This window comes from Larkinella arboricola, from assembly GCF_003259745.1.
GTDB classification, from domain to species: domain Bacteria; phylum Bacteroidota; class Bacteroidia; order Cytophagales; family Spirosomataceae; genus Larkinella; species Larkinella arboricola.
Map to the genome: position 1 here is coordinate 518,242 of NZ_QLMC01000003.1, position 57,671 is coordinate 575,912.

At 51.5% G+C, this 57,671-nt stretch carries 51 protein-coding genes and 1 tRNA gene (2 of these 52 only partly in view); 19 read left to right on the forward strand and 33 right to left on the reverse strand.

Annotated elements, in window-relative coordinates; genetic code table 11:
• The 4 genes from LX87_RS13525 to LX87_RS13540 form a co-directional block, all read right to left on the reverse strand.
• Positions 1-764, reverse strand: partial view of a RagB/SusD family nutrient uptake outer membrane protein gene (locus LX87_RS13525; RefSeq protein WP_111628769.1) — the 5' portion only. The gene continues 742 nt to the left of window position 1, outside the view; 764 of the gene's 1,506 nt are visible here — the first part of the coding sequence; the start codon lies at positions 762-764; its stop codon lies off the left edge, out of view.
• Positions 765-785: 21 nt separating this feature from the next.
• A complete protein-coding gene (locus LX87_RS13530; RefSeq protein WP_111628770.1) occupies positions 786-4,274 on the reverse strand; it encodes a SusC/RagA family TonB-linked outer membrane protein in 3,489 nt (1,162 codons plus the stop codon).
• Between the two features lie 34 nt (positions 4,275-4,308).
• Positions 4,309-5,307 carry a FecR family protein gene (locus LX87_RS13535; RefSeq protein ID WP_111628771.1) on the reverse strand — a complete coding sequence of 333 codons (999 nt, stop codon included), beginning with the start codon at positions 5,305-5,307 and terminating at the stop codon, positions 4,309-4,311.
• An 89-nt stretch (positions 5,308-5,396) separates the two neighbouring features.
• Complete coding sequence (locus LX87_RS13540) at positions 5,397-6,086, reverse strand: RNA polymerase sigma-70 factor (RefSeq protein WP_111628772.1); 690 nt, start codon at positions 6,084-6,086, stop codon at positions 5,397-5,399.
• A 315-nt stretch (positions 6,087-6,401) separates the two neighbouring features.
• On the opposite strand from LX87_RS13540, the gene LX87_RS13545 reads away from it, so the two are divergent.
• Entirely contained in the window at positions 6,402-6,845 is a 444-nt protein-coding gene (locus LX87_RS13545) for a GNAT family N-acetyltransferase (RefSeq protein WP_111628773.1), read from the forward strand.
• Between the two features lie 30 nt (positions 6,846-6,875).
• Here LX87_RS13545 and LX87_RS13550 read toward each other — a convergent pair whose 3' ends face one another.
• The 5 genes from LX87_RS13550 to LX87_RS13570 all read right to left on the reverse strand — a co-directional run bounded on the left by LX87_RS13550 (position 6,876) and on the right by LX87_RS13570 (position 10,197).
• The gene (locus LX87_RS13550) at positions 6,876-7,316 is read right to left on the reverse strand and encodes a VOC family protein (RefSeq protein ID WP_111628774.1); all 441 of its coding nucleotides are present in this window, start codon (positions 7,314-7,316) and stop codon (positions 6,876-6,878) included.
• A 35-nt stretch (positions 7,317-7,351) separates the two neighbouring features.
• Positions 7,352-7,759 carry an ester cyclase gene (locus LX87_RS13555; protein ID WP_170139364.1) on the reverse strand — a complete coding sequence of 136 codons (408 nt, stop codon included), beginning with the start codon at positions 7,757-7,759 and terminating at the stop codon, positions 7,352-7,354.
• A 63-nt stretch (positions 7,760-7,822) separates the two neighbouring features.
• On the reverse strand, positions 7,823-8,596 hold the full coding sequence (locus LX87_RS13560; RefSeq protein WP_111628776.1) for an AraC family transcriptional regulator: 774 nt from the start codon (positions 8,594-8,596) through the stop codon (positions 7,823-7,825).
• 84 nt (positions 8,597-8,680) lie between these two features.
• The gene (locus LX87_RS13565; RefSeq protein ID WP_111628777.1) at positions 8,681-9,307 is read right to left on the reverse strand and encodes an NAD(P)-dependent oxidoreductase; all 627 of its coding nucleotides are present in this window, start codon (positions 9,305-9,307) and stop codon (positions 8,681-8,683) included.
• A gap of 74 nt (positions 9,308-9,381) precedes the next feature.
• A complete protein-coding gene (locus LX87_RS13570) occupies positions 9,382-10,197 on the reverse strand; it encodes a helix-turn-helix domain-containing protein (protein WP_111628778.1) in 816 nt (271 codons plus the stop codon).
• Positions 10,198-10,730: 533 nt separating this feature from the next.
• On the opposite strand from LX87_RS13570, the gene LX87_RS13575 reads away from it, so the two are divergent.
• Entirely contained in the window at positions 10,731-11,879 is a 1,149-nt protein-coding gene (locus LX87_RS13575; protein ID WP_111628779.1) for a glycoside hydrolase family 18 protein, read from the forward strand.
• A 50-nt stretch (positions 11,880-11,929) separates the two neighbouring features.
• Here LX87_RS13575 and LX87_RS13580 read toward each other — a convergent pair whose 3' ends face one another.
• The gene (locus tag LX87_RS13580; protein WP_111628780.1) at positions 11,930-12,226 is read right to left on the reverse strand and encodes an antibiotic biosynthesis monooxygenase family protein; all 297 of its coding nucleotides are present in this window, start codon (positions 12,224-12,226) and stop codon (positions 11,930-11,932) included.
• A 225-nt stretch (positions 12,227-12,451) separates the two neighbouring features.
• Here LX87_RS13580 and LX87_RS13585 point away from each other — a divergent pair, with 225 nt between their 5' ends.
• A complete protein-coding gene (locus tag LX87_RS13585; RefSeq protein WP_229310653.1) occupies positions 12,452-13,156 on the forward strand; it encodes a glycerophosphodiester phosphodiesterase in 705 nt (234 codons plus the stop codon).
• A gap of 96 nt (positions 13,157-13,252) precedes the next feature.
• Here the strand turns inward: LX87_RS13585 and LX87_RS13590 are convergent, their stop codons facing one another.
• The gene (locus LX87_RS13590) at positions 13,253-14,422 is read right to left on the reverse strand and encodes an MFS transporter (RefSeq protein WP_111628782.1); all 1,170 of its coding nucleotides are present in this window, start codon (positions 14,420-14,422) and stop codon (positions 13,253-13,255) included.
• Positions 14,423-14,728: 306 nt separating this feature from the next.
• Between LX87_RS13590 and LX87_RS28580 the strand changes: the two genes are divergently transcribed.
• From LX87_RS28580 to LX87_RS13620, 6 genes are all read left to right on the forward strand, one after another.
• On the forward strand, positions 14,729-15,058 hold the full coding sequence (locus LX87_RS28580) for a DUF6660 family protein (RefSeq protein WP_146624482.1): 330 nt from the start codon (positions 14,729-14,731) through the stop codon (positions 15,056-15,058).
• Positions 15,059-15,160: 102 nt separating this feature from the next.
• Positions 15,161-19,570, forward strand: coding sequence for a CusA/CzcA family heavy metal efflux RND transporter (locus tag LX87_RS13600; protein ID WP_111628784.1), 4,410 nt, complete (start codon positions 15,161-15,163; stop codon positions 19,568-19,570).
• Positions 19,567-20,799, forward strand: coding sequence for an efflux RND transporter periplasmic adaptor subunit (locus LX87_RS13605; protein ID WP_111628785.1), 1,233 nt, complete (start codon positions 19,567-19,569; stop codon positions 20,797-20,799). The genes LX87_RS13600 and LX87_RS13605 overlap by 4 nt, the downstream gene beginning before the upstream one ends.
• A gap of 12 nt (positions 20,800-20,811) precedes the next feature.
• Positions 20,812-21,432 (forward strand): hypothetical protein, encoded by a 621-nt coding sequence (locus LX87_RS13610; RefSeq protein ID WP_111628786.1) that lies wholly within the window; start codon positions 20,812-20,814, stop codon positions 21,430-21,432.
• Between the two features lie 5 nt (positions 21,433-21,437).
• Positions 21,438-23,441 carry a heavy metal translocating P-type ATPase gene (locus LX87_RS13615; protein WP_111628787.1) on the forward strand — a complete coding sequence of 668 codons (2,004 nt, stop codon included), beginning with the start codon at positions 21,438-21,440 and terminating at the stop codon, positions 23,439-23,441.
• Between the two features lie 5 nt (positions 23,442-23,446).
• Positions 23,447-24,022 carry a YdeI/OmpD-associated family protein gene (locus LX87_RS13620; RefSeq protein ID WP_111628788.1) on the forward strand — a complete coding sequence of 192 codons (576 nt, stop codon included), beginning with the start codon at positions 23,447-23,449 and terminating at the stop codon, positions 24,020-24,022.
• A 32-nt stretch (positions 24,023-24,054) separates the two neighbouring features.
• Here LX87_RS13620 and LX87_RS13625 read toward each other — a convergent pair whose 3' ends face one another.
• Positions 24,055-24,807 (reverse strand): SDR family NAD(P)-dependent oxidoreductase, encoded by a 753-nt coding sequence (locus tag LX87_RS13625; RefSeq protein ID WP_111628789.1) that lies wholly within the window; start codon positions 24,805-24,807, stop codon positions 24,055-24,057.
• Between the two features lie 77 nt (positions 24,808-24,884).
• Positions 24,885-25,835 carry a helix-turn-helix domain-containing protein gene (locus LX87_RS13630; protein ID WP_111629194.1) on the reverse strand — a complete coding sequence of 317 codons (951 nt, stop codon included), beginning with the start codon at positions 25,833-25,835 and terminating at the stop codon, positions 24,885-24,887.
• Positions 25,836-26,078: 243 nt separating this feature from the next.
• Between LX87_RS13630 and LX87_RS13635 the strand changes: the two genes are divergently transcribed.
• A complete protein-coding gene (locus LX87_RS13635) occupies positions 26,079-26,435 on the forward strand; it encodes a M61 family metallopeptidase (protein ID WP_111628790.1) in 357 nt (118 codons plus the stop codon).
• 32 nt (positions 26,436-26,467) lie between these two features.
• On the opposite strand, the gene LX87_RS13640 is transcribed toward LX87_RS13635, so the two are convergent.
• The 4 genes from LX87_RS13640 to LX87_RS13655 form a co-directional block, all read right to left on the reverse strand.
• Entirely contained in the window at positions 26,468-28,507 is a 2,040-nt protein-coding gene (locus LX87_RS13640; RefSeq protein WP_111628791.1) for an OPT family oligopeptide transporter, read from the reverse strand.
• 109 nt (positions 28,508-28,616) lie between these two features.
• On the reverse strand, positions 28,617-29,075 hold the full coding sequence (locus LX87_RS13645; RefSeq protein WP_111628792.1) for a regulatory protein RecX: 459 nt from the start codon (positions 29,073-29,075) through the stop codon (positions 28,617-28,619).
• 153 nt (positions 29,076-29,228) lie between these two features.
• The gene (locus LX87_RS13650; protein WP_111628793.1) at positions 29,229-30,161 is read right to left on the reverse strand and encodes an RraA family protein; all 933 of its coding nucleotides are present in this window, start codon (positions 30,159-30,161) and stop codon (positions 29,229-29,231) included.
• Positions 30,162-30,171: 10 nt separating this feature from the next.
• The gene (locus LX87_RS13655) at positions 30,172-31,107 is read right to left on the reverse strand and encodes an RraA family protein (RefSeq protein ID WP_111628794.1); all 936 of its coding nucleotides are present in this window, start codon (positions 31,105-31,107) and stop codon (positions 30,172-30,174) included.
• A gap of 294 nt (positions 31,108-31,401) precedes the next feature.
• Here LX87_RS13655 and LX87_RS13660 point away from each other — a divergent pair, with 294 nt between their 5' ends.
• Positions 31,402-32,874, forward strand: coding sequence for a mandelate racemase/muconate lactonizing enzyme family protein (locus tag LX87_RS13660; RefSeq protein WP_111628795.1), 1,473 nt, complete (start codon positions 31,402-31,404; stop codon positions 32,872-32,874).
• 69 nt (positions 32,875-32,943) lie between these two features.
• Here the strand turns inward: LX87_RS13660 and LX87_RS13665 are convergent, their stop codons facing one another.
• The 4 genes from LX87_RS13665 to LX87_RS13680 form a co-directional block, all read right to left on the reverse strand.
• Positions 32,944-34,845, reverse strand: a complete 1,902-nt coding sequence (locus tag LX87_RS13665) for a DUF3857 domain-containing transglutaminase family protein (RefSeq protein ID WP_111628796.1) — start codon at positions 34,843-34,845, stop codon at positions 32,944-32,946.
• Complete coding sequence (locus LX87_RS13670) at positions 34,838-36,799, reverse strand: DUF3858 domain-containing protein (RefSeq protein ID WP_111628797.1); 1,962 nt, start codon at positions 36,797-36,799, stop codon at positions 34,838-34,840. Before LX87_RS13670 ends, LX87_RS13665 begins: the two co-directional genes overlap by 8 nt.
• A gap of 61 nt (positions 36,800-36,860) precedes the next feature.
• Entirely contained in the window at positions 36,861-37,526 is a 666-nt protein-coding gene (locus LX87_RS13675) for a DUF1684 domain-containing protein (protein ID WP_310587912.1), read from the reverse strand.
• The gene (locus LX87_RS13680; protein WP_111628799.1) at positions 37,465-37,917 is read right to left on the reverse strand and encodes a hypothetical protein; all 453 of its coding nucleotides are present in this window, start codon (positions 37,915-37,917) and stop codon (positions 37,465-37,467) included. The genes LX87_RS13675 and LX87_RS13680 overlap by 62 nt, the downstream gene beginning before the upstream one ends.
• A 578-nt stretch (positions 37,918-38,495) precedes the next feature.
• On the opposite strand from LX87_RS13680, the gene LX87_RS13685 reads away from it, so the two are divergent.
• Together LX87_RS13685 and LX87_RS13690 are read left to right on the forward strand one after the other, a co-directional pair.
• Positions 38,496-39,050, forward strand: a complete 555-nt coding sequence (locus LX87_RS13685; protein ID WP_111628800.1) for a DUF4142 domain-containing protein — start codon at positions 38,496-38,498, stop codon at positions 39,048-39,050.
• 905 nt (positions 39,051-39,955) lie between these two features.
• A tRNA-Gly gene (locus LX87_RS13690) sits at positions 39,956-40,028 on the forward strand.
• Positions 40,029-40,288: 260 nt separating this feature from the next.
• Here LX87_RS13690 and LX87_RS13695 read toward each other — a convergent pair.
• The 3 genes from LX87_RS13695 to LX87_RS13705 form a co-directional block, all read right to left on the reverse strand.
• Positions 40,289-40,720 (reverse strand): M15 family metallopeptidase domain-containing protein, encoded by a 432-nt coding sequence (locus tag LX87_RS13695; RefSeq protein ID WP_111628801.1) that lies wholly within the window; start codon positions 40,718-40,720, stop codon positions 40,289-40,291.
• 106 nt (positions 40,721-40,826) lie between these two features.
• Positions 40,827-41,714: a Nif3-like dinuclear metal center hexameric protein gene (locus LX87_RS13700; protein WP_111628802.1), complete on the reverse strand. Its 888-nt coding sequence runs from the start codon at positions 41,712-41,714 to the stop codon at positions 40,827-40,829.
• Positions 41,715-41,813: 99 nt separating this feature from the next.
• Positions 41,814-42,170, reverse strand: coding sequence for a SpoIIAA family protein (locus tag LX87_RS13705; RefSeq protein WP_111628803.1), 357 nt, complete (start codon positions 42,168-42,170; stop codon positions 41,814-41,816).
• Positions 42,171-42,527: 357 nt separating this feature from the next.
• On the opposite strand from LX87_RS13705, the gene LX87_RS13710 reads away from it, so the two are divergent.
• The 4 genes from LX87_RS13710 (at position 42,528) to nadD (ending at position 44,732) form a co-directional block, all read left to right on the forward strand.
• Complete coding sequence (locus tag LX87_RS13710; protein ID WP_038120200.1) at positions 42,528-43,142, forward strand: sigma-70 family RNA polymerase sigma factor; 615 nt, start codon at positions 42,528-42,530, stop codon at positions 43,140-43,142.
• Between the two features lie 146 nt (positions 43,143-43,288).
• On the forward strand, positions 43,289-43,525 hold the full coding sequence (locus LX87_RS13715) for a zf-HC2 domain-containing protein (protein WP_111629195.1): 237 nt from the start codon (positions 43,289-43,291) through the stop codon (positions 43,523-43,525).
• 3 nt (positions 43,526-43,528) lie between these two features.
• Positions 43,529-44,128, forward strand: a complete 600-nt coding sequence (gmk, locus tag LX87_RS13720; RefSeq protein WP_111628804.1) for a guanylate kinase — start codon at positions 43,529-43,531, stop codon at positions 44,126-44,128.
• A gap of 31 nt (positions 44,129-44,159) precedes the next feature.
• Positions 44,160-44,732 carry a nicotinate (nicotinamide) nucleotide adenylyltransferase gene (gene nadD / locus LX87_RS13725; protein WP_111628805.1) on the forward strand — a complete coding sequence of 191 codons (573 nt, stop codon included), beginning with the start codon at positions 44,160-44,162 and terminating at the stop codon, positions 44,730-44,732.
• 31 nt (positions 44,733-44,763) lie between these two features.
• Here nadD and LX87_RS13730 read toward each other — a convergent pair whose 3' ends face one another.
• The 3 genes from LX87_RS13730 to cysS all read right to left on the reverse strand — a co-directional run bounded on the left by LX87_RS13730 (position 44,764) and on the right by cysS (position 47,738).
• Positions 44,764-45,135 carry a hypothetical protein gene (locus tag LX87_RS13730; protein WP_211325310.1) on the reverse strand — a complete coding sequence of 124 codons (372 nt, stop codon included), beginning with the start codon at positions 45,133-45,135 and terminating at the stop codon, positions 44,764-44,766.
• Between the two features lie 76 nt (positions 45,136-45,211).
• Positions 45,212-46,219 (reverse strand): M28 family peptidase, encoded by a 1,008-nt coding sequence (locus tag LX87_RS13735; RefSeq protein ID WP_111628806.1) that lies wholly within the window; start codon positions 46,217-46,219, stop codon positions 45,212-45,214.
• 19 nt (positions 46,220-46,238) lie between these two features.
• The gene (cysS, locus tag LX87_RS13740) at positions 46,239-47,738 is read right to left on the reverse strand and encodes a cysteine--tRNA ligase (protein ID WP_111628807.1); all 1,500 of its coding nucleotides are present in this window, start codon (positions 47,736-47,738) and stop codon (positions 46,239-46,241) included.
• A 175-nt stretch (positions 47,739-47,913) separates the two neighbouring features.
• Between cysS and LX87_RS13745 the strand changes: the two genes are divergently transcribed.
• Together LX87_RS13745 and LX87_RS13750 are read left to right on the forward strand one after the other, a co-directional pair.
• A complete protein-coding gene (locus LX87_RS13745; protein ID WP_111628808.1) occupies positions 47,914-49,098 on the forward strand; it encodes a GNAT family N-acetyltransferase in 1,185 nt (394 codons plus the stop codon).
• A gap of 91 nt (positions 49,099-49,189) precedes the next feature.
• Positions 49,190-50,107, forward strand: a complete 918-nt coding sequence (locus tag LX87_RS13750; RefSeq protein ID WP_111628809.1) for a PfkB family carbohydrate kinase — start codon at positions 49,190-49,192, stop codon at positions 50,105-50,107.
• A gap of 55 nt (positions 50,108-50,162) precedes the next feature.
• Here LX87_RS13750 and LX87_RS13755 read toward each other — a convergent pair whose 3' ends face one another.
• The 6 genes from LX87_RS13755 to LX87_RS13780 all read right to left on the reverse strand — a co-directional run.
• Complete coding sequence (locus tag LX87_RS13755; RefSeq protein WP_111628810.1) at positions 50,163-51,446, reverse strand: M16 family metallopeptidase; 1,284 nt, start codon at positions 51,444-51,446, stop codon at positions 50,163-50,165.
• A gap of 71 nt (positions 51,447-51,517) precedes the next feature.
• Positions 51,518-52,771, reverse strand: coding sequence for a type IX secretion system outer membrane channel protein PorV (porV, locus tag LX87_RS13760; protein ID WP_146624484.1), 1,254 nt, complete (start codon positions 52,769-52,771; stop codon positions 51,518-51,520).
• A 114-nt stretch (positions 52,772-52,885) separates the two neighbouring features.
• A complete protein-coding gene (porU, locus tag LX87_RS13765) occupies positions 52,886-56,308 on the reverse strand; it encodes a type IX secretion system sortase PorU (RefSeq protein ID WP_111628811.1) in 3,423 nt (1,140 codons plus the stop codon).
• Positions 56,283-56,885, reverse strand: coding sequence for a SprT-like domain-containing protein (locus LX87_RS13770; protein ID WP_111629198.1), 603 nt, complete (start codon positions 56,883-56,885; stop codon positions 56,283-56,285). Before LX87_RS13770 ends, porU begins: the two co-directional genes overlap by 26 nt.
• A gap of 71 nt (positions 56,886-56,956) precedes the next feature.
• Complete coding sequence (locus LX87_RS13775; RefSeq protein WP_111628812.1) at positions 56,957-57,154, reverse strand: hypothetical protein; 198 nt, start codon at positions 57,152-57,154, stop codon at positions 56,957-56,959.
• Between the two features lie 125 nt (positions 57,155-57,279).
• Positions 57,280-57,671 carry the 3' portion of a GtrA family protein gene (locus tag LX87_RS13780; RefSeq protein ID WP_111628813.1) on the reverse strand. Its footprint extends 94 nt past the window's final position, so 392 of the gene's 486 nt are visible here — the last part of the coding sequence; its start codon lies beyond the right edge, outside the window — the gene reads right to left on this strand; its stop codon occupies positions 57,280-57,282.

Here is a 57,671-nt window from a genome sequence, read left to right on the forward strand (position 1 = left end):
TGGTTTGACGCAATCACTTCGTTGGCCTTGTCGGCGGCTTTCTTGTAATACTCCGCCCCTTTCTGTAGCGGATAACCCGCCATTGTCAGGTATACGCTCGCCAGCAGCGACTTCACTGCCCCCATCGACACCCGACCGGTTTTGTCCAGATACGGCAGCCCGGAGGCTTCGGCTTCGGTCAGATCGGCAACGATTAAATTGTAAACGGCTTCTTCGGTGGCAGCTTCCGGATATAAGTTCTCCGACGTTAAACCGACGGGATCGGTGATGATGGGGATTTTACCAAAAATCCGGACCAGGTTGTAATAATACCACGCCCGCAGAAACCGTGCTTCGCCCAAGACTTTCTTCTTGGCGGCTTCGTCCATCGCAATCCCCGGAATTTTGGCAATCGCCAGGTTGGCGTTTCCAATGCCTTTGTAACTGCTGACCCAGTACACCCGGCCATATTCGTTATCCGAGTTGTTGACTAGATTGCGCACAAAAATGCTGTTCACGGCCTGCCCTAACTCGGTGTTGGCCAGTCCGGTCGCAAACTCCAGCATCATCCAGGGTGCTCCGCCAAAACCACCCCCGGTCGTGGTTTTCAGGGCGTCGTAAATGGAATTGACCGCGCTGACGGCGTGTTCGGGCTTGGTGAAATAATTTTCGACGGTAAAATTGGAACGATCGGATTCGTCCAGAAAGTCGGAACAACCGGCCCCGCTCAGCATCAGGGCCGTGCAGAGCATCCATTGACCAACGGTTTTTAGGTTTCTTTTCATCGTAATGACAGGTTAGGAGGGTTATAGACCAATGTTCAGACCGACCATAAACACGCGCGGTTTCGGATAATCGTACAGCGCAACACCCTGATCGAAGGCATTGCCGGTGGTCGATACTTCCGGATCATAGCCCGGATACTTGGTGCTCAGGAAGAAGTTCTGCACCGATGCGTAGGCCCGCAGCCGGTTTAGCTTCAACTTATTAACGGTTTCAGACGGGAACGTGTACGCAAACAGCAGGTTCCGGCCCCGCAGAAACGAACCGTCCTTCACGCGGTGCGTATCTTCGTTGGTGTTATAACCGGCAGATACGGGCCGCAATTGGGCAATGGGCGTATTCTGATTTTCGGGCGTCCAGGCATTCAGCACGGTTTTGAAACTATTGGCAATCCCCTGACGGTCTTCCGCCGAGTGTTCGCTGCGGTACAGCACGTCGTTACCGCTCATAAACTGCAAATCCACCGTCAAATCGAAGTTTTTGTACTTAAACGTGTTCAGGAACGTACCAAACATATTCGGAATCCCCCGACCGATAATCACGCGGTCTTTGTCGTTGATTACCCCGTCCTGGTTCACATCCTGGTACTTCACGTCGCCCGGTCTTTTCAGGTATTTAGTCGCTTCCGACTCTTCCGACGTACTCCAGGTACCCTGGTGAACAAAGCCGAAGAACGACCCTACCGGCTCCCCTTCCCGCACCACCGTTGAACCCACAAAAATGTCGGAACCGCCGGTCAGGGCAATCACCTTGTTTTTGTTGAACGAAATATTGAAGGTGGTGTTCCAGGAGAAATCGCCCGCGTTGAGGTTGACGGTATTCAGGGCAAATTCGATTCCCCGGTTTTCCATGCTGCCCACGTTTTTCGAAACCGTCTCATAGCCACTGCTGTACGGTACTGGCGCACTCAGCAACATATCGGTTGTCAGCTTTCGGTACAAATCGACTTCGACCGCAATTCGATTCTGGAACAGGCCCAGTTCAAGACCGGCGTCGATCTGGTGCGTTTTTTCCCAGCGCAGATCCGGGTTGGCCAGCCGCCCCATTCCGATACCGATGGCCCGCGTCCCACCGAAGATGACCGAATAGTTGCCCATTCCGGCCAGCGCCTGATACGCCGTGATTTCGGAGTTACCCGTGACCCCGTAACTGGTCCGGATTTTCAGGTTGGATATAGCCGGAACGTCTTTCATGAAATCTTCTTCGGTTACGCGCCAGGCCAGAGCCGCCGAGGGGAAAAAGGCGTAACGGTTTTCCGAACCGAATTTGGAAGAACCGTCAATCCGACCCGTCAGCGTCAGCAGGTATTTGTCTTTCAGACCGTAGTTGATCCGGCCAAAGTAGGAGTTTAGGCCATACGCCACCGCCGACGAACTCGGAGCCTGCGGGTTGGAACCGGCACCCAGGTTGTTGAACAGAAAGTAGTCATCCTGAAAATTCTGCGTGGATGCGGCCGCCGTAAACCGGTCGACGTGCTGCCAGGAAAGCCCCAGCAGTCCCGTAAACGAGTGGATGTTATTGAACTGGCGGTTGTAGGTCAGGTAGTTCTCGAACTGCCACGAATTGTGCCGTTCATTGGTGACGGTAGCAATCCCGTTCTGATTGCGGGAAATGTAGTTCAGCGTCCGGCCACTGTAGAGGTCAATGCGTTGGTTGATGATGTTGGCCCCGACGGTCGTGCGCAGCTCCAGCCCTTTCGCCAGATTGAGGTTGGCATATACGTTTCCGAGCAACGTCTGGGTTTTGATGTAATTCAGCCGCTCTTTCAGGATGTTGATCGGGTTGCCGCCCCCTTCCATGCCGGGGTAATCTTCGTTGCCGCCCCAGCGACCGTCCGGGTATTTGACGGGAATAATGGGCAGGGCTTCCAGCACCTGACGCATGGCAATAATACCGCCCGCGCCCAGCGGATCGATCTGGTTTTCGTTCTGATCATTATAGCTCAGGCTCCCACCCACTTTCAACCAGCTTTTAATCTGGCTGTCGAACACAAACCGGGCAGAATACCGTTTCAGCCACGATTCTTTTACCAGACCGTTTTCGTTGCGGTAACCGAGGTACACCCCGTAGCTGTCGTTGGCGTTTCCGCCGGAGAACGATAGTTGGTGGTTTTGCGTGAAGGCTTTCTGAAAGGCTTCGTCCTGCCAGTCGGTATTGTACAGCGGTTTTCCGTTGGCATCGAACAACAGCGGATTGGTGCGCTTGGTTTTGGGGTCTTTGTATTTACCGCCCGCCCAGCCGACAGGATCGTATTTCTGAGCATTCTGATAGGCAATATCTTCTACCCGCAGAAACTCCTCCGAATTGAGCAATTCCAGTTTGCGGGGCAGTACGCCAACGCTCAAATCGGTATCGTACGTCACGCGGCCACCGGTCTGACTCCCCCGCTTGGTGGTCACCAGAATAACACCGTTGGCACCCCGGGCTCCGTAAATCGCCGTGGCCGATGCGTCTTTCAGGACCTCGATACTCGCAATATCGTTCGGGTTAATGTAGTCGATGGGCGTACTTCCGTTGGTCAGGCCGCTGGCGTTCAGGATAACGCCGTCGATAACGTACAGGGGGTTGTTGGCCACACTCACGGAGGTATTCCCCCGAATCCGGATGTTGGCCCGACCGCCCGGACGACCCGAGTTAACCGAAACGTTCACCCCCGTAATTCGGCCCGAAAGCCCCTGATTAAGCGAAGCAGCCGGACGCTCCTGCAATACTTCGGCTTTCACCGTTCCGACGGCCCCGGTCAAATCCGACTTCCGCTGAACACCGTACCCCACCACCACGACTTCATTCAGCGTTTTCTGGTCGGGCGCGAGCTGCACATTGATGGTGGTGCGGTTGCCAATGTTCACCTCCTGATTCAGATAGCCCACAAACGAAAAAACCAGCGTAGCAGCGTCATCCGGTACGTTCAGTTTGTAATTCCCTTCGCCATCGGTCGACGTACCGCGCGTCGTGTTTTTCACCACCACGCTGACGCCGGGCAACGGTTCGCCGGTTTCGCTTTTCACCGAACCGCTGATGGTCTTTTCCACCGCCATAACCTCAGCCGATGTAACGGCAGCACCGGCCCCATCCGGGAGCTTTTCGGGGGTTGACGACTGGGCTACGAGTTGCCCCAGCGAAAGCGAAGCCTCAAGCCCCGCTATCTTTGTACTTTTCTTTTCATGGAGAATCAGATACGAACTGGCGTTCACCTTTCTATACCGGAAACCGATTGGCCGCAAGATGGCGCTCAGGTTTTTCTCCAGACTCACATCAGAGCGAATCGTTCCGGCCGCTACGGAAACGCCTTCCACGGCCTGTACTTCAAAAAGAATGTCGACGTGGTAGCGTGTTTTCAGTTCTGTCAGCACATCCTTGAGCTGGCGGGGGGCACCGGCAAAAAGCCGACGGTTTAGGGGCTGTGCGTTGCCAGCCAGCAGGTCAGACTGCGTCCATCCCGGCTGTAAATTCAGCAACAGGAAGGAGAGCAGAAGTCCCGTTTTGGAAACTTTCTGGATAGAGTTTTTCATAAAAACAGGGATAAGGGATATTAAGTGAGATTGGTTAGTGGCTGTTTAACTGAACCTGACGACCCTGCCGAACAACGTTAATGTCCAGCAGCTCGGAAATCGATTGCAGCAACTGATCGACATTATCGGCCCGAAAAGAACCCATCAGTTGGCGGTTGGCGAGCACCGAATCGTTGATACTGACCTGCAAACCGTAGTTTTCTTCCAGCAGGTAAGCAACCTCCTGCAAAGGAGTTTCTTCAAATACGAATCGCTTTTCGTTCCAGGCAGGAAGCCGTTGCGTGGTGCCGACTTTTTTCAGGGCAATGTGATTCTGCGGATCGAATGTTACCCGTTCGCCCGGTTTCATGGTAACCTGCTTCCGGGTGGTTCCGGCCTTGTAATTCAGCCGTACCTGACCTTTGTTCAGCGTGACGCGGGCGCCCCGTTTGCGAGCAAAAACCGTAAACTCGGTTCCCAGCACCACTACCTCAAAACCCTTCGTGGTTTTCACCACAAAGTTTTTGTGATCGGGTGTATGGGCTACCGAAAAGTTGGCTTCGCCAGTCAGCATCACCTCGCGGGTCCGGTCGCCAAACCCCCAGCGGGGGACTTTCAGGCTGGAATTGGCGTTCAGCAACACCCGGCTACCGTCGGATAAATGCAGCGAGCGGGTTTCACCGAAAGCGGTATCGTAGGTCTGATACAACAGTTGCTGCTGAAACACCAGCGCCCCCAGGCTCAGCAAAAAAAGCAGCGAAGCCGCCACCAGCCATTGCCGCCGGGCCCAATTGTTTTTCTTCTGATGTTCGGGTAACTCCGGCACATCGTCCGTCTGGGGGTTGTTGGCTAAAAAAGCCGTATACCGTTGATGAGCTGCGTCGGTCTGGGCCCGGTACTGCGGGTGGCTGTTCTCCCACTCTTCCAGCCATTCGTAGTACTGCTCTTCGTTTTTTTCATTCCGGAGCCACTGCGCAATCAACTCCCGCTGCAATGGAGAAGCTGTTCGCCCGAAGTAGCTAAAGATCAACTGTTTGTCAACTTCATATTCCATATTTCATCATAACTGTTTATAGGCGCCTGACTCCGGTTGATGAGGGATGATGCGAGCGGTTGATGTACGCTGAAGAATGACGAATAGCCTTAGAGAAAAAGCGAATGACCCAGCACGGAAACGATCATCAACCAGTGATCTTTCAATCCGCGCCGGACGATACCCAGGGCTTTCACCATGTGTACTTCGACGGTTTTGATGGAAAGGCCCAACTCCGTGGCAATATCCTGATACTTACGACCTTCGAACCGGCTCAGCAGAAACACTTTGCGGCATTGCGGGGGGAGCGACTCCACCAGCGATTCGAGTTTATGAGCCACTTCTTCAAACTGAAGCACCTGATCGGGACGCTGGCTGAGCGCGTCTTCCCGGACTTCGGCGGTTTCAATCCCGTCCAGCTTCTGAAACTCCAGCCGGAGGTAGTTATAGGCTTCGTTCCGGACGCTGCGAAACAGGTAAAAACGGTACGATGAGGTAACAGCCGCGTAGGCCCGGGTTTTCCAGAATTTACAGAATACATCACTCACCAGATCTTCCGCCGTTTCTTTCGAATACACATACCGCACGGCATGGCTGCACAGGGCCTGATGGTACCGCCGGAACAGCAGTTCGCAGCCTTTCTGCGGGTTTTCCTCAAACGTGCGTCGGATAAACAGTTCGGTATCGTTGAGCGCCGGTTTTCCGTCCAGTACATCTTCTTCCGGCTCGTTCTGAGCCAGCGATTTGGTATTTAGCGGAAGTTGGTGACTGGGGAAATCGATTCGTGGGTGAGCTTGCATAGTCCTGGCGTAACCTTAATTATCCCTCTAAAAGTCAATTCTGTACTTATAAAGACAACTTCTAGCCAAAACCACCTTAGTTGATTTTAAAAAATTCTGAAAAAAGTTAAAATGACACGATAAACGCGGGTACTGGGTTACCAGACAGCCCTTACGGCTTAACAGGAAAGGGAGCAATAATTGAGCAGCAGCGTTGGCAAAACCAATACCGGAGTATACTTTGCGGCAGTTTGAAGATCCTCAGAGCGGAATCATTGGGAGGAGGTAGGTCTTCTCCACTAGCTAAGAATCTGGTAAATTTGTCTTAATACGCCCATGCAACTGCCCATCGTCCCCCTCCAGCCAACGGATTACCCCGAAGTCGTCGACGTTTGGGAGGCTTCCGTCCGGCCGACGCACCATTTTCTGACGGAAGCGGATATTCAATATTATAAACCGTTGATTTTGAATGAATACCTGAAAGCCGTCAATCTGGTGGGTATTCGGGATGAAGCGGGGAAACTGACGGCTTTTCTGGGAACCGCCGACCACAAAATTGAGATGCTGTTTATTCACCCGCAGGCAATGGGCCAGGGGTTGGGCAAACGGTTGATTCACTACGCCATTAACCAGGTAGAGGCCACAAAGGTCGATGTGAACGAAGACAATCCGCAGGCCGTCGGGTTTTATAAACACCTGGGTTTTCAGGTCGTCAGCCGTTCGGAGGTAGATGCCGCCGGTAAACCGTTCCCGATCCTGCACATGGAACGGGTAAGATAATCCCTTCGCCCATGCCCCGGAATTTCCAGTCTACAGATCGTCAATGCTGTTGTGGGTGATGACGTTGCCCGTTTCATCCAGCGGGACGTACGGGTTATAGGCAATCTCCAGAATATTGCCTTCCACATCGGAAAAGTAAAAGAAGTAACCGCCGAAAAACGTTTCTGTAGGCTCCTGACAGATTCTTACCTGCTTTGCTTTCAGATTCGCAAACCATTCATCCACCTCCGCTTTGGTCGGTACATTGTAACCGATTGTAAAAGAACGAAAACCCGTGCCGTCGGGCTTAACCCCAATCAGCGGAGCCAGTTGCTCTTTTTTACAAATGCTGAACAGAAAACCGTTGCACTTGATAAACAGAATGTCCTGATTTTCGGCAACGGGCTGCCAGCCAAGCGTTTCCACATAAAATTCGCGCATGGCCGGCAGATTATCAGCCGCCATCGTAAGCACACTGAGTCGTTGTTGCATGGAAAGAACTGTTGTTTTGTTGTTCACATTAATACTTACGAAATAACCCCGATTTGTTGCAGCACGCCCAGCCGATCGCTCTGGAGCCAGGAGCGAATGATTTTATTTCCCCGGAATTGGTAGATAACGTTGGCGTCGTTGGTGACGGTTTTTCCGCTGGCGGGGAATCCCCGAAATAGGCCCCGGTGTGTGCCTTTCCACGACCACCGTATCGCCACTTTGTCGCCTTCCGCCAACATGTCATGAACCGTCCATTCCAGATCCGGAAATCCCTGCCGCAGTTCCCGGACCGCTTCGGCAAAAGCCGCTGCCCCCTTTCCCGGACCAATACCGGTAAATTCGTCGTCAACGATAGTCTCGAGTTGTTCCAGCTTACCGAAGCGGATGATCTCTTCGTACAATCGGCGTACGGTTGTCTTGTTTTGTTCTGCGCGGTTCATCATCTGATTTTTTACGTTCAAAAGTAGGCGGCCCAAAGCGGCCAGCATTGTAAAAAATCAGTGGTTTCACCAATACCGACCGGATGTAAAGAAATCCTGCGGGGCCTGTCCGGTGAATGAGCGAAAATCCTTGATAAAATGCGCCTGATCAAAGTAACCGGCTTCATAGGCCAGGTCGGTCAGGCTTGGCGATGCGGGATGCGCACGAATCAGATGCCGGAAGCGAACGATGGCAGCAAACTGCTTGGGCGTTGTCCCCACCGTCCGCCGAAACCGCTTCTCCAGAGCATCCTGACTGATGCCCAGCGACTGCGCCAGGGCTTTTATCCCCGTATTCCCGTTGGCGGCTTTGATGGTTGCCACCGCTTGAGTCATGCGTTGTTCGGGCCTGAATTGCCGGAGTCGGCCAAGTAAAAACCGTTCGGCAAGGGCGATTCGCTGCGGATGGGTTGGGGCCTCCGCCAGCCGTTCTTCCGTTTCGACCAACTCCCGCCGGTCAATCAGATCGTCGAGCGGGCGACTGGCTCCGAACAGTTCATGCAGGGGTTCGCAGAAAAACGCGGCTGCTCCACCTTCCCGGAATAACACCAGCAGCATGGCCGTTCGGCTGTCATAGTGCAGCAGTCGGGACGATTTCCGCAGCCCCGTAATGACCGACCCCGGCAGGCGCTGACGCTGGCCGTCGTGCGTTTCCGTTACGGTTCCTTTACACCGGAACGCCATGACAATCGACGTATCCGGCACCACCCGATTCATCATTCCGGTATCACTCTCAATGATCAGGAAAGCACGGACGAACGGCTTCAGGGCGTCGGTCGGCAGAAATTGCTGGATGTCCATACACAACAGGGAGAAAGGACCAGATACCGGTTAAACTTTTCATCCCGCCGAAAAAGTTCAGCCCTGCGTGCCCGGCCTTGATGGTTAGTACGAAAGCCCCGGTGTTTTTTTCAGGTACTCGTCGGTGGTCAATTGTTTCAGCAGGAAGTCCGCTACGTCGGCCCGGGAGATTTTCAGGGTCAGCTCCTGGGCGTCGCTGGCAAACCCATGCCGGTATTTCCCCGTTACTGCCCCATCCGTAAAGGCCGCCGGGCGAACAAGGGTCCAGTCCAGGCTGCTTTGCCGGACATACTGTTCCTGCAATTCGTGGTCTTTCATGGCTTCTTTCAGCAAAAACCCGAACATGACGTATTTCCAGAAGAAGTTCAGATTGCCCTTGCTGTCGCCGGCTCCGAGGGTAGTCTGACAAATCAGGCGTTTCACACCGGTTTGCTCCATAGCCCGGATGATGTTTTTTGTTCCTTCCGAACGAACCGTTCCTTTCCGACCGGCCCCGAGTGCGCACAGAACGGCGTCGTGCCCCTTTACGGCCTGCTCCACCGCTGCCAAATTCAGGACATCGCCCTGATGCAGCGTTAAGCGTGTATGTTGCAGCGGTTGTAACGCGGCTGGATTCCGGGCAAAAGCCGTAACGGTGTGTCCTTGTGCCAGCGCCTGAGCAACGATCTGGCGCCCTACACTTCCTGTTGATCCAAAAATAATGAGTCGCATAGCGTTTGTCTTTTGTTGCAACAAAACTAGCGGAACTCCGCAGGGCAAAATAGAACGAAACCGACAACCGCGCTTTAATAAATGGAAGATCGGTTTTCGGCAAACGGGTCAGGAAACCGGTGCAGTTTCAGCGGAGAAAAACCGGTAAATTCCCTGAAAGACCGTGTGAAATGCGACTGATCGGCATACCCGTTATCAAACGCCACATCGGACAGCTTTTCGTACTTCCGGCCGGTCAACTGCTTCAGCGTGGACTGAAACCGGCAAATCCGGGCAAACAGGCGGGGAGAAATCCCGATGTACTGCTCAAACCGTCGCTCAAATGTCCGTTCCGATATGTGTAGGGTTTTCTGTAACTCAACCAGGGAAGCATGGCCGTTGGAAGCCCGAATCCGGCTGACGGCAAAATCCAGCATCCGATCGGCTTTAGGGTAATTGAGCTGAAGCATTCGGAGTAAACAGGAAGCAATTGTTTCGACCTGATCGGTTACACAATCGGTCTGGGAAAGCCCCTCCAGTAACGAAACGCCGGAAAGTGTAGGCAGTTCGCCCAGATCAAAACAGGTGTCGGTCAGTTCGTCGGCTTTGAGGCCCAGCAGCGGTCGGATGGCGTAGGGATGCAGCATAAAAATGACTATCCGAAACCGGCCGTCGGTCGCAATGTGAACCGGTTTTAGCGTTTGTCCGTACAGAAAAATGGACATGGACGGGTAGCGTTCTTCGTTCAGCGTAAAGCTCCGCACCGATTGCTGGAAGACAATTCCTGGGCAGCCGTCGGCGTAGAACCGGAATGAGTTCGATGAAATGACCTGCTCACAACCTTCCAGAACCAGAATGTCCTTTACATACGGTCGCAGCGCCGGGTGTCGATGAAGGAGTTGCTGAACCATGTCAGTTAGTACGAGATGTTCCCAAAGCTATGAAACTGAAAACGTTAGCGCAATTAATAGTTGTTGAGCGGCCATTTTCTTATGCCTAACGCTTCCCTGACCGATCTGTATGCCCCGATTCAGCGAAAAAAATTTGAAAAATTTTGCCGGAATTTTTCAAACCCGGAAACAATTTGTCCCGTTTGTTGTTATTAGACTATCTCTCACTCGAAGTAAGGATGAGAACGGAAACGCAAATTATCCTTGCAGATTGAGTGAACAGAAGCCAGATGACGAAATCGTCTGGCTTTTTTATTGCTATCCACTTTAAGGTATAGCGATCTCGAAAACCGCCAGGAGAATCGAAAAAGAGTGGTACAGAATCAGAAGTTTTGAAAAATGAATGGGAGCCCCTTCCGGCAGCGTTCCCTAAATGTGCAGGCCGCCCGGCTTTCGTGTAGCCTTCCGGCAAAAATAGAAGGGCTTGGTGGGTTCCGCCCCTGCTGTTAATTTTACAGTTTCTGTACCAAATTTATTTTTCTACTAACCTTCTGATGAAACGATTTCACGCGTTAACACTGCTGGCCTTTTTTTGCCAGTTTACTCTTATTTCCAAAACCGTACTGGCTCAGTCTAAATCGAAGAAATATGTGCTGATCGGATACGTGGGCGGTGGCGGCTGGACCAAAAACGACATTGAAGCCCAGAAGCTTACCCACATTAATTACGCCTTTGCCGTGCCTGCCGAAAACGGTGAACTGGCTCCGATCAAAGCGCGGGACTCCGTTAATCTTGCCACGCTAAACACGCTTAAAGCCGTTAATAAAGACCTGCAAATCCTGATTTCCATCGGGGGCTGGGGTGGTTGCCGGTATTTTTCGGATGCCGCCCTGACGGAGGCTTCCCGGAAGAAATTTGCCAACAGTGCGGTTTCGTTCATGAAAAAACACCGGCTCGACGGCGTGGATATTGACTGGGAATACCCCGACCAGATTGGCGAAAACAACATCTTCCGGCCGGTCGATAAGCAGAATTTTACGCTCCTGCTGAAAGAATTGCGCAAACAACTGGACGCGCAGGGCAAAAAAGACAGACGCCCGGCTTCCCGGCATTACCTGCTGACAGCGGCCACCGGGGGCGACACGGCTTTTGTCAACCATACCGAACTGGGCAACGCGCAGAAATACCTCGATTACGTCAACATTATGACGTATGATCTCTACCACGGCAACGACAAAAAAACGGGCCACCACAGCCCGCTGTACCAGTCGGAACTAAGCGACCGGTCACGCAACAGCTCGGACGATGCCGTTAATGGCCACATCAAAGCGGGCGTTCCGGCGGGCAAAATTGTGCTGGGGCTGCCTTTCTACGGGCGCGGCTGGACCGATGTCAACCCCGTCAACAAAGGGTTATTTCAGCCGTCGGCGGGCAAGCACATCAGCCCGAATTATTACGATCTGGCCGCCAATTACGTGAATAAAAACGGCTACACACGGTATTGGGACGATAAAGCCAAAGCTCCCTATTTGTGGAATCCGGAAAGCCGTACGTTCATTTCCTACGCCGACAAGGAATCGATGATGCATAAGATCAGGTATGTGAAATCCAAAGGGCTGGCGGGTGCCATGTTCTGGGAGTATTCGCTGGACCTGAAAGAAGATAAACTGCTGGACGTGCTGGTGAAAGAACTGGCCAACTAAGCGCCCCTGCCAGTTGGATTCTGATTCAACCGGCAGGGAGAATTTGCGGGTTAGACAACCTGTACAGCTACTTCGTAATAATCGATGGTGGGCGGCCCGGCAAAATAGTCTTTCATTTCGATTAAAACATTTTGCAGAAAACCGTTGGTTTCGGCGTTTTGCCGGGCTTCTTCCGATTCCCACAACGTCACCATCAGACACGTATTTTTGGACGAGTTGGTTAAAAACCGGCTGTTTTTAAAACCGTCCAGTGTTTTGAGGGCTGGCCCGACCGAATCGCGGAAATAAGCCGTTGCTTTTTCAAGCGTATCCGGCTTTAGGGGAACTTGGATAACGCGTGCGTACATAGCATAAGAGGTTAAGGATTAATGCATTACTCCTGACAAGGTACGTTTTAATTCATTGCGTTGCGTAGTAACGTACTGTAAAGATGCGGTCCTTTTAGAAAATTGTCCGACTCCTTACGCCCGTTGCTATTACCTTTACAGCATTAACCTTTTATTCCCATGAAAACCGTCTTTTTCCGTTTCTTTTTGTCTGTTTCGCTTACTAGCTGCCTAACGGTATGCAGCATGGCCCAAAGTAAAGTGATTGCCCACCGGGGAGCCTGGAAAAATACCGGCGCTCCGCAAAACTCGATTGCGTCGTTGCAGCAGGCCATTAAACTGGGTTGCTACGGCAGTGAGTTCGACGTACACATGACCGCCGACTCCGCCCTGATTGTGAACCACGATCATACCTACCAGGGTGTCAACCTCGAAACCGCCCCGGCTGCCGACATTAAAGCCCTGCGGCTCAGCAACGGCGAGCCCCTGCCGACGCTGGAAAGCTATCTGAAAGAAGGCTTGAAGCAGAAGAAAACCCGTCTGGTGCTGGAAATCAAGGCGTCGAAAGTCAGCAAGGACCACTCACTGGCCCTGTCTACCAAATGTGTACAGGCCGTCAAAGCGCAGAAAGGCCGTAAGCGGGTCGACTACATCAGCTTCGATTACGACGTTTGCAAAAAGGTGAAGGAACTGGATCCATCGGCCAATGTAGCGTATCTGAACGGCGATAAAGCCCCGGAACTCCTGGCCGCCGACGGTTTATATGGACTGGACTACCACCACAGCGTCATGAAGAAAAATGAAAACTGGATTCAGGAAGCCCACCAGAAAAAGCTAACCGTCAACGTCTGGACTGTCAACGATCCGGAAATGATGAACTGGCTGGTGGAACGCAAAGCCGACTTCATTACCACCGACGAACCCGAAAAACTACTGCAAATGATAAAATAGAAAAAAGAGGATAGACAAGAGAGTAAAGACAAAAGCTTGCGCAGCTCTTTCTTCTCCTGTCTATCCTCTTTTTTCTCTTGTCTTCTGTCTTTTATCTTACTCTCCTTTCACCTTCCTGCCCATCAGCGCAACGCAAAGCCCCATTCCGGCGATGATGGTGAACGACAGCCGCAGACTCGACCAACCGGCCACAAAACCAATCAACGGCGGACCAATCAGGAAGCCTAGAAAGCCAATGGTTGAAACAGCCGCCAGCGCCACACCCGGCGACATAACCGTCGATTTACCGGCAGCACTGTACACCAGCGGCACCACCGACGAAACACCAAAACCGACCAGGAAAAAGCCGAGGATGGCCGTGCTCAGGTATGGTAAGGCAACAGCGATCAGCAAACCGGCAGCAATCAGCACACCGCTTACCTGCAAGGTACGCTTCAACCCGTAGCGAGTCGCAAACCAGTCGGCAATAAAGCGGCCCATTGCCATCGTGCTCATGAAAGCCGTATAGCCCGCGCCCACCATTGCTTTGTCGGCCAGCACCACTTTCTTGAAATAAATACCGCTCCAGTCGAACATGGCACCTTCACAGATCATCGCACAGAAGGCAATAATTCCCAGCGTCAATAACGTTTTATCCGGTTTGGCAAAAATCGGCTGATCGCCGTTGTTGTTCACATCTTCCGGCAGGATATACCGCGAAGCAACGGCCAGCAACGCCAGGGCGAAGAACAGCACAGCCGCAAAATGCTGATACGGAACAATGCCCGCACCAATCATGAAGGCTCCCAGCATGGCTCCAGCAAAACCCGCCAGACTCCACAAGCCGTGAAACGAAGCCATAACCGGCCGATTGTACAGGGCCTCAACACCCACCGCCTGCGTGTTGATCGAAATGTTAGCCATGTTACCAAATAGCCCAAACATAAACAGACAGCCCATCAACTGCGGAGTACTTTGCGCCAAACCCAGGCTGAGCAAGGTAAGCGCGTAAAGACCAACGGCCAGCGTAGCCACTTTTCGGCTTCCAATTTTGGCTGTCAGCCAGCCCGCCATCGGAAGTGACAGCATCAGTCCGGCCGGAAGAGCCAGCAGAACCCCGCCCAGTTGGGCATCCGACAAACCCAGCGTTTGCTGAATGCTTGGAATCCGGGATGCCCAACTGGCAAACGATAATCCCTGTAGGAAAAACAAGGCTCCCACCGCAGTTCGGCGAACGCTACGAGTGGAAAGCCGTGGTAATGAGAGATGAGAAATCGTAAAATTCATTCTAGGAAAAAGTCAATATATCAGGTTGTATTCAAATCGCTCTCAGAGAACAATGGCGGCAAAAATAGCTTTATTTTCAACACATAACGCTATTCTCACCTAATCACACAATCAAAAATGACGCAATTAAGTTCTTGGATTTAGCCAATTCTAAAAGAGTTCGCACAGATTGTAGAGATAATACAAAAAGTCTGCCAACCCCTTTCCCAAGCCTGAAACAGCTTGGGGAGAAAATTATTTTTTCATTTTAGGGATGCCACGGTTTTTGACTACCTGTTGCACAACTTTTTCGGATAATTTTACGACATGAAGTCTCTGATCTGCTTGTTGATGAGCGTCCACCTGCTTTTTTTGTCCGTCTGGCCCTGCGCCGACGGATGCCTGAAGCTGCGCACCGACAAACAGACCGCAGCGACGCTGGCCAGCGACGATCATCAGCACGAAGGCGGCAACGCGGGCGCTGATTTGTGCTCCCCGTTCTGCGGCTGCGCCTGCTGCGGTACGGTTCTCGAACCCGGGCATGACATTCAGTTCGCCTTTGCGGTTTTATCGTTTTCTTCTCCCCGGTACGAAAGCTTCGTGCCAACCCTTTCAACTGCCCTCCTTTCGTACTGGCAACCGCCCCAGCTTGGCTAAGATAGGATACCTGCGCCCCACTGGTTCTGTGCAACCGGGTTGCATTGCTCACCGCTGATCGTGAGCACCCATCGCTTTTCTTATCTTAATTTCCTCTACGGTATGCTGGATTCCATCATCCGATTTTCCATTCAGAATAAACTCATTATTGGCCTTCTGACGCTGGGACTGATCATTTGGGGCGGTTATTCGCTCAGCCAGTTGCCCATCGACGCCGTGCCGGATATTACCAACAATCAGGTCCAGATCATCACCCGCTCGCCCGCCCTGGCAGCCCCGGAAGTCGAGCGGCTCATTACCTTCCCGATTGAGCAGACGATGGCGACGATTCCCGAAATCGACGAAATCCGCTCGTTTTCCCGCTTCGGGCTGTCGGTCGTAACCATTGTTTTTCAGGAATCGACCGACCTCTACTGGGCCCGTCAGCAAATCAGCGAACGCTTATCAACCGCCCGCAGCCAGATTCCGGCCGGTACCGGCGAACCCGAAATGGCTCCGGTCACTACGGGTCTGGGCGAAATTTATCAGTACGTGATCTACGCCAAACCGGGTTATACCGAAAAATATCCGCCCACCGAACTGCGCACCTTGCAGGATTGGGTGGTCCGGCGGCAGTTGCTGGGAACACCCGGCGTGGCCGATGTCAGCAGTTTCGGCGGTTTATTGAAGCAGTACGAAATTGCCATCGACCCCGACCGGCTGCGTTCCTACGGTTTAAGCATCGGCGATTTGTTCACGGCTTTATCTCGCAACAACCAGAACACCGGCGGTGCGTACATCGACAAGAAACCGAATGCGTACTTCATTCGCTCGGAAGGCTTAGTGGGTAGTCTGGCCGACATTGGCCGGATTGTCATTCGCCGGACGCAGGGCGGAGTGCCCGTGCTAATTCGCGATGTGGCCACCGTCCAGTACGGTTCGGCCAACCGCTACGGTGCCCTAACCCGCAACGGACAGGGGGAGGCCGTGGGCGCACTCGTCCTGATGCTCAAGGGCGAAAACGCCAACAAAGTCATCGGGCAGGTCAAAAACCGGATGGAACAGATTCGTAAAACGCTGCCCGAGGGTGTGGATATACACGCGTTTCTGGACCGCAGCGAGTTGGTAGGCCGCGCCATTAATACCGTTACCCGTAACCTGATCGAAGGGGCACTCATCGTCATTTTTGTTCTTATCCTGTTTCTGGGCAACTGGCGGGCCGGGCTGATCGTCGCGTCGGTGATTCCCCTATCGATGCTTTTTGCTATCGGAATGATGCAGGTGTTCGGCGTGTCGGGCAACCTCATGAGTCTGGGCGCGATTGACTTCGGTCTTATTGTAGACGGAGCTGTCATCATCGTGGAAGCCACGTTGCATCATCTGGGTGTGCGAAAACTAAGTCGTCTGACACAGGCCCAGATGGATGAGGAAGTGTTTGAATCGGCCAGCCGGATTCGCACCTCGGCGGCTTTCGGCGAAATCATTATCCTGATTGTTTATCTGCCGATCCTAGCCCTATCAGGCATCGAGGGTAAGATGTTCGGCCCAATGGCGCAGGTGGTCGGTTTTGCCATCGCCGGTGCGTTCATCCTCTCGCTGACGTACGTACCGATGATGTCCGCGCTGGTTCTGAACAAACAGATGACGGCGCAACGAACCATTTCCGACCGGATGATGGATTTCTTTCTCCGCCTGTACGAACCGGTTATCCAGGGCGTCATGCGCCAAAAAGCCGTGGTCTTATCGGTAGCGGTTTTTCTGCTGGTGGGCGCGGGCTGGCTGTTTACAACGCTGGGCGGTGAGTTTATTCCAACCCTCGACGAAGGCGATTTTGCCGTGGAAACCCGCGTACTGACTGGTTCGTCGTTAAGCCAGACCATCGAAAAAACCACTCAGGCCGAACGGGTTTTGCTGCAAAAGTTTCCGGAAGTCAAAGAGGTCATCAGCAAGATTGGCGCGGGCGAAATCCCCACCGACCCGATGCCGATCGAAGCCGCCGACATGATGGTAATTCTCAAACCCCGATCGGAATGGACCTCCGCGTCGAACCGGGAAGAACTGGCGGCCCGAATGGCCGAGGCACTGAAAGCCGTTCCGGGTGTGACGTTCGGCTTTCAGCAACCGATTCAGATGCGCTTCAACGAATTGATGTCGGGTGCAAAACAGGATGTGGCCGTGAAAGTGTTTGGGGAAGACCTGAATGAATTGACCCGACTTTCAAAACGAATCAGCGGGTTAGTGAGCGGTGTCGAAGGAACCACCGATTTATACGTAGAGCAGGTGCAGGGATTACCCCAGATTGTCGTAAAACTGGACCGCGAAGCCCTGGCGCGTTACGGATTATCGGTCGAAGATGTAAACCGGACCATCAGCACGGCATTTGCCGGAGAAAGTGCGGGGCTGGTCTACGAGGGTGAACGCCGGTTCGATCTGGTGGTCCGGCTGGCGGGCGAAAACCGGCGGAGCATCAACGACGTGCAAGGCCTGACCGTAGCCAGCGCCGACGGACCACCCATTCCGCTCTCCGAAATTGCGGTGGTTGAGCTACTGTCCGGTCCCAACCAGATTCAGCGCGAAGATGCCAAACGCCGTCTCACCATCGGTTTCAACGTACGCGGCCGCGATGTGGAAAGCGTCGTTACCGAATTACAACAAAAAATCAGGCAGCAGATTAACTTCCCGACCGGCTATTACGTCACCTATGGCGGCCAATTTGAAAACCTGATCGACGCCCAGCAACGGCTTCAGGTAGCGGTTCCGGTGGCGCTGGGTCTCATTTTTCTGCTGCTCTTTCTAACCTTCCGCTCCCTGCGCCAAGCGTTGCTGATTTTCTCGGCCATTCCCCTGGCGGCCATTGGGGGCGTATTGGCGCTGTGGTTGCGCGGTATGCCGTTCAGCATCTCGGCGGCCGTCGGTTTCATCGCACTGTTTGGCGTGGCCGTTCTGAACGGCATTGTGTTATTGGCCGAATTTAATTACCAGCGTCGCAACGGCATCACCGACTTGCAGCAGGCCATTTTCCGCGGAACCCAGATCCGGCTCCGGCCCGTGCTGATGACGGCCACCGTTGCTTCCCTCGGCTTTTTACCAATGGCCCTGTCCAATACCGCCGGGGCTGAAGTGCAAAAACCGTTGGCTACGGTGGTCATTGGCGGCCTGATTACGGCCACTTTACTGACCTTGCTGGTATTACCGGTTTTGTATTTCCTGATCGAAAAACGATTCGGCAAACGGGATACCTCACTGTTGCCAGAAACCAAAACCGTTGCGGCTGGCGGATGGCCAATCATCGGTTTGCTGGCACTCGGACTGGGTGCGTTTCCGACCGACAGCAATGCGCAGGTTCAAACCCCACGAAGTCCGTTTTCGCTGGAACAGGCGCTGAATCAAACCTTTCAGCACAATCCGCAGATCCGGGTTTCGGCCCTGAACGTGGAATACCAGCAGGCCCTGCGCGGCACGGCAACGGCGGTTGACAAAACCGATATCCTGGTCACTGCCGGCCAATACAACAGCCGCTACGTCGATCAGTCGCTGCAAATTGGGCAACGGCTCCCGGCGCCCGGCCTGATTCGAAGCCAGAAGGCGCTGGCCGACGCCCGCATTGCCGGGGCCGAAGCCGAAAGCCGTGTTACCCGGCAGGAACTGGCGTTTCAGGTAAAAACCGCTTATTACGAACTGGTTTATCTGCGAACCCTCCACCGGGAACTGATTCGGCAGGACAGCCTTTTGAATGCCGTTGCCCGGGCGGCAGGGGTCCGGCGACGCACGGGCGAAGGGTCTCTGCTGGAGCAAACAGCCGCCGAAGTAGAAGCCCGGCAAATCCGGATGACGCTGATTCAGAACCGGGCCAATCAGCAAATTGAATACCGGCGTTTGCAAACGTTACTTGGCACCGATCAATTGCCCCAGATTACGGATTCGGTGTCGACGGCCCGCGCTCTTCGCCTGCCGGATTCAGCGGCATTGGCTCAAAATCCGGAGCTGGCCCTGTTGCGGCAGCAGATCGAAATTGCCCGGCGCGAAACCGACGTGGAGCGATCCCGGCTGAAACCCGATTACTCGTTCAGCGTAGTCAACCAATCGCTGCGGGGTATCCAGACCATCAACGGGGCTGACCGGTTTTACACAGGCGTCGATCGGTTTACGTACGGACAGGTTGGCATTTCGATTCCGATTGTGGCCAAACCGTTGCGGGCGCGGGTCCGGGCGGCCGAATTGGGCCAGCAGCGGACCGAAGCGCAGTTAATGGCCCGGCGTCGCAACCTGGAAGGAGCCTTTGCCGAACTCCTGCAAACCTACCAGAAAAACCGCGAGACGCTGACCTACTACGAGGAATCGGCCCTGCCGCAAGCGACGCTCATCCGACAGCAGGCCGACCGGTCATACCGCGCCGGAGAGATTGGTTACACCGAACTGTTCCAGAATCTCCGAACCGCGAGCAACATCCAGACGGGTTACCTGGCCGCTCTGAACGACCTGAATCAGACCATCATTCAACTTGAATACCTCCTGGGAAGCACCGAACCATGAAAAATATCCTGAGAATCAATTTATTACTTTTGCTGCTAACTGCTCTCGCTTTTTCGGCCTGCAACCGACAAACGGATACGGACACCGAGGAGCACCACCAACAGGGAGAAAACCACACCGACGAGCACGAAGAACACGCCGAGGGACTGGTGGAACTAACCGACGAGCAGTTCAAAACCGTTGGCATCCGGCTGGGTAGCCCCGAGGAGCGGACGCTCAGCAACCTGATTCGCGTTAATGGTATGGTCAATGTGCCTCCTCAGCAGAAAGTGTCGGTTTCGACGCCTTACGGCGGTATTCTCACGTCTACTCCGCTGCTTCCGGGTCAGGCCGTTAAACAGGGGCAGTTGCTGGCAATGCTCGAAAATCCGGAGTTTATCCGACTGCAACAGGAATACCTGGAAACTACCAGCCAACTTGAGTTTCAGGAGCAGGAGTACGAACGCCAGCGCGAATTGAGCCGCGAAAATGTCGGAACGCTCAAAACGTTTCAGCAGGCCACGTCGCAGGTAAAAATCCTGCGCTCCCGAGCCGAAGGGCTGCGGCAACAACTGGCGCTATTGGGTGTATCGATGGGTGAACTGGCAAAAGGAAAAATTACGCGCACCGTCGCCGTCCGGTCGCCCATTACAGGTACGGTAACGGAAGTAAATGTAAACCGGGGGCGTTTTGTCAATGCAAATGATATATTGTTTGAATTGATTAATACCGCAGGTCTTTATGCTGAATTAACGGTTTTTGAGGGCGATATTGCCAGGGTACAGGTCGGGCAGCGGGTACGGCTTTCCGTTATTGGCGAAAACGGTGGAACTTCCAGCCACGAACGCATCGGGCGGGTTCGGTATATCAACCGCGAAACCGGGGCCGACCGGACCGTGAAGGTCTTTGCTGCGCTGGAAAAACCGGATGCCGCACTCCGGCCCGGCACGTTTCTGAAAGCCCTGATCGAAACCCAGTCGGCTCCGCAGCCCGCTTTACCGGAAGCTGCGGTCATAAAATCGGGAACGGTTTCGCAGGTTTTTGTTTATGAAGGAAAGGAAGAACACGAAGGCACGGTTCACCACCAGTTCCGACCCGTGGCGGTACAGGCCGGTGTTGCCGAAAACGGTTATCAGGCCGTGACCTTACCCGCAACGATCAGAAAAGACGCGCAGGTGGTCATTGCCGGTGCCTACGATCTGCATTCCGTTCTGAACAACTCGGAAGAAGTGGGCGGTCATGTTCATTAACAAATCAAAGAGATGTTATTTAATCTGCTTATTGGTAGTATTCTGCTCGGAGCCGTACACGCGGCCATTCCAAACCACTGGCTTCCGGTCGTTCTCATCGGACGAAGCGAAAACTGGACCCTGCGCGAAACACTGGGTGTGGCGGCCCTGAGCGGCTTTTTTCACACCCTCAGCACGGTGATTCTGGGCGTCCTGATCGGTGCCATCGGCGTCGAACTGTCCGAGCGACTGGAGGAGCAAACCCGCTGGATTGCGTCGCTGATCCTGATTTTTATGGGGCTGGTGTATTTCGCCGTTCATAACCCGCACGGTGCCCACGAACACGTTCCCAAAGGATTATCGGGCCGATCAAAACGCACCATCGTTGGCACATTGGCCCTAGCGATGCTGCTGTCGCCCTGTCTGGAAATCGAAACGTTTTTCTTTACCGCCGGAACGCTGGGCTGGCCGGCCATCACCACCCTGAGTATTGCCTACACCGTTGTCACGATTGCCTGTATGGTTGGGCTAACGGCCCTGTCGTTCCGGGGGTTGGCAAAATTGCACTGGCACTGGCTCGAACACCACGAAAAACAGATCACCGGCGGTATCCTGATTGCCCTCGGTATCCTCAACTTTTTTATCGAATTGTAAACGATATGGCAACCCATCATAATCATTCCCACGACGACGGGCATACCCATGATCATGATCACGACCACGGTGCGCTGGACCTGATCGAAACCGAATCCTCCGCAGCCGTTTCGGCTGGTTCGGAACACGCCCCTTCAACCTGGGAAGGCTTCCGGGAATACGTTCCGGTCATCATCAGTCTGGTTCTGTTGCTGGGCGGTATTTTGCTGGATAACTACGCCGACTGGTTTCGCGATCCGTGGCGGTTTCTCTGGTATCTGGCGGCTTACTGGCCCGTTGGCTGGCCGGTATTGCGCCGGGCCGGACGCCAGATTGCGAAAGGCGACGTTTTCACCGAATTCTTCCTGATGGGCGTCGCGACCATTGGCGCGTTTGCCATTCGCGAATACCCCGAAGGTGTGGCTGTCATGCTGTTTTACACCGTCGGCGAATTGTTTCAGGATGCGGCTGTCATGCGGGCGCGTCGGTCCATCAAAGCCCTGCTCGACGTGCGGCCCGATACCGTGACGGTGTTGCGCGACGGAAAAGCCGTTCCGACCAAAGCCGCTCAGGTAAAAATCGGGGAAGTGATTCAAATTAAGCCGGGTGAAAAAGTGGGGCTGGACGGTAAAATGCAGTCTGAAACCGGTTCGTTCGATACGGCTGCCCTGACCGGCGAGAGCGTTCCGCGCACCATCAAAAAGGGCGAAGACGTGCTGGCGGGGATGATTAACCGGCAAACCCTGGCCGAAATGGAAGTGACCACGCTCTACCAGAATTCCAAGCTGTCGCGCATTCTGAAACTGGTGCAGGAAGCCACCGGACGTAAGGCCAAAACGCAGGAGTTCATCGCCCGTTTTGCCAAGATTTACACCCCGCTCATCTGCGCCCTGGCCGTATTGATTACGGTCGTGCCGTACTTTTTCGTCGCGGATTACCGCTTTCAGGACTGGCTTTATCGGGGTCTGGTTTTTCTGGTGATCGGTTGCCCGTGTGCGCTGGTCATTTCCATTCCGTTGGGTTATTTCGGCGGCATTGGCGCGGGGTCACGGCAGGGCATCCTGTTCAAAGGTTCGGTTTTTCTGGACCTGATTACGCAGGTAAAAACCGTCGTGATGGACAAAACCGGCACGCTAACGCAGGGTGTTTTTAAGGTGCAGGATGTTCAGACGAGCGGTATTTCGGAACATGAGTTAACCCGGCTGACGGTGGCTCTGGAAAGCAAATCTACGCACCCGGTAGCCACCGCCATTCTTGCGTATGCCGGTACCGGTGAGCCTTTGTTACCGGCTGAAAACGTGGAAGAAATCCCCGGCCATGGTTTGAAAGGAACCGTAGGCGGCAAAACCGTGCTGGCGGGAAACGCCAAACTGCTCCGGAAATTCAATATACCGTTTGATGAGAACCTGACCACCATTCCGTTTACGGTGGTGATGGTGGCCGTTGAAGGGCGGTTTGCCGGCTCCTTAACCATTGCCGATCAGGAAAAAGACGATGCCGCCGAAACCGTGAAGCAACTGCATCGCATGGGTTTGAAGACCGTCATGCTGTCGGGCGACAAAGCAACGGTGGTCCAGGCTGTGGCCCAAAACGTGGGCGTTGATGAAGCCGTCGGTGATTTGCTGCCGGAAGATAAAGTTCGGGAAGTGGAGCGATTGAAACAGGCGCTTTCGGCGAATCCAAAACAAAAACTGGCTTTTGTGGGCGACGGTGTCAACGATGCACCGGTGGTGGCGCTGGCCGACGTGGGCATTGCGATGGGCGGTCTCGGCTCCGACGCAACGATTGAAACCGCCGACGTGGTGATCCAAACCGACCAGCCGTCGAAAATTGCCACGGCGATTAAAATCGGAAAGGCCACACGGCAGATCGTATGGCAGAACATCACGCTCTCGCTGGTCGTCAAAGCCATTGTGCTGCTGCTGGGCGCGGGTGGAGTGGCTACCATGTGGGAAGCAGTTTTTGCGGATGTGGGGGTTGCCCTGCTCGCAATTCTAAATGCAGTCCGGGTTCAGAATCTGAAGTTTTAAAGCATATGGCATTGTTTTTTGCAACGCCCGCCGAGTTTCGGAAATGGCTGGAAGAAAATCATCAAACTGAAAAAGAATTGATTGTCGGTTTTTACAAAGTGGGTTCCGGCAAGCCGAGCATGACCTGGCCGCAGTCAGTCGATGAAGCCCTGTGTTTCGGTTGGATCGACGGCATTCGGAAATCCATCGACGAAACCAGCTACCAGATTCGGTTTACACCACGTAAGGCCAAAAGCATCTGGAGCGCCGTGAATATCAGGCGCATGGGCGAACTCATCGAGGAGGGGCTTGTCTACCCCGCCGGGCTGAAAATTTTTGAAGAACGGGACCCGAAAAAAGCCGGTATTTACTCGCACGAAAACGAAGCGAAAGAACTCGATGCGGCTTTGGAAGCCCGGTTGAGAGCCAACGAAAAAGCCTGGACGTTTTTTCTGAAACAGGCACCATCTTACCGCAAAGCAGTCATCCACTGGTTGTCGGGTGCTAAACAGGAAGCCACGCGTGAGAAACGCGTGGCCCAACTAATCGAAGACTCGGCAAATGGTCGGAAAGTGGCGCCCTTCCGGCGCCCGGGTGAATAAGGCCCCAAACGCTCACGATCCATTACACCAAATTACAGATTCATGCCGCCCGTAACCTCAATGCGTTGACCGTTGACCCATTTGGCGTCTTCGCTGCATAAAAAGGCTACCACGCCCCCCACATCGTCCGGCAAACCAACCCGCCCCAAGGCTGTTATGCCCGCGACATACTCACGCATCGCCGGGGTATCGATCATTGCCCCACCTCCAAAAACGGCCCCGGGGGCCACCACGTTGGCCGAGATCCCCCGTGCGCCCAGTTCCAGGGCCAGATACCGCGTAAAGACCTCTACCGCACCTTTCATAATCCCATAAGCCGAGACTCCAGGATAGGAATAACGCGTTACACCAGACGAAACGTTAACAATCCGGCCACCGTCATTGAGGGAGGGCAACATCTTTTGAGTTAGAAAATAAACCCCTTTCAGATGAATGTTCATCATTTCGTCAAATTGAGCTTCAGTCGTCTCCAGGATTGGAGCAGAAAAGCCCGTGCCGGCATTATTGATCAGAAAATCAAAACGGTCGGTATTAAAAACGGTTTGCAGCGTTGAGGTAACTTGTTGAGAGAAAGCGTCGAAGCTACTGATATCGGCCACATTCAGGGGCAAAGCTATTGCTTTCTGCCCAAGGGCTTCTATCTCGGCTACCGTGGTTTGCGCTTCTACCTGATTGCTCTGGTAGGTCAGCAATACCTGTATACCTTTTTGGGCTAAACTCAGAGCAATGTTTTTACCGATACCCCGGCTTCCACCGGTCACTAATGCAATTTTGGAAATTTTCATCTGGCTTTTGGTCTTAATTTAAACAGTGCAAAAGTCCGCCAGATGAGGAATCGGGTGTTTGTCCCGGCCAATCAATTTTATGTATAATTCAAACTAGGTGTTTGTAGTCGGAAGGCGCCAGGAGCAAATGAGGTCTCACGCTTAAAGAATTTGGCAAAGTGCGCAACATCTGCAAAACCGAGGCTGTCGGCAATTTCGGCAATGGTCCAGTCGGTTTGCCGTAACAAGATTTTGGCTTCCTGAATGATACGCCCGGAAATAAGGTCGGTGGTGGTCAGGCCCGTTGTTTCTTTCAGTATCTTATTGAGATGGTTGACATGAACCGCCAGTTGGTCGGCATAGTCTTTGGCCGTACGCAGGCGCATTTGTTGCTGCGGAGTTTCGATGGGGAACTGCCGCTCCAGTAGCTCAATAAACAACGAAGTCATCCGGGCCGAAGCGGTATGGTTAGGGTGCAACGCACTGGTCGACTGCAACTTCTGCCCTAGGTGAATCAGTTCTAGTGTATACGTGCGGAGCAGATCGTACTTATAAGCATAATCGGAAGCGATTTCGTCCTGCATCTGCTCGAAAATGGCCTGAACCCGATTGGAACTCATTTCAGACAGGAAGAAAACCCGGTTTCCCGACATTTTGAAAATGGGTAATTCGTCGAGCATAACCCCACTTTTGGTTGGTTGAAGAAACTCTGCGGTAAACACGCAGAACTGCCCGGTTTGCCGCCCTTTCGGTAGCCAGTAAAAAGGAACTTTGGGCGTTGAGAAAATCAGGGCCGGTTGCGTAATCTCGATGGTGCCATCAGGGTATTCGGCCGTGCTAGGTCCTGTCAGAAGACTAATCTTGTAGAACACCCGGCAGGGATACGGTGTGATGGCTTTATCACGTGTTGTCTGGGCAAAATCAGTCAGGTTAAAAACATTAAAGTGCCCTACCTCCTGCTGAATGCCGCTTGGCAGAAGTGCGCTTAAATCCTTGGAGGAACCCGTCGATAAGCGCAGGCAAAGCTCTTCGAATGAAGTCGTATTCATCGATCCCAAATTTGTAAAAATCAAATATAGGAAAAAGAGCCCGTTTATCGTATAACTTCCTTGACTATCCTCTGAAGTCTGTCAACCTCTACGCTGGCTGACCTTCCGCGCCGGGGAAAGGGTCTTTAGAAAGGCTTTGTCAGTCTTTTCACAAGGGTTCAGCTAAGCCTGACACTTATAACAGTCTCTTACTAGTTTGAATTCATCTGATAAGATGCTTAACAGGAGCCGTCATCCGGATTTTTGACATACGATATCCGGGCCACCCGAAACTTTGTGGCCGGGAATTATCTGCACAAGAGCCACGGCTATATTTCACCAGCGGGCGTGTTTCTGCATCCCGAAGGCCAACTGAAACATCCGGTATCCGTTACCTTAAAACCGTATTCAAAATGGCCGCAACTCATCGCAACGGGGCTGGATTCGGTGGCCGGACAGCCACAGACGTTTTCCGCACTGGATTACGACTTTCTGTACGACAGCTCGATGCTGATGGGCAAGCTGGAACAACTACCGTCGTTTGAGGTCAGGAAAATTCCGCATTACGTCATTCCCAACCCCAATCCGCTCCGGACCGTCATCCTGAAAAGCTGGCGATAAAATCAATCTTAAATGCCATCTGGAGTTGAACGTCAAGCGCGTTTCATGGCAACCCGGTAGAGGATGACCGCCAGACCCAGAAACGCCAGAGCGCCCAGAAGTTGGTAACCGCCCGCTCCGAGTGCGCCCTCCAGCGCCGGTTCAAGCGTCAGACCCGCCAGAAAGTTGTAAACCGATTCATTAACCGATAGTAGAGCAACAAATACCCCGGCCAGCGCCCCACCAGCTACCAAACCGGTCGAAAACAAACTTCCCCGGCCCAGATCAGCGTCTTCCTCGACAATGCCTTTGCGCTTGAAATTCCAATCGACCAGGGCTTTCACGCAACCACCGGCGAAAATGGGCAAGGTCGTTGAAAGAGGCAGGTACAGGCCGACGGCAAACGCCAGCGCACTAATACCGCAGATTTCGACGACAAACGACATAAAAGCACCCACCAGTACAAACTGCCAGTCGAGGTTGAACGACAGCAGCCCTTTGATGAGTGTTGCCATCAGTGTGCCTTGTGGGGCCGGAAACCGGTCGCTGCCGATGGCGTGGGTGATGCCCTGCGCAACGAGGTCGGGCGTGGGTGTATCCAGAACTTTGACTGTAGCACCAACCGCCAGTGAGGAAACGACAACCCCGACAAACAGGGCCATTTGCTGGTATTTGGGCGTTGCGCCAACTAGAAAACCGGTTTTTAAATCCTGCGAGGTAGCACCGGCCGTTGCGGCTGCAATACAGATCATACCGCCAACAACCAATACCGTCGGTTCATAAATTTTGCCCGTTAGCCCGACGCCAATAAAGACCAATGCCGTGCCCATGATAGTGGCGATGGTCATGCCCGAAACCGGCGACGAACTGGAACCGATCAGTCCCACAATCCGGCTGGCGACGGTCACGAAGAAAAAACCAAATACGACGACCAGAATGGCGATCAACAGTTTGGTCAGAATGGTATCGCCGGGAATTTGCGGCAGAATAACCATCAAAGCCGCCAGAGCAATGCTACCGAAAATGACGACCCGCACCGACAAATCCTGCTCCGTCCGCCGAACCTGCGCACCTTCCGTAGCCACATCCACTTTTTTGAAACTGTCGCGAAATGACGAAACGATGGTCGGAATGGTTTTCAACAACGTCATGAAACCACCCGCCGTGACGGCCCCCGCGCCAATTTGGCGGATGTAGGCCCGGTAGATGGCAGCCGCCGTGTCGTTAAACGTATGCGTGGTGGGATTCCAGCCACCCGGTCCGCCCGCCGTTTGCAGATTGGTTAAATAACCGAGTTTAATCAGTTGTAACGCAATAATATCACCCGGCACCAGCGTTGCCAGCAGCGGAATCAGCGCCAGCCAGGCCAGAATACCGCCCCCGACTAATACCGCCGAAATCCGAAAACCGATGATGTAGCCAACGCCCAGATACTCCGGCGTGATTTCACCCGACACCTGCGCCGACGGGAAATACCGGTTTACCTGCTGCGTGGCCCAGGTGGGAACTTCGGCAATGACGTGCAGCACTTTTTGCAGAATGGCGTAAAGTAAGGCTACCCCCAGGCCCCGGTAAGCCATCTTGGCAAAGTCACCGCCCCGTTCGCCCGCAATCAGTACCGAGCCACAGGCCGTCCCTTCGGGGTAGGGCAGTTTGCCGTGTTCCTCCACAATGAGCGCCCGGCGCAGCGGAATCATCATGAGCGTACCGAGCAGCCCGCCCAGAATCGCCAGCGTCAGAATGGTCCAGTAGTTGAAAAAGTCGTCGCCAACGCCCTCGGTCAGAAACAGGAAGCCGGGTAAGGTAAAAACCACACCGGACGCGATGGACTCGCCCGCCGAGCCGGTGGTCTGGATGATGTTATTTTCGAGGATGGTGGTTTTCAGAAACTTCCGGCCGAGCGAAATGGCCAGGACTGCAATGGGAATGGAAGCCGAAACCGACAAACCGGCTTTTAACGATAAATAAACCGTGGCGGCCCCGAACAAGACGCCAAACAAAGCCCCGGTAATGACGGCTTTGAGCGTAAATTCGGCAGTTGACTGATTATCGGGAATATAGGAGCGAAACTCGGTAGACGGTCTGGTTTCCATGAGCAGGGATCAGGATTTTCGCGAAAGATAATCAAATGCGGTCTTGTTCAACCACCCGATGCCGCTGCCGTTGGAAGAAACCGGAGAAAATGAGTTCCGGGCCGTCGGTTTACTCCTGCCCGCCCAGCACCGACCACACCATATCGCTTTCGTAGCCTTTCCCGATGGCGTAGCGCACCAGCTTCTGCTTCATTATCAACGGGTTTTCGCCCTGCAAGCTGCGTTTCTTTTTCTCGAGCAAATCAACAAGCGTCTGGCGGTAATCGTCGGGTTCGATTTCCTTCATGGCCTGATCGAGGTTATAGCCGGTAATGCCGCGCTGTTTCAGGTGCTGTTTGATTTTGTGTTTGCCCCATCGTTTCACCCGAAATTTGCTACCCGCAAAAGTTTTGGCAAACCGTTCTTCGTTCAGGTAATTTTGCTCGATCAGCCAAACGATGATTTCCTCGGCTTCGTCGCCGTACACATCCCATTCGTTCAGCCGTTCGCGAACTTCCCGCTGCGTGCGTTCCTGGTAGGCACAAAACGAAGCCGCCCGGCGCAGAATATCTTTTGATTGCTCGGTCATTTTTTAGAAGTGAGAGAGTAGACACGAGACTGGAGAAATGAATGCCAACTCAGAAAACGGTTCCGTTTTTTCTCTCCTGTCTCAAATCTTCTGTCTATAAACAACAAAAAACGGCCGAAGATAGCTCCGGCCGTTGTGTCATTCAACCCAAAATTACCAGGTTCGTTTGCTCATGACTTTGTCCAGTTCGGCGCGGGTCATGGTGCCAAGTTCCGGGTGTTGAGCGAGCCATTTCAGGAACTCCACTTTAATTTCGTCGGTCCACTGGCTGTCGATCTGGCCCGTCGTATAGCGGCCTGATTTCACCGTTTCAAAGCCAAACTGGTCCTTACGGGTTACAAATTCGCAGGTTGCGACAACCTGTTCGGCCAGGTGCGCTGGCACAAACAGAACGCCCTCCCGCTGGGCAATCACCAGATCGCCGGGCAACACCATCGTATTGCCCATCCGAATCGGCGAATTCAGGCCCATCAGCACCATTTCTTCCAGAAACGACGGGTGGAAATCACGCACATACGCGTTGAATCCCTTGATATTCTGCAACTCCTGCAAGTCGCGGGCGGACCCGTTGAACACAACGCCGTTGCCGGTTTTGCTGAAAATGGCATTGCCCAGGGTGGCGCCCACGAGCGTTCCTCCGCCAATTTTCCCGAAACCGTCGGCCACGTACACATCGCCTTTGGTCAGCGTTTCGATGGGCCAGGTGTTGGTGTTTCCCTTACGACCTTGCTTGCTGATACCGCGCTCTTTGATGTTTTTCTCCACATCCGGACGGCTGGGCATGAACATCGCCGTAACGGCCCGGCCTACTACCGCAACATCGTTGTGGATGAATTTCCAGCCGCCTTCGAATTGATTCAGGTATCCTTCATTTTTCAACACCGTCCAGGCATCGTCGATTCCAATCTTTTTAGCCCGTTCAATCAGCGCGTCCGGAATTTTGGGCCGTCCGTCCGGAAAGCGTTCGCCCTTCCATTCGGAGGTTAAAAAGACCAGTTCATCTTTCGGCATGGTTTGCGCAACAACGGAATAGCCGGTCAACAGGACGGCAACAAAGGATACGAAAAGAGCAATTCTGTAGTTCATAGTGGGTTAATTAGTGGCCGCCTTTGGCCAAGTACGCTTCAATGTCTTTTTGAGTGATTGCCAGTTTTTTGGGGTATTTAGCTACCCAGGCTCTGAATTCATTCTTGATTTTGTCCGACCAGTCGCCGTGAATTTCGCCAGATGGGTATTTGCTTTGCTGCAACAGAAACCGTTCAAACTCGTCGCGCAAAGCCGTCATTTCCGAAGCCGACACCAGCCCTTCGACCAGGTGAGCCGGAATGAAAACCACCCCGTATTCGTTCGCAAACACGACATCGCCGGGCAGAACCGTCACATCTCCAACGCGGATTGGCGCGTTGATGGACGTGGGTGTCATGTCTTTGATGTACGACGGATCGTGGCCTTTCACCCAGGCGTTGAACCCTTTGGTGTCTTTCAGCTCCTGCATATCGCGGATGGAACCGTAGAAAATGACCCCTTTGCCGGTTTTGCCGTAAATGGCGTTGCCCAGGCTGGAACCAATGAGCGTTCCGTCCTTGATTTTACCGTACCCATCGGCCACATACACATCGCCTTTGGTCAGAATATCAATCGGCCAGATGTTGATACCGCCTTTCTGCGAGCGCCCCTCGGCTTTCCCGGTTTTCCGAACCAGGCTATCCAGGTCGGGGCGGGTGGGCATAAACTGCGCCGTTACCACCCGGCCGGTCATGGTTTCACCCGGTTTAAGAATGATCCAGTTTTTTTCGACCTGATTCCGGTAACCTTTATTGCCCAGATAGCCCCAGACCTGCTCCAGCGTACAATTCTGTAAGCGCTCCAGAACCAGATCCGGCACCTTCGGACGCCCGTCCGGAAAGCGTTCACCCTGCCAGTTAGCGGTCAATGCTTTCACGTACTCGGGAGATGAGCCGACTTGTTGGGCCTGTGCCAGCAAACTTCCCGACAGAGCGACGGCCAGCACTAGTAAAGTTTTCTTAATCATTGCTTTATAAGGGTAAGGATGGCTAATCAGCGAAATTATACTCTTACATACGTTGATAAAAATGAAAAATAGGCCTCTTCTCCCTTTACGGAGCCGTTGACAGCATCAAAAAGGCAATCGGCTGGGTAAAATACTGACAGAAGTTGGATTTAGAAAAAAATAGATCTCCTCAGCCGGAAAGTAAGCTTTTTTATTATCTTTCCAAACAAATTGAATTATATCAAGACGCAATACAACTATTATAACCAGATATCGCTTGGGCATCTTATCCAAATCCCTAAATTCCGTTAAAGCATGAAGAAAGTTCAACATCTACTTGAGTGGCTTAAAAAGCATCCCGCCCCGACAGCGGCCAGCCAGCCGTCCATCGAACCATCAACCGGGGTCGACCGGCGTAACTTCCTTCGCAATTCGGCGCTGGGCGGTTTGTCGCTCGGCCTGATGTTTGACGGCAAACCGGAGCGCGAGATGGAGTATATTACGCAGAAAGTCAAGCGGGATTCAAAGCCGTCGGAACTGAAAATCACGGACCTGCGGGTAGCGGTTTTGCAGGGTGTACCCTTTTCCAGCCCCATCATCCGGATCGACACAAACCAGGGCCTGGTGGGCTGGGGTGAAGTACGCGATGGTGCCAGTCCCAATTATGCCCTGATGCTGAAAAGCCGTCTGCTGGGTAAAAACCCGTGCAATGTCGAGAAGATTTTCAAAGAAATTCGCCAGTTTGCCGGACACAGCCGGGCCGCCGGTGGGGTCTGCGGGGTTGAAATGGCGTTGTGGGATCTGGCCGGGAAAGCCTACAATGTACCGGCTTATCAGTTGCTGGGCGGAAAATACCGGGATTACATCCGGCTCTACGCCGACACGCCCGAAGGCCGGGACTACGACGAGTTTGCCAAACACATGGTTCGGCGCCGGGATCAGGGATATACGTTCCTGAAAATGGACTTCGGCATCGGGATGCTGGCCGACACGCCGGGTATGCTGGTGGGCGCTAAAAACTGGAGCGTCAAACAGCAGTGGAACGATGCCAAGCCGGGCATGATGGGAAATTACGCCCTGACGAAACACCCGTTTACCCGGATTCAGGTCACCTCAAAAGGGATTGATACGCTGGCGAAACACGTTGGCCGGGTACGGGATATTGTTGGCTATGACACGCCTTTATCAGCTGACCACTTCGGACACTTTGACGTTAATACCGCCATTCAGATCGGAAAAGCGATGGAACCGTTCCGGCTGGCCTGGCTCGAAGACCTCGTTCCGTGGTTTTACACCGATCAGTGGAAACAGATTTCCGACGCCATCGATACACCGACGCTGACGGGTGAGGATATTTTCGGCAAAAAGGAATTTATCAAACTCATCGACGCCAACGCCATCGACATGATCCACCCGGATCTGGCTTCGTCGGGCGGTCTGCTGGAAACCAAGAAGATTGGGGATTATGCCGAAGAAGCCGGTATTCCGATGGCCATGCACTTTGCGGGTTCACCAATCTGTATGATGGCTAATATCCACTGTGCGGCTGCTACCGAAAATTTCGTTGCCCTCGAACACCACGGGGTTGACGTGGAAGGCTGGGAAGATATCGTAACCGGCATTAAACCGATTGTTGAGAAAGGTTTCGTAAAAGTACCCGATAAGCCGGGTTTGGGTGTTGAACTGAACGAAGAAGTGGCTAAGAAATTCCTGAAGAAAGGGGCCACCTGGTTTGCACCCACCGAAATCTGGAACACCCGCGACTCCGCCGACCGCGAATGGAGCTAAAAGGAGTGAAGAATTAAAAGTGAAGAGTTAAAGTGCGCCAGCCAACTCATCACTCTTAACTCTTCACTTTTAATTCTTGAGCAGGATTTGCATTCGGTCGGCTTTGGCTATTTTGCGCCGAAAATCCACATATTCCGTGTAAAACTCCGGCGCATACCGTCCCGCTTCCATAACCAGCCGGCGAATGTATTTCACGGTATTTCCTTCCACCTTGGCCGATGCCTGATAGGTTCCGAAACGCGATGTAAACTGCACCGGTTCGAATACGTATTCAACGGCCAGCCCGGTCGGCAACTGATACGTGATGGTATCGGTATCCAGATAACTGGTGGTCAACTGAAATTCCGCCGTACGACGATCGGTTTGCATCGGCAGCGTTTGATTCGAAGTGAGTTGATTCGGGACCAAAAACAGGCGGTTGCCACTGCGGGTGCCACACGTTGGAACCTGAATGCTCAGGCGTTCGACAATGGTTGGTAGCGTGTTCTTCTGCTCCTGAAAGGAGAATGATGAAATTGTAAAATTAGGAATGGTGAATTGCCGGTAGAGCCACTGCCGCTGATCGTCGGGACTAGCCGTTCGCATCACCGATTCGACTCCTTCCGACTGAATACCGGTATACACGGTGTTAACCTCAAACGTTGCCTTGCCGGATGCGTCAAGCCGGGCCGTAGCCGAGCGGTTTTGCCGGTTATCACCCGGGCGATACACCGGTGTCCGTACCAGCTTTCCGCCCTCGGGCGTCAACAGCAGAACGTGGCGGTTGTCCGTAAAACTGCCCACGTAACCAGCCGGTGCGTGCGAATCGGTGCATTCCAGCCAGACGGTATCCTTCGCTAGCGGGACACACAGAATCATGTGGTTGAAGCGTAAGGCGGGAAAATCAGACTCTACATCGGTTCGCTGCCGGCCTGCCGATACTAACGCCCAATATGACGGGATGTCAACGGCTTTCAGCAGGGCATAGGTGTAATTAGACAACGCTTTACAGTCGCCGTAGCCTTTCTCGGCCACCACCGAAGCCGGAAACGTTTGCCAGCCCCCAATGCCCAGCTGGATACTGACGTAGCGCGTATGCTGCTGCACGAAACCGTAAATTTTCTGAATCTTTTTCACCACATCGGTTTCCCCGGCTACCAGTTCCAATGCCTGACGCCGGAGCGATTCCGGCAGTTGATCACGCCCTTCGTTGAGCTGATAAAGAAACCGGCCCAACTCCTGCCAGGTTTGCATACGGCCTTTGCGGGCTTCCAGTTCAAACGCATCGGGAGCCGTTAAAACGCCGGGCCCCAGGTTCGTGTAGTAGGGGGCCTGCGGCTCCCGTTCATGCACTTTCTGTCGCTTCAACTGCCAGGTATATACGCGCCCAGCCGGATTATCCACCATTTCGGGCGCGGCCAGTTGGTTCAGGGTTTTATACCGCAACGTCTGTCCGACTGGCATCATTACCTGAAACCGGGCTGATTCCAGAGCCAGCTTGTCGTCGCTCTGCGGAAACCAAGCCGGATACGACATGGTGTTGCGTGTGGTGGTTTCGTACCGAAACTCAACCGTGAACGGATAGTCGGCATAGGTAAACTGAGCCGATTTGACCCGATTATCTTCGAACAGGGAAAAATCACTAATCGAACTCAGGTCTCTGATGTCGCTGCGTTTCAGCCGCCGAATGACCTTCCCTGCCGCATTGTATAGGGTTCCTTCGATATTACTTACTTTTGAAAGCTTATCGTAAGGCACTTCCAGTGTCGTATACGAGTGTCCTTCTTCATTCAGAATGGTCACGGCATAATGCACGGTTTCAACCGCTTCGGCAGGGGTCTTCACCTGGAAAGTATGCTCATAAACCCGCATTACCCCAGCAGCACCCACCGACAGATTAGCGGGAATGGCAGCCACGGAAAAAGGTTCTGCCGCCCAGGCGGTCAGGCTCAGCAGCCAGCCGCCAACCAAACCATACCAACGCTTATTCATTTGATTTTTTCAGGACAACCTGTTCGGCATGTTTGGCAATAACCTGACTGTAAAACTCCCGCAGTGTACCGTATTCGTCCGGGTTAAAGACGGCTTTATTGAAGGTTAGCCGACTAACTACCTGTAAACTGTTTCCATTCATCTGCGTCATGAATGTAAATCGACCTGCATTACCCGGTAACACTAAGGCTACATTTTTGGGCACTTCTTCTACCACGTATCCTTCCGGCAGCGTATAAATTGCCGCATACGATTTTTCGATGGGTACGCCCATATCGACCGGAAACCGCCGTTCGGGTGCTTTAAAAGGATTTTGCATTAAATCGGAAATAGGGAGTGGTCGCAAAAACAACCGGTTTTCAATCCGGCTTACGGCTTCCGATACCGTCACAGTTCCTTTAATGGTAAGCGGCAGATCGCTCGAATCGGCATTCTGAACATTCAGCTCACTCCATTGCCAGTCCGGATTCCGGCTTTTGACCGCTTGCCGGAATTTTTCCAGACTTACCTCGTGCAAGTGTTGTCGGCTGTCGGCGGCTGCGTATCCTGAATGGGTGATGCTAATGGTACCGTCCAACTGCGCATCTTTGCTAACCGCCAGCATAAACTGTCCGGCCTCACGCCGTTTTTCGGTTGGCGTCAGTGGAATCCAGCGGGGGCGTCGGCTGTGCACAAGCCGCCCTTCACCATTCAGACAGCGCACGGGAAGCACGCCGGCTTTCAGCCCCGATTCGCAAGCATCCAGCAGCAAATCCTTCCCCTGCCAGGGCACGGCGGCTACCACATAGTCAAATCGGGTCAGTAACGGATACTCTTTACTAAGCAGACCGTTTTGTTTCGTACTCAGAATGACGGGATACGCTTCGAGCCCCATTTCCCGCAACAATCCCACCAACATGAGGTTCAATTCCGCCACATTACCGGTTTTGGTCTCAAACGCGTTTTTCAGGCTGTTTTTTGCCCAAATACCGCGTTGCCTGTTCCAGGTCATTACCTGACGAATAAACTTATAGGCTGCCGTTACCCGCTGTAAGGTATCCGTCGATTGCTTTTGCAGCGAAGAAGCCACCTCCTTTAGAAAGCCCGTCCGGTTGACGGCTAGCCCAAACTGACTGTCACCCAATAAAAACTTATCAAGATCTTCCCACTTTTTGGCGTAACTCTGGGGGCCTACCTGGTGCGGCAGCGACGTTCGAATAAGTTCAAACCAGACTTTAGCGCGGTAATTATCGGGTGTAGCCATAAAGTCCTCCTCGCGCAGGGCGCTCAGGTTCTTCATCACCCACCGATAATGAATGTCATTGCCCAGACGCTCACTTTTATCGACGGCCAGAGCTTCAAAGCCCTGGAAGAGAATCCGGTATTCAAAACCCGGTATAAGCGTTAAATCATACTGACTCCAGCGAACGGGTATCTCCTTCTGAAAATCCCACTCCCGTAGTTCAAACACAAAATCGGAAGTAATCGTGTATTTAAATTCGATGATAGAGCCTTCGCGAACGTTCGGTAGGGTAAACCGTTTGACATATATATTTTCTGTCCGACGCTCTTCAAAAATGGCATCTTTGGTCAGTCGATCGGTCGTAAAGGACCCATCCGGCGATAAATTATAGGTAATTCCTTCAATACCGGATACCTGCTCCTGCAAGTCTACTCGAATATTGTGAAAAGGAATTATTACCGTAGCCTGCTCAAAGGCACTTTTCTTAAGTATTTTAACCCGAACATGGCGTTCGTAATAAACATAATAGCCGCGGGTATCGTTTTGAGTAATATAGGACTTCCCAATATCTGATAAAACGACAGCATCCGCCGAAGAATCGGCCGGATACACTTTCATTTTCAGATCTTCCGGGTCAACGTGGCCAAATTTATCAGTCTGGCAAACTGCATAAAAGGAGATAAAAGAAAAGGCGAAAGCCAATCCGCGTCTGACAAAGCGGAAAAAGATCATACAAGTACGGTATTTTTACTCAAAATTTCCGCAAGCTACAAATTAACCTAGTATGAAGCAATCACTTCTTGCCGGCAAACTGTTTTTCACCGGCTTCAATGCTCACCGTCAAGTGATTTTCTTTGGGCGGAATCGGGCAGGCGTATCCGTCGCTATAAGCACAATAGGGGTTGTAGGCCTTATTGAAATCAAGTAGTACTTTTCCGTCTTTTATAGTACCCACGCGCAAGTCCATGTAACGGCCTCCACCATAAGTTGATTGACCGTTCGTGGCATCTTTAAAAGGCAGAAATAAATAATCGCGGTATTGCGGCAGTTGAGCCAGTTGCAGGCTGCGGTAGAGCGTCAATTCGTACGGTTTTCCTTTTAGGCGAAAGGTCAGTACGGCATATTTAACATACGTCTTTTTTTTACCGTCGTAGGTAGGTAATTCAAAAGGTTCAGCCTGGGGAGTTCGCTGCACTGTGGCTTCGATTCGGTACGTCGAATCAGGCTCAAAAAAGCGCAGGTTTTGGAGATCGTCTTTTTTTAATGGGCTGGTCGAAGATTTCAGGAAATCCGCCTTATATTCTTCGCGGTGGGCGGCAATTTGGTGGGCATACGGTATTTGAGAAAAGCCGGAATGGCTCATTAATAAGGTAAGCAACATTCCGGCAATTCGCTGTTTATTCTTCTGATTCATCAGACGCACCAGTCCGTGGTGTTTGCTGATCAGATACCAGTTCAAACCCTGATATATTGTCGCCAAAATCATACGGCTTGATCGTGAATGTATATTCCTGATCCTGAAAATTAAGACCTATTTTCTGAAGTACGCCTTTCAACGGAATAGAATATCCCCGGCCCGTTTTGGCTAACTCAAACGCTTCAGAGTCACCTTGTTGAGTGGGCATTAAATATAATGCTTTTACGCCTTTCCGACGATTAACGGTCCCCACTTTATAATACGGTTTTGTAGGGTCAATGTTAAGCCCTTCCATTAATTTTTGAGGAAAAGCTAACCGTCCGGTTTTAGTTACAGAAGTCGAAAAGGTGGTCTCTTTCTGAGCTACTTTGGGTGCTTCATCTGAATTATCTTCCGGAGAAAAGAAGCGAATTTTGTCTGGTTTTACTTTCATTGGGTGTGTCAAAAAAATGTTTATGTGCAAAACTATTAATTCTAAATTAATAATCGGTTTTTTAATTTAAAATTAATCGGGAGAATACTGGTCTTAAATACATATTTTAATTTAAACCTACCTTTAATTAGCTACCAGTTCTAAAGAAAAGTAAACTTAAAGCACCCCTCCTCGTCTTATCAAAATTCATATAAAGTCTTAAAATCTCTACAAAAATTGATTACCTGGAAAGGCTACTTTATAAATTATAATTATTATAGGAACGCTACGCTGGGTGTATTATTTTAACTTATAATTTCTACAATTTAAATTACATCTATTGTTGTCGCAGCAAATCTCAACCTATTAGCACCCATTTACTCGTATATGATCCAGACACTACTCCAGCAAGGGAATATATACTTGCTAACAAATAATGTTCCAAAAATAAATTGGCCTTTCAAATCATGGTCAGGCCAAACAGCATATGTGGTTTTGATACTTCCTGGCGATTCTATAAACTTTCAGATAAATAGCTAGTTGTAATAGAACGTTGTCGATAAAACGTATCTTATTATCTTTAACAAAACTCAACAATCATGAAAAAGCTAAGTTTGATCCTGTTCTTCCTGGTGAGTGTATGGACCGCCCAATCCTGTAATAGTACTGAGAACAAAGACAGTGCCGAACAGGCTGAAGAAGTTAATGAAGCGAAAGATATGCCCGAAGATGATTCCGAATTTGCTATAAAAGCCGCCAGCGGTGGCCTTATGGAAGTGGAACTGGGCAAGCTGGCGGAGCAAAAAGCACAAAGCAAACAAGTGAAAGATTTTGGTGCGATGATGGTGGCCGACCATTCAAAAGCCAATGAAGAATTAAAAACACTGGCCGCTTCTAAAAATATTTCCATTCCGGCAACGCTTAGCGAAGATCATCAAAAACACGTCGATGATTTAAGCAAATTATCAGGAGCCGAGTTTGATAAGGAATACGTTAGACTGATGGTCGATGATCATAAAGAAGATATCGATTTATTTAAAGAAGCTTCCTTTGACGCGAAAGACCCTGATATAAAAGCCTTTGCGGGAAAGACATTACCAACGCTCCAAAAGCACTATGACGCCGTCAAGGCAATTCAGAGCAGCCTGCAATAAGAGTTAGATTTTTTGTTTATTAACGGAGCGTAGCACCACACTACGCTCCGTTTGTTTTTACGTACACTCTGCCTTAAGTCATTGACTAGTAAGCCCTACAAAGCTCGCCATAGTGAACAAGCTATCGTTTCAGTAGTTATTCTTCAGCATTAATTCCTTTTACCGGCCCAGGACTTAGAGTCCCTTTATATCCAGTTAATAATAAACCTACATGCCAGGTAATTACGAGACTTACAAAAAGGTATAGCCATGATTACTGCATTCACGAATGTAAGTTTACGGGTACATAGGGTAATAGAGTTACCGGGTCTGCACTAGCCTCATTTTATAGATAGGTGGCTATAAATGAACGTATCTCAAGCACTTTACAAACAGTTCCAGCCCTTGTTTTGGTGACAATCTGTTTTATAAGCGGTCAACACAGCTAAAAGACAACGTAAAGTATCCGCAGTCTATTAAAAAGTAAACTTGTACCTATTTAGATATTAACAGGAAATACTTAATCAACCTGCCTAAATTTAATAAACCATAAACAAAAATATAATTGCAGTAATTCTTTGAGCCAGCACGCATAAACACTTGTGTAAATCGGCATAGCCTTATATAAGATTCTTTAAACTTTAATCCATTGAGTTAATTCTCTATTTAAGATTGTTGGGCTCCAAACTGGCGTAGTGTCACAACCAACTACTAAAATCAATAAGTATTTCTATCTATGTATGCTGGCGACCTATAAGCAGCCATCCACAACTAAAGTGATCGTGTTAGTAACTTTGTTGACAGTTGGCCAATGTGGCTCTTGCGTAGATAACCGTTATTGCGTTTTACAATCTATAACAAAACGCAATGGCCCGGTAAAACTCCTTGACTTTTCCGTTCTTTCTTTAAACATTTGTAACCAATCAGCGGGAGTAGCTCAGTTGGTAGAGCGGCAGCTTCCCAAGCTGCAGGTCGCGAGTTCGAGACTCGTCTCCCGCTCTTTTCGTACCTTCTTAAAGTCAGTCTGTTACTAGTGGACGGCTTTTTTGATGCTGTAGTGACTACGATTGACACGTTGGTTTGCCCAAGTAGGTCTGTTGCTCACAAAATTCGATTGCAAACTCATCTATCACTTCTTTTGCCACAGCCCGTCATAAAATTTCACTTCACTACCAACAGCCGGTTTTCATAGCTAAGAGCAAATTGCATGTATGCACACTCAATTTATAGTAATCCTTCGGATTATTCAACTGGCAGATTTAATAATTCCACCGACGTCCGGAACCGTTAGCGTCGAAATGAACCATCCACGGAAAGGATTGAAAATAGGTTCCTAAACCGCCTTTTAGCTTTTTTTCCCGCCGGTCAATTCGCTCCAATGCGGCTACGACCAGCATCACATCCCTTTTATTAATCCGCCAGTCGCCATTAATATCCAGTACTAGAATATCTATTGCTTTACCATGCCTATGGGTGCTTTTCTTAGACGCCAGTGGCAACAAACAGTTGAGCCATACGGGTCGAAAACCCGAAATAGGAATATAACGGGCCCCGTATCCGGCCCGCTGTAGCTCAACCGCCAATAACTTCTCCTTCATTCGTACCGTGGGCGACAAATGCCGTGTACTCATCCAGTAGTACAAAATAATAGCCCCAATAAGTAATAACACAAAGACAACTAGCCTCTTCATACACGAAATCCAAGCCCGAATATATACGTAAAGCTGGGTACCTCATTTACAAAGAATAGCCTTTATTATCATTGCCAGAAGGTATACCTGAAAATGATAGTCCGGTTTATCTGACGGGTTTGTCCGGACGCCAGAAAGGTTCGACCGATGGAATAAACTCAATGGGCGCTTCCCGAATGAATTCCTTCAACCACTCGGCGCAATACTTCATACCGGCCTGCTCGGAAACCAGGTGCCCCAGTATGATCAACGCCTTTTTTTGCCCTGACGCAATGGCGTCCTGAACATACTCCACCAACTCCCACTCGTGCGTTTCCCCGACAACCAGCACATCAGCCTGCGCCAGATACGGAATGCCCGGCATCAAGCTTACATTGCCCCAGCTCGCCATCACGCGTTTAACCCGGAGGTTAGGGTCACCAACGACCCGCATGGTCCGAATATTCAGCTTCGACTCCATCGACCGGGCAAATCGAGCCAGCGATGTTTCTTCAAAAGTAAACAGTTTGGGCTGCTGTGGGTCGGCGTTTTTCTCCCAGCCCAACTCCCGAATCATCCCCGTAGCAATACCGTCGGGACGGCGTCCGTGCCAGTGATCGTGAAAATGAAAAATCGCCAGACCGTGTTTCTGGATAAAATCGCGTTTATACTGGTAAAGCGCATCCTGTTCGACAGGCTCGGTTCGATCCTGGTGGGAGAAGTAGGTAGGCTCGTGCGTAATCACCAGATTAACCCCTTTGGCGGCAGCCCGCTGAAGGACCTCCAGCGTCGCCATCATGGTGGTTGCAATCCTTTTCACCTCCTGCTCACGAGTACCCATAATCAGGTTATCGACCGTCTGCTCGCGCCAGGAAATACCGACGTTGGCCTTGATACGATCAATGACCTGACCAACGGTGAGGGGCTCGGCCACCGGGATTCGGATGATCTGGGCGGCTGTGAGCCCCAGGGAAGATAGCAGGAAGCTGCGACGGGACGCCTTGTAGGTTGTCATGCCTGAAAGTGCGGTTAGTGGTTCGGAATAAGAGACCGTATAGAACGCCCAACCAAATTAGCACAATAAAAGGCAGGAAAGAATCCGTTAACGCGTCCGTTAACTCATTATCCACTGTTTTGCCTGTTCTTTCTCGGTAAACGAAAACGTCTTTACTTCCAGATTGGGCAGAAACCCGGCTACCTTCGCGGCTAAATTCAACCAGGTCCTGTCGCTGACGATAGCGGCTTTCTCAAAATCGCCAAGGTGTTTCAGGTCAAATTTCAGGTCCTGCACAAGGGCGTTCCAGGTAATGCCCGAAATGGTTTCGTACTCGACATATACCCGCAGCTTTCCTTCCTGCTGAATTTTATTTTCCAACAATGACGCCCAGGGCTGGATGTCGGCGGTTGTAATCGGGCCGTTCACTCGAAAACCGACAACGCGGGGAATGCCAAAATCAATGGGAGCAATCATAACAAGTGGTTCTTTTTTCGGATGAAACCGCAGCGGATGGGGAATGTTTCAGGCAGTCAGGTAGTTATTTTTCACCCCTGATTTCCGGCCATCCATCCACCTGAACCGACCATCCATCAGCCCCGGCTTGCATCCTGCCAATTTGTCCTGTTCCTTGCAAATTCCAATACCGAAAAAGACTAGGAGTGATTTTTGCTATGTTCTTAAAACATTGGCATTGAATTTTTTATTATCCGTTAAAGAGTTTTCTGCACCATCTAAATGGCTGATTCCATGAAACATCGCTACCTGTACTGCATCCGTATGTATTAAAGAAGTGAAAAAAGTGGATGCCATTTCATTTACATTTGTAATTTTATGACGACGATGCCCGAAATTATGTCAGATACGCAACTCCAAGGGTATACAGACGAACAGAAGTATCAGGTGTTCAACAAAGAGTTTATGCCCCACATAGACTCAATGTACAACTTTGCCTTCCGCCTGACGATGGACGAAGATGATGCGAACGATCTGGTACAGGATACCTATTTAAAAGCTTTTCGATTCATCTCCTCGTTCGAACAGGGAACTAACGCCAAGGCGTGGTTGTTCCGGATTCTGAAGAACAGCTTCATCAACGATTACCGCAAGAAAAGTAAGGAACCGGCAAAAGTTGATTATCAGGATGTAGAGACAACCTACAACTCTGACGAAGCGGCCGAAACCGAGCATACGACGGACCTACGGTTTGAGACGGTGCAGGACATGATCGGCGACGAGGTGGCATCGGCCCTGAACTCGCTGCCGGTTGATTTCCGAACGGTAATTATCCTTTGTGATATCGAAGGATTTACGTACGAGGAAATGGCTAAAATTCTGGATATTCCCATCGGAACGGTCCGCTCACGGCTGCACCGCGCCCGGAACCTGCTGAAGGATAAGTTGAAAGAATATGCGGCTTCGATGGGATACAATAAAAATGATGAATAACTGAAACTTTTTAGAGTACGTAATTGGTTATTAAGACAAGTCATATAAATTATAATATTTCTGGAATAAATTAAATTTTTCCAATGTCAGGCACATTGAATTCATCGACTACGGTTGGTATGGAGGGTAGGCAAGCGACTGCCCCAATGAAAGAATCCTGCGAGCATCAGGCAGACTGCCTGAAACGTATTCAGGCCATTCTAGACGGGGGAGCCACCGATGAAGAAAAAGAGCATTTCAAGCAGCATATCGAAATTTGCAAACCCTGCATCGATATGTATCACCTCGAAAAGTGTATTAAGGAAGCGTTGCAGGGTAAAGTCGAGAAGAAATGCTGCCCCGAGAAAATTGCAGCAGCTATTCGAACAGAAATAACCAAGTAAGCATTGGACGGTAAACTAATTATTTTTTCGGCACCTTCCGGATCAGGTAAAACCACCATTGTCAGGCACCTGCTGAATTCGAATTCTAATCTGGGTTTTTCAATTTCCGCCTGTACCCGCGACCGCCGGGGCCGTTCCGAACAGAATGGCAAAGACTACTACTTTCTGACTCCCGAAGAATTTAAGGACAAAATTGATAACGACGAGTTCGTCGAGTGGGAAGAGGTATATGTCGGTGCATTTTACGGAACCTTAAAATCAGAGATTCAACGCGTTTGGGACAGCGGCAAACACGTTCTGTTTGATGTGGATGTACAGGGTGGCCTGAAACTCAAACGATACTACGGCGATAAAGCGCTGGCTATTTTTGTGAAGGTACCGGATGAGGAAACGCTGATACAACGTTTAAGGGGGCGCGGTACAGAAACCGAAGACAGCCTGTCAAAACGACTGTTCAAGGTTCACTTCGAAATGAGCTTTCAGGATGAATTTGACGTCATTCTGGTAAACGACGACCTGGAAGACGCACTGGCAAAAGCCCAGAAACTGACGGACGACTTCCTGAAGGAAAACATTATTCCTGAAAAGGCCACCGTTATTTAATGCGGCCCAATACCGCCGGCTATCAGCGCGTATGAAAATAGGCTTATTCTTCGGGTCCTTCAACCCGGTTCACATGGGGCACCTGATCATTGCCAATACGATGGCTACCTCAACCGATCTGCAACAGGTATGGTTTGTAGTTTCGCCCCAGAATCCGTTCAAGAAAAACAAAAGCCTGCTACACGAGTTCGATCGGATCGATCTGGTGGAACGGGCTATTGCTGATAACGCAAAGCTCAAAGCGACGGATATCGAGTTTTCGATGCCCCGCCCCAGCTTTACGATTGATACGCTCGTTCGGCTTCAGGAAAAGTACCCGCAGCATCAGTTCACGCTTATTATTGGCGGTGACAATCTGGCACAGTTCCCTCATTGGAAAAATTACGAAAAAATACTGGAGTTCTACGGGCTTTATGTGTATCCACGGCCTAACAGCGTCCCCAGTCCCCTGGAACAACACCCGAATGTAAAATTTATTCAGGCTCCGCTGCTCGATATTTCCGCAACGTTTATCCGGGATTGCATCAGGAACGACCGCTCGATTCGCTACCTGGTGCCAGACGTTGTTGAAGAAATTATTATGCGGAAAAAGTTTTACAGCTGACCCACCAACCAACTCAGGCTTTTTAGCGACATCACGGCCTGCCCCGTTGAAATGTAATCTCCGTTACATAACCAATCGCACTGATCCGTAAGGCAACCGAACGGCTTTGTGTTTTTAGCTTCGGATCTTGACATTGGGGGCCGCTTTCGAGAAAATAAATGTAGAATTTCTGGTTCCGATCATCCAGCAGTTCGCTATCCGGACGACCCAGAATCTTTCCGATTTCATTGGCCGATTTCGCTTTCAAGTCCTGCCGAACGGCTTTAAAATCATTAACTAGCCCCATCCGGACACCCTGGCAACCGTTGCGGTCGCTGCGCCACTTCACCAGATCAAGCGGCCCGAGCTGATCCGGCGGAGCCGAACAGCTTCCTATAACGAATGCACAAGGAGCAAGAAGCAAGAAAGAAAGGAAACGCCGAAGCCAGCGCCGAGACCTTGTTGGTACTTGTTCATTGTTCATCGGGCAATGACTAAAATTACTGCTCATTATACAACGTTTGCAGCAACACCTGACCAACCGCTTTGAGCGTGTTCGGGTCAATGTTGTCCAGTCCATCGCCGGTCGTATGCCAGTCTTCGAAGAAACTACCGGTGCCCACATTCAGGTGAATAATGTCAATCATCGGAATCTTGGCGACCCGATTGACCGGCAGATGGTCGTCCGTAATGGCGGGCCCGGCTTGACCGGTATCCACAAAATACTGGTTATAGCCCATCTTGCTGGCCGTTTCCCAAACCGTATTGACCACTGTTGGCGCATACTGCATGGAATTGCCTTCTTTCAGAAAGGTAGCTCCTTTGGCCCCAACCATGTCCAGCAGAATACCGTAATAGGCTGCATAGTCGAGCTTGTGTTTATTGGCCGCCCAATATTGCGACCCCAAGCAGAAACCACCGTATTCGTCGCGGGCCTGCTCAGAATTGCCCCAGTCTTCGGCATCAAAAAGAATAAAGTCGATACCCACCGATGGTTTGGTTCCGGCCTGTTGAATGGTGCGGGCCATTTCGAGCAGAACACCGACTCCACTAGCGCCGTCGTTGGCACCCATTACGGGTTTCACTTTATTTGTGTTTGTGCTGTCCTGATCGGCAAACGGGCGCGAATCCCAGTGCGAAGCCAGCATGATCCGCTTGGGGGCCTGCGGATTGATGCTGCCAATGATGTTTCGGGCGTTTAGTTTGAGGTTATCGTACGTGGTGGCGGTAAATTCCTGCACCGTAACCTGGCAACCCAATGCTTTCAGGGTTGCAATCAGGTAATCCCCGCAGCGCCGATGGGCATCGGTATTAGGCACCCGCGGACCAAACGAAACCTGCTTAGCAACGTAGGCGTAGGCTGAATCGGCATTGAACGACGGAGCCGGAACCATTTTGGCCTCCGTGGCCTGACTCTCCTCCTGCTGATCCTGTTTTTTGCTTTTGCAGGAGCTAACGGTTATGACAGCCGCCAGCCAAAAGAAAATGAGTTTCCTGTTCAGGTGCATATTTTCCCTAAAAATTAGATTACTCTTCGTAAGCCCAGTCAATCCGGTGCTTCATGTCTTTGATCACCAGCCCCTGCGCCTTGAAATAGGAACGAACCTGATCGACTTTATCGTACTGCTTCTGTTCTTTGTACTCGCGGTATAAGGTCAGCATACCGGCCAGCACCTCGTTGCTTTCGGATTTTTCTTCGCGCAGCCCCAGCACATCCTCCGTAAACTGGAGGAACGAATCTTTCAGTAGATTAAATACCTCTTCCCCCAAAGCCGCTGGCTGGAGTTGATTGAGATACAGCATATTCACGTACTTCAGTAACGTAAACAACTGGGCAATGCCAACGGCCGTGTTCAAATCGTCATTCAGCGCACCGTAAAAATCCTCGACGGCTTTCCGGATATCCTGCTGCTTCTTTTCATCCACTGCCACGTCGTCGGCTGCGGCATAGGTCAGCGTCCGGGCAATCCGTAAACCGTTCGCAAGCCGTTTATACCCCTTCTGAGCGGCTTTGAGAGCTTCGTTCGAGAAGTCGAGTGTACTTCGGTAGTGCGATTGCAGCATGAAAAACCGGACGGTCATCGGGCTGTAAGGCTGTTCGAGCAGGTAGTGCGAACCGGTAATCAATTCGGACGGTAAAAACGAGTTACCGAGCGATTTGGACATTTTTTGCCCATTCACCGTCAGCATGTTCGAGTGCATCCAATACCGGGCCGGTTCTTCGCCGTAAATGCTTTTTCCCTGGGCTACTTCGCATTCGTGGTGCGGAAACTTCAAATCCATCCCCCCGCCGTGAATGTCGAACTGTTTACCCAAATATTTGGTACTCATACAGGTACATTCCAGGTGCCAGCCCGGAAAACCGCTACTCCAGGGCGACGGCCAGCGCATGAGGTGTTCGGGAGCGGCTTTTTTCCAGAGTGCAAAATCCAGCGGATTCCGTTTTTCCGACTGCCCATCCAGATCCCGGGTTTCGTTCAGCAGGTCTTCCAGAACCCGGCCCGACAACTTCCCGTATTCACCGCCTTGCTGGTTATAGTTGGCAATATCAAAATAAACCGAACCATTCGATTCGTAGGCCAGCCCTTTATCAATCAACAGCCGGACAGCTTCGATCTGCTCAACCATGTGGCCCGTTGCGGTTGGTTCGATGCTGGGTGACTTCAGGTTAAACAGCGCGGTGACGGAATGAAAATCGTTGGTGTAGCGCTGCACCACTTCCATAGGTTCGATTTTCTCCAGCTTCGCCATTCGGCCAATCTTGTCTTCGCCCTCGTCACCGTCACCCACCAGGTGCCCGACATCCGTAATGTTTCGCACATACCGAACTTTATAGCCGATATAGGTCAGGTAGCGAAACAGGATATCGAAGGTCATGAACGTTCGAATGTTGCCCAGGTGCACAAAATTGTAAACCGTCGGCCCACATACATACAATCCAACGTAAGGCGACGCAATAGGCACAAACAGTTCTTTCCGGCGGGTAAGCGTGTTATATAACTTCAGCGGTTGTGTCGGTGTTGCCATCCTTGAGTCTGTCGATCCGCCAATGCGGTTATTTGCAGCCACAAATCTACATAATGTTCGGCGGAAGTCAGCGAATATGATCAGTGGCAAATGCGGTACTTTTCCTATCTTCGCAACAGGCTACGAGCACAATTTGTTGGAAGTTGCCTAAACTTTTCACTTACGACCATACCCTATGCAGCTTGTTGAAGTTGGAGAAAATCCTGCTTATCAAAAAGAATTCATACAGTTGCCGGTTCGGTTATACCGCAATAACCCGTGCTGGATTCGTCCGCTCGACAAGGACATCGAAGACGTTTTCGACCCGGTAAAAAACAAGTACTTCCAGCAGGGCGAGTGCATTCGGTGGCTGCTGATTAACGATCAGAAACAGACCATTGGCCGAATAGCGGCTTTCATTGATCGCAATACCGCCACCCGCAACAACGACCAGCCCACGGGTGGCATGGGCTTTTTTGAATGCATTGAAGACCAGACAGCAGCTTTTCAACTCTTTGATGCAGCCAAAGCGTGGCTCCAGAGCAAAGGGATGGAAGCGATGGACGGCCCGATCAATTTTGGTGAGCGCGACCGCTGGTGGGGCTTGCTCGCGAACGGTTTCGACAAGGAACCAACCTACGGAATGCCGTACACCCAACCGTATTATGTGCCTTTTTTTGAGAACTACGGTTTTCAGGAATATTTCCGGCAGTTTACCTATTTGCTGCCCATGCGGGAGGACCGGGTTCGCCATCTTTTGCACCCATCGGTTTTTGAGCGGTCGATGCGCGCGCTAAACGATCCAACGTACGATTTTCGACACATTACCAAAGCCGAACTGAGTAAGTACGCAGACGATTTCCGGTATATTTATAATAAAGCCTGGGCCCGGCACCTGAGCGTTGGGGAAATGTCAGAGGAACAATCCCGCAGGCTCATGCAACGGATGAAGCCCATACTGGACGAAGAGTTGATCTGGTTTGGCTATCACAAAGAAGAACCCATCGCTTTTTTCATTACGCTGCCGGAGTTAAATCAGATTTTCAAGCATGTCAATGGAAAGCTCAATCTCATTGGGAAGCTGAAATTCCTGTACCACAAACTCATGAAAACCAACAAAAAGGCTTTCGGCGTTATTTTTGGTATTATTCCGGAGTATCAGGGCAGGGGTATTGAATCGGCTATTGCGCTGGCGTTTACCCGGGTTGCCTGGCGACCAAATTACCAGTACGAAGAACTGGAACTAAACTGGGTGGGCGACTTTAACCCCAAAATGATTCGCTTTGCCAAGATGCTGGGCGGGGTGGTCAACAAGGAACACATCACCTACCGGTATCTTTTCGACCGGACCAAAGAATTTAAACGGCATCCAACTATTTGAAAAAGCCAATATTTTGGCGGACTTTTGGGTAGCTAACACCCTCTCTTATTAGCTTAATCTGTTTATCTAGAACCGAATTTATCCATTCAGCATGAGTTTATTAACCGTTGGATCAGTAGCCTTTGACGCGCTGGAAACGCCTTTCGGCAAAACCGATAAAATCATCGGCGGGGCCGCCACCTACATTACGCTGTCTGCTTCGTATTTCACAAATAAAAATAATCTGGTAGCGGTTGTTGGCGACGACTTCCCGCAGGAAATGATTGATATCCTGAAAAACCGCGGTGTGGATACGGCAGGGCTGGAAATCCGGCAGGGCGAAAAAACCTTCTTCTGGTCGGGTAAATACCACAACGACATGAATACGCGCGACACGGTAGAGGTCCACCTCAATGTCATGGGCGATTTCAATCCGGTTATTCCGGATCAATACGGTGATTGCGAATTTCTGATGCTGGGCAACACCGCACCCGCTATTCAGAAACAGGTTATTGAACGGCTGCCCAACCGCCCGAAACTCATCGTGCTCGATACCATGAACTTCTGGATGGACAGCGCCTGGGATGATCTGATGGAAGTAATCAAGCTGGTGGATGTCATTACCATCAACGACGAAGAAGCGCGTCAGCTATCCGGCCAGTATTCGCTGGTAAAGGCTGCGGCTGCCATCCAGGCAATGGGCCCCGAAACGGTTATCATCAAGAAAGGGGAACACGGTGCGCTGCTTTTCCACGGCACCAGCATCTTTTTTGCTCCGGCACTCCCTCTGGAAGAAGTATTTGACCCCACCGGCGCGGGCGATACGTTTGCGGGCGGTTTCATTGGCTATCTGGCCAGCACCGGTAATGTTTCGTTCAACGACATGAAGCGTGGCATCATCTACGGTTCCGCGATGGCGTCCTTCTGCGTCGAAAAATTCGGTGCCGAACGGCTTTTCAACCTGACACCCGACGAAATCAACGAACGGGTTGCCCGGTTCGTGCAACTGTCGACGTTTGAGATTGCTTAGATCTTGTTAGGGATTACGGGAACCGTTTCAATTCCCGTAATCCCTATACAAAAGTTTACTTCCCTCCTACCACTACCTCAACCAGCGAACCATCGGGTAAATACCGGTTCGCCATTTCCTGAACCTGCCCAGCCGTAACGGCCTGGATCCGATTAATGTATGTGCTGATGTAATCGGCGGGCAGGCCGTCAAACAAAACCATTTTATACCGGTCGGCAATTTCAAAGGGCGTGTTCAGCGAACCGACATAAGAGCCTGCCATGTAGTTGCGGACGGTTTCCAGCTCGCTTTCCGGAACCGGTTCGTCGCGCAACTGCCGGATTTCCTTCCAGATCTCGTCGAGTGTCTGCTGGGTATTCTCGCGCTTGACATCGGTGCCGATTAACAAAGAGCCTTCTTTCGGAAACATCGACAGATTCGACCAGATACCGTAGGTAAACCCTTTTTCCTCCCGGATATTCTTCATCAGCCGCGAGCCGAAATAACCGCCCAGCACCTCATTCAGTACCAGTACCGGAAAGTAATCGGGGTGTTCGCGGGTAAACAGCAACCGCCCCAGCCGGATGGACGATTGCAGACTGTCTGCCTTCTCGATCAGCGCCGGGGTGAAATCGCTCACCACATTTTTATCTGTTCCGTTAACCGAAAGCACCGGCTCGACTGACTGTTGGCCGAAGTACTGGTTAAGTAAGGCAATTTCCGTCTCGGTCACGTGCCCAGCTGCTACAACCCGGAAAGGACGCTGGCGAATCTGCTGCTGGTAGAAGGTTTCGACCGAATCTCGCTGAATGGTTTCCAGGGTCTCCGGATATTGGTGCTGTCCATACGGGTGTCTTTTGCCAAAAACCTTTTCCCGGATCAGCCGCCCGGCTACAAAGTTATTTTTCTCCAGATTGACCCGCAGATTCTGGATGGCAATGTTCTTCTGGTGGTTCAGTTCTTTTTCCGGAATGACCGAATCCGTCAGCATCTCCTGAATCATGGGAAGAATGGCAGGCAGGTGCTTCGTCAGGCCGTAAACCATCAGACTGGCCCGGTTTGTCCCGCTATGTAGCTCCAGAAAAGCACCGTACCGATCAAAATATTCGCTGATTTGCGCCGATGTATGCGAACGGGTTCCCTCGGCGAGCATCTTCATGGCCAGTGACGATACCCCCGCAATCGGCTCATACCAGGCTCCGGCTTCAAAAATAATTTCCAGCCGGATCACCGGCTGCTGACCAGCGTTGATCCAGTAGACCGGCTGGCCGTTGTCCAGCGTTTGGGTTGCAATAGCGGGGACTTTAACTTCTTCAATCCGTTTGTAATCAGGGGCTTCGGTTCTGTCTATGACTTCCATTGTGCAGGTAAGCGAAAAAAAGAATGGCACTTCCGAAGAAATGCCATCGCCAATTTACTAGTCTTTATTTTTTATCTCAGATCGTCGCTGTCTTCAATATCTTCGGCTGAGCGGGCTTTTTTGTTCACATCAATAATGAGCGAAATCCGGAATGTTTGCGCCAGCGGACTGCCCTGAGTAACCGGAATCATATAGGCGAAGTCAATACCGTATTGCTGTTGCAGACGGATACCAAGACCGGTGGTAAAGAATTTACGATCACCTTTCACGCGGGGTTCGTGATAGTAACCCACCCGGGCCGCAAATTGTTCGTTATACCAGTATTCAATCCCGGTTGCAATGTTGATTTCTTTCAACTCCTCCGAGAAACCGCCGGGAGCATCCGAGAAGGAACCAAAGATCGAACTCAACGTGGGCCGGTTCGGATTTTTACCCTGTGCAATAATCGGCTCACCATTCTGATTGTACTGAACGGCCCCACCAACTGTTTGATAGACCGGCGGAGTCGGTACCATCAGCTTATTCAGATCGAAGGCAAAATTAAAGTGGTTGAATTTATCCGTATACAGCGTCAGAGCCGTTCCTATTTTAAGGTTGGTCGGGATAGGCGTCCGCTCCGTTGTACTCCCGTAATTGACCTTGCCACCGATATTGGAAATAATACCACCAAATGCCCATTTCAGCCCTTTACCGGTAATATCATCCCGAACCTCGTTCTGATAGAAGGCACTGATATCAAAAGCCGCCGTAGAAGCCGGTTTCAGCGACATTCCGTTCACGGAGTAGTTCCCGGCAAGGTTTGAGTTAAGATATTTCAGGTTGACGCCCATCGAGAAGTTCTGAAACAACCGACGCGAATAGGAAGCCGTAAGGGCGTATTCTCTTGAATTGAACGAACCTGCTGGCTGCCCCAGAACAGTGGTAAAATCGATGGTCCCCATATCAAAATACAGGAGCGAAAGACCAATCACGTCGTTCTTGCTCACCTTTTTATACCCTGACAGATACGTAAAAAACATATCATCAACGCCAATACTGCGTAGCCAGGGCGTATAGGATAACGCCACCCCTTGGTCCTTCGGAGCAAAGACCAGCTTTGCCGGGTTCCAGAAAATGGCGTTGGCATCAGCACTCAGTGCCACCCCGGCTTCTCCCAAACCAGCACTACGCGCGTCAGGGGTGAATGTCACGAACGGTACAGCCGTTTGTGGAATCCGGAAAGCCGTTGTATCCTGCCCCAACAGGCCCCCACCAACCTGGGCGTTTGAAAAAAGAGGAAGTGACAGGCAACCGAGTAAACAAATAGACGATAAGGTACGTATCATAAATGAGGTTAATTAACTCCCGAATTGCGCGTTCGTTGGTAATTACCGCAGGAACGGCAAATGTACAATGTTTAAAATTTAATATAAAAGTTAGTCTGGAATATATTTTTATAACTATCTAATGTAGAGCAACTTGCCCACATACGTTGCTATTGAACCGTCCGACTTTGAACGCATTATAAGCCGGTATACGTAGACCCCGCGCTGTACAGCCGCTCCGCTGGCCATGGCTCCGTTCCAGGTTAATCCGGTCAGGGGTGTCTCGCAATCAGAACATTGATAAACGCGCTCGTTCACAATTCGTCCGCTCAAATCCGCAATCATTAGTGTGGTTTCCAACTCGTCGCCCGGACGGTTATGTTCGATCCGGAAGTTGGTTTGTTCCTGAAATGGGTTGGGTGTTACTGCAACCGACCGCATGACCAGGGCCGGTTGTTCGGAAACTATAAATTTCAACGAGCTTTCAGCCGGATTATTGTAAACATCCCACGCTTTTAACCGAACGGTATAGGCGCCGGGTGGCAAATTTTTCCAGACATATCGGACCGTCCCGCGCCGGTAATCATCTGTATCGGTTACGTAGTACTCATTCACAATCACCGGTGTTTCGTCATTCAGCCAAAGCACCAATTCGTGACCTATACCATTACGGGCAATATTGATGCCATTCTCATCACTTAGTCTGACAATTAATGTATTAAGGGGTCCGGAAACCGTTCCACCGTCTGTAAATGTGGTATCATTTATATACAATTTAATAACCGGGGGCCTGGTATCGGCCGTTGCACTAGGACTGCTGCCACCAATCAATATGTTATCGTAGCTCCCGGCGGCTTCTACCAGACTATCCGACGGAACGGCGTAAAGAAACACTTTCCCCTGCCCAAACCGGTAATCGAGATCTTTCGGCAGCACAAACTGGCCCACAAACTTCCCGTTCTGCACCCGAACCTGCCCGGTATACAGCGGACTCCGGTATTCGGTGTAACGCATGGGCGGGCTATACTCCGTTCCATTGGTGGTCAGCGTATCGGCTTTGTCGAAAAGCGTAATTTTTACCTGTCCGTTAAACCGGCTTACCAGCGATCCGCCCTGCTGAATTTCTCCTTCCAGCCGAACGGTTTCCAGCGCCCGGAGGGTATCCGCTTTTGAGCCCGTAACTTTCCCATTGATGCGTGTCAAAACAGCTTGGGCTGGCGGATAAGCCAGTTGCATGGAAGGATCACCCAGGAGCGTAAAATTCCGGTTCAGGCTTCCGCTGAGGCTATTGTTTTTGGTAAGCCGGATCAGATCGCCCAGCCGGGGCGCCCCTTCCGCCGTGTTCCGGGCGAGCGCTTCATAAAAGGCGTTATTCAATAAATAATTCGTGCTGGCGTACACGGGTCGGGCCGTTGTCAGCAGGGCGATCCCACCCCCAAGGGGATTAAGCAACGCCAATTCGGCACCGGATGTCAGTCCCGGATCATCGTAACGCCCAAATTGACAGGTGGCCGTCACGAATACCGGAAGCCGCTGGTTTCTCCAGCTCAGGATATCCTGCAACGTAACAACCTGCTCTTCCGCCCAGCCGGTTTCTCCGCCGTGGCCGGTGTAATTAACGATCAATCGCCCATCGTTCAGGGCTTTTGTAATGGCCTGGTTCACCACCGGAGCCTTTTGGCCACTCGCGCCGGTTTCCTGAACAAAGCTATCCAGATAAAGCTTTTCAGCCCGAAAGGGCGAGTGGCCGGTTGAAATCAGCTGCGCCAGCCGGTCGGCATCCGTTTGGTGAATATTCGGAAAATCACGGTCGCCATCGTCAGCTACGAAGGCAATTTTCGTTTGCCAGTCGCCCGGCAGCTTACCCGTTGTTGCATACCGAATTAGTTTATCCACCACCGTCCGGGCTTCTTCCGCAGACTTGACGGGCAGCCGTCCAACGCCAATATCGAGCGTGTGATCCCCCGAAAAATCTTCGTTCCATTCGCCCTCAGCCGCTTCCAGAAAACCAAAGTAGTCGTCAGAACTATAACTCAACACCGGATGCATCGACTCCCGGCTTTCATACGTGGGCACGGTCTGGGCCAACTGGGCCGGTGTCAGAAGCTTTGTGTAATTTTTGTAATCGAAGGTAGCATCGCCAAAAAGCAGCAGGTATTTCAGCTTACCGGGCGTCCGGCGGTACAGCAGCCGGGCAAAATCCCGGATGGCCGTGGGGTCCGGCTGGCCGGAAGCAAACTCGTTATAGACCTCCTGCGAACTGACCACCCACACGTCCAGCTTATCGTTCGTTCGGCGAAAATCGGCCAGCCGCTCCGCCTGAACCCGCCAGGTTGCCGGGGTGACAATCAACAGATCCGGCGTTTCGCGGCTCTGCAAATCCTGCTTACTGACGGCGGTTACAACATCGGGTGCAGAGGCCTGTTCCGGTGAAAAGAGCAGGTACTCGCGCAGCCGGTTTCCTTCAGCCGCCAGGGTTCCCTCCTGCTTATCAGAAAGTGTAACCATCATAGATACCGGTATTTGCCGGTTGGTAACATCCCACACCTGCATGGCGGCATTGGCCTGCTGAATCCGGTACTGCACGGTCTTCTGTCCAGCCGCCTGGAGCGAGCGGAAAAGAAACGGTTGATCATACCACCGAAGCTCACGCCGGGTCTGAAGGGCCAGATTTTGCAAATAGCCCTGCCCGGATTTATCGTACGCCAGCGCCAGACGGACCGGACTTTCCACCGAAGCGGGTGTTACCGAAAACGTCCGGCGGTTCAAACGGCCTTTGCGGTCGTACGTGTAATCCGTAACGCTTTCAATATCCTGCGTACCGAGGGCTTGGGTGCCCCATTTCAACTGAAACTGCGTATTGATCAGGGCGCGCCCGGCCACTTCGGAGGTAATCAGAGCCGTTGAATTAGGAACAATCCCGGGCAGGTTGAAGGAAACCGTCTTTTCCGTTCCAATGCCGAGGTATTCCAGCCACTCCCGCCCTGACCGAACGAGGTTGGTCATTTCGCCCGCGGGTTTGTAGAATGTATAATCGTCAAATTCGGTAATCACCGCACCGGAGGGCGGAACTGTTGGCTGCGTAGCGATTCGTTTACCGGTTTTCTGTCCGAAAGTGACAAAATAGTACGTGGTGTCGGTGTAAGGATTGATCTGGTGCGTGAAACGTCGGGCCGTTGAGTCGTAGTAAATCGGATGCGGGCTTTCGGCGAAAAAATAAACGGCATCCCCGGCATCGAAACGGCCATCGGTTTCGCCGGTCACCCAGACGGCGTTTTCCAGCAGACCGTGCGGACGGCTTTTGTCGTTGGCCTGCGGCAAGGCAGCACCGCCGTTGCCAAATAACTGGATGGTACGCGGATCGAGCGCGGAAAGGCCAATACCCGCCCCGGCAAAAAAAGCCGCATCCAGCTTATAAACACCGGTTTTTGTAATCCCAATTTTCAGCCACGGGCCTTCGGCCAATACCGACTGTTGCGCCCAGCCTTTCAGCCCGCATCCGATCAGGAATAGCCAAACCGCTAACTCGTAGTTATTCCGCTTTTTCCACCCAAACATGCGCCCAAATTGACACTTTCAGACCCGTCACTTTCTCTGTACAAACGACGCGAGTTCGTCGTTTCATACCCCGGATGTATTCTTTCTGTAAAAAACGAAACGTTTCTCCCTCCGGCATCTCAATCAGCAATTGCTTCCCGGTGGGTTGCACATCAAATTGCCGCAACGCCCGGGTTAGTCCCGAATGCGCTCCGGTCGAAGCCGCCGGACTGCGCAGATAGTCTTTCAATGGCGTCAGGACGGCCGCCGGAAAAACCGCTTCGTGCAGGACGGGTTGCATCACATCGCGGAAGGCTTTTTGCCAGGCCGGACCGTGGGGTTGGCTCACACGCCGGTAACGCTGATACACCAGCAGGTGAGCTACTTCGTGCAGGTAGGTAATCAGAAAGGCGTACGGATTTAAATCGTTGTTAACGGTAATTGTAACTCCTTTTCCCGGCTCCGCCCGAAAATCGCCCAGCTTCGTCTTTCGGGGGCGCGAGACGAGAAACAGAAAAGAATGGTTTTTCCACAAGTCATGGCAATACGTAACGGCATTGCCCGGCAGGTATTTTTCAAAGATCAATCGTTCTTGCATTCGCACGGCAAACAAAAAAGCCCTATCCTAAAGATAGGGCTTTTTTATCAATTCGTTTTCAGACCGGCTGATTACTTCGTCGTATCAGCAGCAGCGCTGTCGGCCGGAGCAGCGGTTGCGCTGTCAGTAGCCATTGTGCTGCTGTCGGTTGACATTGTTGCCGTAGAGTCAGCAGCCGTTGAAGTTGTTTCTTCAGTTTTCGGTTTGCTTTGGCAGGCAGCAAAGGTAAGCATGCTACCTACAAATAGAAGAGCTAGTACTTTTTTCATTTCGTCGCGGGGCGTTTAAGGTTTGAGCCTCAAATTTAACACAAAATCAAAAAATACAATAACGTCCTAGCTCTCAACCGAAAAAATATAGAAAAGCCCTTTAATTATCACATTCACACTGGTATTTATTCCATGTGTCGATGGGAACGCGCTTTGAACTTATCGTACATCCCGGTACTGCGAAACGTCAGTAATTTATGTCCGAAATAATTTGCCAGAAAGCTGAATCCCATACCCACAACGTGCGAAATCTTTTCGCGCCAAAACAACGATAAATTGGAGAAATAGGGATTTGCCACCCACTTCAGTGTCGCGACGGCCATGCCCACCTGCACGCCCCAGGCTACCAGAGCAATGACCAGAAACTTGATCATTTCGCGGCCCATATTGCCGGTCCCTTTGGCAGAAAAAGCGTAATTTTTGGTGGGGAGAAAACTAACAACCGTTGCTGTCAGATAGCCTAACAGTACGCTGGTATCAAAATTGAAATATTCGCGGTAAATAATCTGAGACACAA

Bases quoted from the DNA above. Each gene is read 5' to 3' on its own strand.
- LX87_RS13705 (WP_111628803.1), bottom strand. From the start codon at position 42,170: ATGATTGCTCCCATTGATTTTGGCATTCCCCGCGTTGTCGGTTTTCGA.
- LX87_RS13605 (WP_111628785.1), top strand. From the start codon at position 19,567: ATGAAAAATATCCTGAGAATCAATTTATTACTTTTGCTGCTAACTGCT.
- LX87_RS13610 (WP_111628786.1), top strand. From the start codon at position 20,812: ATGTTATTTAATCTGCTTATTGGTAGTATTCTGCTCGGAGCCGTACAC.
- LX87_RS13590 (WP_111628782.1), bottom strand. From the start codon at position 14,422: ATGAATTTTACGATTTCTCATCTCTCATTACCACGGCTTTCCACTCGT.
- LX87_RS13580 (WP_111628780.1), bottom strand. From the start codon at position 12,226: ATGTACGCACGCGTTATCCAAGTTCCCCTAAAGCCGGATACGCTTGAA.
- LX87_RS13560 (WP_111628776.1), bottom strand. From the start codon at position 8,596: ATGGACATCCAGCAATTTCTGCCGACCGACGCCCTGAAGCCGTTCGTC.
- LX87_RS13565 (WP_111628777.1), bottom strand. From the start codon at position 9,307: ATGCGACTCATTATTTTTGGATCAACAGGAAGTGTAGGGCGCCAGATC.
- nadD (WP_111628805.1), top strand. From the start codon at position 44,160: ATGAAAATAGGCTTATTCTTCGGGTCCTTCAACCCGGTTCACATGGGG.
- LX87_RS13530 (WP_111628770.1), bottom strand. From the start codon at position 4,274: ATGAAAAACTCTATCCAGAAAGTTTCCAAAACGGGACTTCTGCTCTCC.
- porV (WP_146624484.1), bottom strand. From the start codon at position 52,771: ATGATACGTACCTTATCGTCTATTTGTTTACTCGGTTGCCTGTCACTT.
- porU (WP_111628811.1), bottom strand. From the start codon at position 56,308: ATGTTTGGGTGGAAAAAGCGGAATAACTACGAGTTAGCGGTTTGGCTA.
- LX87_RS13575 (WP_111628779.1), top strand. From the start codon at position 10,731: ATGAAACGATTTCACGCGTTAACACTGCTGGCCTTTTTTTGCCAGTTT.
- LX87_RS13715 (WP_111629195.1), top strand. From the start codon at position 43,289: ATGAAAGAATCCTGCGAGCATCAGGCAGACTGCCTGAAACGTATTCAG.
- LX87_RS13645 (WP_111628792.1), bottom strand. From the start codon at position 29,075: ATGACCGAGCAATCAAAAGATATTCTGCGCCGGGCGGCTTCGTTTTGT.
- LX87_RS13775 (WP_111628812.1), bottom strand. From the start codon at position 57,154: ATGAAAAAAGTACTAGCTCTTCTATTTGTAGGTAGCATGCTTACCTTT.
- LX87_RS13625 (WP_111628789.1), bottom strand. From the start codon at position 24,807: ATGAAAATTTCCAAAATTGCATTAGTGACCGGTGGAAGCCGGGGTATC.
- LX87_RS13600 (WP_111628784.1), top strand. From the start codon at position 15,161: ATGCTGGATTCCATCATCCGATTTTCCATTCAGAATAAACTCATTATT.
- LX87_RS13540 (WP_111628772.1), bottom strand. From the start codon at position 6,086: ATGCAAGCTCACCCACGAATCGATTTCCCCAGTCACCAACTTCCGCTA.
- LX87_RS13550 (WP_111628774.1), bottom strand. From the start codon at position 7,316: ATGCAACAACGACTCAGTGTGCTTACGATGGCGGCTGATAATCTGCCG.
- LX87_RS13650 (WP_111628793.1), bottom strand. From the start codon at position 30,161: ATGAACTACAGAATTGCTCTTTTCGTATCCTTTGTTGCCGTCCTGTTG.
- LX87_RS13770 (WP_111629198.1), bottom strand. From the start codon at position 56,885: ATGCAAGAACGATTGATCTTTGAAAAATACCTGCCGGGCAATGCCGTT.
- LX87_RS13620 (WP_111628788.1), top strand. From the start codon at position 23,447: ATGGCATTGTTTTTTGCAACGCCCGCCGAGTTTCGGAAATGGCTGGAA.
- LX87_RS13735 (WP_111628806.1), bottom strand. From the start codon at position 46,219: ATGCACCTGAACAGGAAACTCATTTTCTTTTGGCTGGCGGCTGTCATA.
- LX87_RS13640 (WP_111628791.1), bottom strand. From the start codon at position 28,507: ATGGAAACCAGACCGTCTACCGAGTTTCGCTCCTATATTCCCGATAAT.
- LX87_RS13545 (WP_111628773.1), top strand. From the start codon at position 6,402: ATGCAACTGCCCATCGTCCCCCTCCAGCCAACGGATTACCCCGAAGTC.
- LX87_RS13700 (WP_111628802.1), bottom strand. From the start codon at position 41,714: ATGACAACCTACAAGGCGTCCCGTCGCAGCTTCCTGCTATCTTCCCTG.
- LX87_RS13670 (WP_111628797.1), bottom strand. From the start codon at position 36,799: ATGATCTTTTTCCGCTTTGTCAGACGCGGATTGGCTTTCGCCTTTTCT.
- LX87_RS13585 (WP_229310653.1), top strand. From the start codon at position 12,452: ATGGCCCAAAGTAAAGTGATTGCCCACCGGGGAGCCTGGAAAAATACC.
- LX87_RS13660 (WP_111628795.1), top strand. From the start codon at position 31,402: ATGAAGAAAGTTCAACATCTACTTGAGTGGCTTAAAAAGCATCCCGCC.
- LX87_RS13630 (WP_111629194.1), bottom strand. From the start codon at position 25,835: ATGAATACGACTTCATTCGAAGAGCTTTGCCTGCGCTTATCGACGGGT.
- LX87_RS13755 (WP_111628810.1), bottom strand. From the start codon at position 51,446: ATGGAAGTCATAGACAGAACCGAAGCCCCTGATTACAAACGGATTGAA.
- LX87_RS13685 (WP_111628800.1), top strand. From the start codon at position 38,496: ATGAAAAAGCTAAGTTTGATCCTGTTCTTCCTGGTGAGTGTATGGACC.
- LX87_RS13615 (WP_111628787.1), top strand. From the start codon at position 21,438: ATGGCAACCCATCATAATCATTCCCACGACGACGGGCATACCCATGAT.
- LX87_RS13555 (WP_170139364.1), bottom strand. From the start codon at position 7,759: ATGATGAACCGCGCAGAACAAAACAAGACAACCGTACGCCGATTGTAC.
- LX87_RS13570 (WP_111628778.1), bottom strand. From the start codon at position 10,197: ATGGTTCAGCAACTCCTTCATCGACACCCGGCGCTGCGACCGTATGTA.
- LX87_RS28580 (WP_146624482.1), top strand. From the start codon at position 14,729: ATGAAGTCTCTGATCTGCTTGTTGATGAGCGTCCACCTGCTTTTTTTG.
- LX87_RS13665 (WP_111628796.1), bottom strand. From the start codon at position 34,845: ATGAATAAGCGTTGGTATGGTTTGGTTGGCGGCTGGCTGCTGAGCCTG.
- cysS (WP_111628807.1), bottom strand. From the start codon at position 47,738: ATGGCAACACCGACACAACCGCTGAAGTTATATAACACGCTTACCCGC.
- LX87_RS13710 (WP_038120200.1), top strand. From the start codon at position 42,528: ATGACGACGATGCCCGAAATTATGTCAGATACGCAACTCCAAGGGTAT.
- LX87_RS13745 (WP_111628808.1), top strand. From the start codon at position 47,914: ATGCAGCTTGTTGAAGTTGGAGAAAATCCTGCTTATCAAAAAGAATTC.
- LX87_RS13695 (WP_111628801.1), bottom strand. From the start codon at position 40,720: ATGAAGAGGCTAGTTGTCTTTGTGTTATTACTTATTGGGGCTATTATT.
- LX87_RS13655 (WP_111628794.1), bottom strand. From the start codon at position 31,107: ATGATTAAGAAAACTTTACTAGTGCTGGCCGTCGCTCTGTCGGGAAGT.
- LX87_RS13750 (WP_111628809.1), top strand. From the start codon at position 49,190: ATGAGTTTATTAACCGTTGGATCAGTAGCCTTTGACGCGCTGGAAACG.
- LX87_RS13680 (WP_111628799.1), bottom strand. From the start codon at position 37,917: ATGAAAGTAAAACCAGACAAAATTCGCTTCTTTTCTCCGGAAGATAAT.
- LX87_RS13535 (WP_111628771.1), bottom strand. From the start codon at position 5,307: ATGGAATATGAAGTTGACAAACAGTTGATCTTTAGCTACTTCGGGCGA.